The organism is Streptomyces sp. NPDC096205 (assembly GCF_044763135.1).
Taxonomy (GTDB): domain Bacteria; phylum Actinomycetota; class Actinomycetes; order Streptomycetales; family Streptomycetaceae; genus Streptomyces.
Genome location: NZ_JBIWFS010000015.1, coordinates 1 through 55824, shown reverse-complemented (window position 1 = coordinate 55824; position 55824 = coordinate 1). Strand labels below are relative to the sequence as shown.

Annotated in this window: 50 protein-coding genes, 1 pseudogene and 1 riboswitch (1 of these 52 only partly in view); of the genes and pseudogenes, 20 read left to right on the top strand and 31 right to left on the bottom strand. The window is 72.7% G+C overall.

Going from position 1 to position 55824, the window contains the following annotated elements:
* The 4 genes from ACIQ6Y_RS38850 to ACIQ6Y_RS38835 form a co-directional block, all read right to left on the bottom strand.
* Positions 1-76: the 5' end (the start) of an HXXEE domain-containing protein gene (locus ACIQ6Y_RS38850; protein WP_404047496.1), read on the bottom strand. Its footprint begins 521 nt before the window's first position; 76 of the gene's 597 nt are visible here — the first part of the coding sequence; its start codon is at positions 74-76; its stop codon lies beyond the left edge, outside the window.
* A gap of 77 nt (positions 77-153) precedes the next feature.
* A complete protein-coding gene (locus ACIQ6Y_RS38845) occupies positions 154-651 on the bottom strand; it encodes a lamin tail domain-containing protein (RefSeq protein WP_404047493.1) in 498 nt (165 codons plus the stop codon).
* A gap of 174 nt (positions 652-825) precedes the next feature.
* Positions 826-3051 carry a catalase/peroxidase HPI gene (gene katG / locus ACIQ6Y_RS38840; protein ID WP_404047491.1) on the bottom strand — a complete coding sequence of 742 codons (2226 nt, stop codon included), beginning with the start codon at positions 3049-3051 and terminating at the stop codon, positions 826-828.
* A gap of 32 nt (positions 3052-3083) precedes the next feature.
* On the bottom strand, positions 3084-3539 hold the full coding sequence (locus tag ACIQ6Y_RS38835; RefSeq protein ID WP_404047488.1) for a Fur family transcriptional regulator: 456 nt from the start codon (positions 3537-3539) through the stop codon (positions 3084-3086).
* A 299-nt stretch (positions 3540-3838) separates the two neighbouring features.
* Between ACIQ6Y_RS38835 and ACIQ6Y_RS38830 the strand changes: the two genes are divergently transcribed.
* Positions 3839-4450, top strand: a complete 612-nt coding sequence (locus ACIQ6Y_RS38830; RefSeq protein ID WP_404047485.1) for a chloramphenicol phosphotransferase CPT family protein — start codon at positions 3839-3841, stop codon at positions 4448-4450.
* A 37-nt stretch (positions 4451-4487) separates the two neighbouring features.
* Here ACIQ6Y_RS38830 and ACIQ6Y_RS38825 read toward each other — a convergent pair whose 3' ends face one another.
* The 3 genes from ACIQ6Y_RS38825 to ACIQ6Y_RS38815 form a co-directional block, all read right to left on the bottom strand.
* Positions 4488-5456, bottom strand: a complete 969-nt coding sequence (locus ACIQ6Y_RS38825; RefSeq protein ID WP_404047482.1) for a helix-turn-helix domain-containing protein — start codon at positions 5454-5456, stop codon at positions 4488-4490.
* Between the two features lie 131 nt (positions 5457-5587).
* Complete coding sequence (locus ACIQ6Y_RS38820) at positions 5588-7870, bottom strand: ATP-binding protein (protein ID WP_404047479.1); 2283 nt, start codon at positions 7868-7870, stop codon at positions 5588-5590.
* A gap of 158 nt (positions 7871-8028) precedes the next feature.
* Positions 8029-8502 carry a carboxymuconolactone decarboxylase family protein gene (locus ACIQ6Y_RS38815; protein ID WP_404047476.1) on the bottom strand — a complete coding sequence of 158 codons (474 nt, stop codon included), beginning with the start codon at positions 8500-8502 and terminating at the stop codon, positions 8029-8031.
* A 100-nt stretch (positions 8503-8602) separates the two neighbouring features.
* On the opposite strand from ACIQ6Y_RS38815, the gene ACIQ6Y_RS38810 reads away from it, so the two are divergent.
* The 9 genes from ACIQ6Y_RS38810 (at position 8603) to ACIQ6Y_RS38770 (ending at position 19571) form a co-directional block, all read left to right on the top strand.
* Entirely contained in the window at positions 8603-9583 is a 981-nt protein-coding gene (locus ACIQ6Y_RS38810; protein ID WP_404047473.1) for a pirin family protein, read from the top strand.
* A gap of 24 nt (positions 9584-9607) precedes the next feature.
* On the top strand, positions 9608-9946 hold the full coding sequence (locus ACIQ6Y_RS38805; protein ID WP_404047471.1) for a GNAT family N-acetyltransferase: 339 nt from the start codon (positions 9608-9610) through the stop codon (positions 9944-9946).
* Positions 9947-10064: 118 nt separating this feature from the next.
* Positions 10065-13379, top strand: a complete 3315-nt coding sequence (locus tag ACIQ6Y_RS38800; protein WP_404047468.1) for an AfsR/SARP family transcriptional regulator — start codon at positions 10065-10067, stop codon at positions 13377-13379.
* Positions 13376-15208: a BTAD domain-containing putative transcriptional regulator gene (locus ACIQ6Y_RS38795; protein ID WP_404047465.1), complete on the top strand. Its 1833-nt coding sequence runs from the start codon at positions 13376-13378 to the stop codon at positions 15206-15208. The genes ACIQ6Y_RS38800 and ACIQ6Y_RS38795 overlap by 4 nt, the downstream gene beginning before the upstream one ends.
* Positions 15209-15310: 102 nt before the next feature.
* Positions 15311-16219, top strand: a complete 909-nt coding sequence (locus tag ACIQ6Y_RS38790; RefSeq protein WP_404047461.1) for a helix-turn-helix domain-containing protein — start codon at positions 15311-15313, stop codon at positions 16217-16219.
* A 153-nt stretch (positions 16220-16372) separates the two neighbouring features.
* Positions 16373-17344: an alpha/beta hydrolase gene (locus ACIQ6Y_RS38785; RefSeq protein ID WP_404047459.1), complete on the top strand. Its 972-nt coding sequence runs from the start codon at positions 16373-16375 to the stop codon at positions 17342-17344.
* Between the two features lie 15 nt (positions 17345-17359).
* The gene (locus ACIQ6Y_RS38780) at positions 17360-18082 is read left to right on the top strand and encodes an alpha/beta fold hydrolase (RefSeq protein WP_404047456.1); all 723 of its coding nucleotides are present in this window, start codon (positions 17360-17362) and stop codon (positions 18080-18082) included.
* Between the two features lie 89 nt (positions 18083-18171).
* Positions 18172-19026: an MOSC domain-containing protein gene (locus ACIQ6Y_RS38775; RefSeq protein ID WP_404047453.1), complete on the top strand. Its 855-nt coding sequence runs from the start codon at positions 18172-18174 to the stop codon at positions 19024-19026.
* Positions 19027-19061: 35 nt separating this feature from the next.
* Positions 19062-19571, top strand: coding sequence for a GNAT family N-acetyltransferase (locus ACIQ6Y_RS38770; protein WP_404047451.1), 510 nt, complete (start codon positions 19062-19064; stop codon positions 19569-19571).
* Positions 19572-19621: 50 nt separating this feature from the next.
* Here ACIQ6Y_RS38770 and ACIQ6Y_RS38765 read toward each other — a convergent pair whose 3' ends face one another.
* The 11 genes from ACIQ6Y_RS38765 to ACIQ6Y_RS38715 all read right to left on the bottom strand — a co-directional run bounded on the left by ACIQ6Y_RS38765 (position 19622) and on the right by ACIQ6Y_RS38715 (position 29527).
* Positions 19622-20518, bottom strand: coding sequence for a S1 family peptidase (locus ACIQ6Y_RS38765; RefSeq protein WP_404047449.1), 897 nt, complete (start codon positions 20516-20518; stop codon positions 19622-19624).
* A gap of 279 nt (positions 20519-20797) precedes the next feature.
* Positions 20798-21646 (bottom strand): energy-coupling factor ABC transporter ATP-binding protein, encoded by an 849-nt coding sequence (locus ACIQ6Y_RS38760; protein ID WP_404047726.1) that lies wholly within the window; start codon positions 21644-21646, stop codon positions 20798-20800.
* Between the two features lie 8 nt (positions 21647-21654).
* The gene (gene cbiQ / locus ACIQ6Y_RS38755; protein ID WP_404047446.1) at positions 21655-22404 is read right to left on the bottom strand and encodes a cobalt ECF transporter T component CbiQ; all 750 of its coding nucleotides are present in this window, start codon (positions 22402-22404) and stop codon (positions 21655-21657) included.
* A gap of 7 nt (positions 22405-22411) precedes the next feature.
* Positions 22412-22786 (bottom strand): energy-coupling factor ABC transporter substrate-binding protein, encoded by a 375-nt coding sequence (locus ACIQ6Y_RS38750; protein WP_404047443.1) that lies wholly within the window; start codon positions 22784-22786, stop codon positions 22412-22414.
* Positions 22783-23472, bottom strand: coding sequence for an energy-coupling factor ABC transporter permease (locus ACIQ6Y_RS38745; RefSeq protein ID WP_404047723.1), 690 nt, complete (start codon positions 23470-23472; stop codon positions 22783-22785). The genes ACIQ6Y_RS38750 and ACIQ6Y_RS38745 overlap by 4 nt, the downstream gene beginning before the upstream one ends.
* A 29-nt stretch (positions 23473-23501) precedes the next feature.
* Positions 23502-23685: riboswitch (cobalamin riboswitch) on the bottom strand.
* Between the two features lie 135 nt (positions 23686-23820).
* Positions 23821-24522 (bottom strand): GntR family transcriptional regulator, encoded by a 702-nt coding sequence (locus ACIQ6Y_RS38740; RefSeq protein WP_404047441.1) that lies wholly within the window; start codon positions 24520-24522, stop codon positions 23821-23823.
* Between the two features lie 78 nt (positions 24523-24600).
* Positions 24601-25605: a proline racemase family protein gene (locus tag ACIQ6Y_RS38735; protein WP_404047438.1), complete on the bottom strand. Its 1005-nt coding sequence runs from the start codon at positions 25603-25605 to the stop codon at positions 24601-24603.
* Between the two features lie 29 nt (positions 25606-25634).
* Positions 25635-26546: a dihydrodipicolinate synthase family protein gene (locus ACIQ6Y_RS38730; protein WP_404047435.1), complete on the bottom strand. Its 912-nt coding sequence runs from the start codon at positions 26544-26546 to the stop codon at positions 25635-25637.
* Between the two features lie 43 nt (positions 26547-26589).
* Entirely contained in the window at positions 26590-28017 is a 1428-nt protein-coding gene (locus tag ACIQ6Y_RS38725) for an FAD-dependent oxidoreductase (RefSeq protein ID WP_404047433.1), read from the bottom strand.
* Positions 27998-28318, bottom strand: a complete 321-nt coding sequence (locus tag ACIQ6Y_RS38720; protein ID WP_404047430.1) for a (2Fe-2S)-binding protein — start codon at positions 28316-28318, stop codon at positions 27998-28000. The genes ACIQ6Y_RS38725 and ACIQ6Y_RS38720 overlap by 20 nt, the downstream gene beginning before the upstream one ends.
* 48 nt (positions 28319-28366) lie before the next feature.
* Complete coding sequence (locus ACIQ6Y_RS38715) at positions 28367-29527, bottom strand: NAD(P)/FAD-dependent oxidoreductase (RefSeq protein WP_404047428.1); 1161 nt, start codon at positions 29525-29527, stop codon at positions 28367-28369.
* A 234-nt stretch (positions 29528-29761) separates the two neighbouring features.
* Here ACIQ6Y_RS38715 and ACIQ6Y_RS38710 point away from each other — a divergent pair, with 234 nt between their 5' ends.
* Positions 29762-32095, top strand: coding sequence for a collagenase (locus tag ACIQ6Y_RS38710; RefSeq protein WP_404047425.1), 2334 nt, complete (start codon positions 29762-29764; stop codon positions 32093-32095).
* A gap of 47 nt (positions 32096-32142) precedes the next feature.
* Here the strand turns inward: ACIQ6Y_RS38710 and ACIQ6Y_RS38705 are convergent, their stop codons facing one another.
* Positions 32143-32871: a hypothetical protein gene (locus ACIQ6Y_RS38705; RefSeq protein ID WP_404047423.1), complete on the bottom strand. Its 729-nt coding sequence runs from the start codon at positions 32869-32871 to the stop codon at positions 32143-32145.
* 92 nt (positions 32872-32963) lie between these two features.
* Positions 32964-34541, bottom strand: a complete 1578-nt coding sequence (locus ACIQ6Y_RS38700) for a carbohydrate-binding protein (RefSeq protein WP_404047720.1) — start codon at positions 34539-34541, stop codon at positions 32964-32966.
* 315 nt (positions 34542-34856) lie between these two features.
* Here ACIQ6Y_RS38700 and ACIQ6Y_RS38695 point away from each other — a divergent pair, with 315 nt between their 5' ends.
* The gene (locus ACIQ6Y_RS38695) at positions 34857-35534 is read left to right on the top strand and encodes an HAD family hydrolase (RefSeq protein ID WP_404047717.1); all 678 of its coding nucleotides are present in this window, start codon (positions 34857-34859) and stop codon (positions 35532-35534) included.
* 664 nt (positions 35535-36198) lie between these two features.
* On the opposite strand, the gene ACIQ6Y_RS38690 is transcribed toward ACIQ6Y_RS38695, so the two are convergent.
* A complete protein-coding gene (locus ACIQ6Y_RS38690; RefSeq protein ID WP_404047421.1) occupies positions 36199-37377 on the bottom strand; it encodes a serine hydrolase domain-containing protein in 1179 nt (392 codons plus the stop codon).
* 93 nt (positions 37378-37470) lie between these two features.
* On the opposite strand from ACIQ6Y_RS38690, the pseudogene ACIQ6Y_RS38685 reads away from it, so the two are divergent.
* A pseudogene (locus ACIQ6Y_RS38685) lies at positions 37471-37767 on the top strand (M15 family metallopeptidase); the annotation flags it as partial.
* Between the two features lie 11 nt (positions 37768-37778).
* Here the strand turns inward: ACIQ6Y_RS38685 and ACIQ6Y_RS38680 are convergent.
* Positions 37779-38573, bottom strand: a complete 795-nt coding sequence (locus tag ACIQ6Y_RS38680) for a class I SAM-dependent methyltransferase (protein ID WP_404047419.1) — start codon at positions 38571-38573, stop codon at positions 37779-37781.
* A 107-nt stretch (positions 38574-38680) separates the two neighbouring features.
* Here ACIQ6Y_RS38680 and ACIQ6Y_RS38675 point away from each other — a divergent pair, with 107 nt between their 5' ends.
* Entirely contained in the window at positions 38681-39643 is a 963-nt protein-coding gene (locus tag ACIQ6Y_RS38675; protein WP_404047416.1) for a D-2-hydroxyacid dehydrogenase family protein, read from the top strand.
* 1 nt (position 39644) lies between these two features.
* Here the strand turns inward: ACIQ6Y_RS38675 and ACIQ6Y_RS38670 are convergent, their stop codons facing one another.
* Positions 39645-41312 (bottom strand): amidohydrolase, encoded by a 1668-nt coding sequence (locus tag ACIQ6Y_RS38670; protein ID WP_404047414.1) that lies wholly within the window; start codon positions 41310-41312, stop codon positions 39645-39647.
* A 22-nt stretch (positions 41313-41334) separates the two neighbouring features.
* The gene (locus tag ACIQ6Y_RS38665; protein ID WP_404047411.1) at positions 41335-42834 is read right to left on the bottom strand and encodes an APC family permease; all 1500 of its coding nucleotides are present in this window, start codon (positions 42832-42834) and stop codon (positions 41335-41337) included.
* 154 nt (positions 42835-42988) lie between these two features.
* Here ACIQ6Y_RS38665 and ACIQ6Y_RS38660 point away from each other — a divergent pair, with 154 nt between their 5' ends.
* On the top strand, positions 42989-43690 hold the full coding sequence (locus ACIQ6Y_RS38660; protein ID WP_404047410.1) for a TetR/AcrR family transcriptional regulator: 702 nt from the start codon (positions 42989-42991) through the stop codon (positions 43688-43690).
* On the opposite strand, the gene ACIQ6Y_RS38655 is transcribed toward ACIQ6Y_RS38660, so the two are convergent.
* Together ACIQ6Y_RS38655 and ACIQ6Y_RS38650 are read right to left on the bottom strand one after the other, a co-directional pair.
* Positions 43691-44935 carry a cytochrome P450 gene (locus ACIQ6Y_RS38655; protein WP_404047408.1) on the bottom strand — a complete coding sequence of 415 codons (1245 nt, stop codon included), beginning with the start codon at positions 44933-44935 and terminating at the stop codon, positions 43691-43693. It lies immediately after the preceding gene.
* Between the two features lie 112 nt (positions 44936-45047).
* Positions 45048-45986, bottom strand: a complete 939-nt coding sequence (locus tag ACIQ6Y_RS38650) for an SMP-30/gluconolactonase/LRE family protein (protein ID WP_404047406.1) — start codon at positions 45984-45986, stop codon at positions 45048-45050.
* Positions 45987-46088: 102 nt separating this feature from the next.
* On the opposite strand from ACIQ6Y_RS38650, the gene ACIQ6Y_RS38645 reads away from it, so the two are divergent.
* Positions 46089-46532, top strand: a complete 444-nt coding sequence (locus tag ACIQ6Y_RS38645; protein ID WP_404047403.1) for an Lrp/AsnC family transcriptional regulator — start codon at positions 46089-46091, stop codon at positions 46530-46532.
* Positions 46533-46566: 34 nt separating this feature from the next.
* On the opposite strand, the gene ACIQ6Y_RS38640 is transcribed toward ACIQ6Y_RS38645, so the two are convergent.
* Positions 46567-47049, bottom strand: coding sequence for a MarR family transcriptional regulator (locus ACIQ6Y_RS38640; protein WP_404047401.1), 483 nt, complete (start codon positions 47047-47049; stop codon positions 46567-46569).
* A gap of 104 nt (positions 47050-47153) precedes the next feature.
* On the opposite strand from ACIQ6Y_RS38640, the gene ACIQ6Y_RS38635 reads away from it, so the two are divergent.
* Positions 47154-47537, top strand: a complete 384-nt coding sequence (locus ACIQ6Y_RS38635; protein ID WP_404047398.1) for a hypothetical protein — start codon at positions 47154-47156, stop codon at positions 47535-47537.
* Positions 47538-47551: 14 nt separating this feature from the next.
* On the opposite strand, the gene ACIQ6Y_RS38630 is transcribed toward ACIQ6Y_RS38635, so the two are convergent.
* The 4 genes from ACIQ6Y_RS38630 to ACIQ6Y_RS38615 form a co-directional block, all read right to left on the bottom strand.
* The gene (locus tag ACIQ6Y_RS38630; protein ID WP_404047396.1) at positions 47552-48130 is read right to left on the bottom strand and encodes a hypothetical protein; all 579 of its coding nucleotides are present in this window, start codon (positions 48128-48130) and stop codon (positions 47552-47554) included.
* A complete protein-coding gene (locus ACIQ6Y_RS38625) occupies positions 48130-48516 on the bottom strand; it encodes a winged helix-turn-helix transcriptional regulator (protein WP_404047394.1) in 387 nt (128 codons plus the stop codon). Before ACIQ6Y_RS38625 ends, ACIQ6Y_RS38630 begins: the two co-directional genes overlap by 1 nt.
* Positions 48517-48709: 193 nt before the next feature.
* A complete protein-coding gene (locus ACIQ6Y_RS38620) occupies positions 48710-49261 on the bottom strand; it encodes a dihydrofolate reductase family protein (protein WP_404047391.1) in 552 nt (183 codons plus the stop codon).
* Between the two features lie 58 nt (positions 49262-49319).
* The gene (locus ACIQ6Y_RS38615; RefSeq protein WP_404047389.1) at positions 49320-49874 is read right to left on the bottom strand and encodes a dihydrofolate reductase family protein; all 555 of its coding nucleotides are present in this window, start codon (positions 49872-49874) and stop codon (positions 49320-49322) included.
* A gap of 169 nt (positions 49875-50043) precedes the next feature.
* Here ACIQ6Y_RS38615 and ACIQ6Y_RS38610 point away from each other — a divergent pair, with 169 nt between their 5' ends.
* The 3 genes from ACIQ6Y_RS38610 to ACIQ6Y_RS38600 all read left to right on the top strand — a co-directional run bounded on the left by ACIQ6Y_RS38610 (position 50044) and on the right by ACIQ6Y_RS38600 (position 55703).
* Entirely contained in the window at positions 50044-50958 is a 915-nt protein-coding gene (locus ACIQ6Y_RS38610) for a LysR family transcriptional regulator (RefSeq protein WP_404047386.1), read from the top strand.
* Between the two features lie 137 nt (positions 50959-51095).
* On the top strand, positions 51096-52106 hold the full coding sequence (locus ACIQ6Y_RS38605) for a LacI family DNA-binding transcriptional regulator (protein ID WP_404047384.1): 1011 nt from the start codon (positions 51096-51098) through the stop codon (positions 52104-52106).
* 210 nt (positions 52107-52316) lie between these two features.
* Positions 52317-55703: a CARDB domain-containing protein gene (locus ACIQ6Y_RS38600; protein ID WP_404047381.1), complete on the top strand. Its 3387-nt coding sequence runs from the start codon at positions 52317-52319 to the stop codon at positions 55701-55703.
* The last annotated feature ends 121 nt before the right edge of the window (positions 55704-55824 follow it).

Here is a 55824-nt window from a genome sequence, read left to right as displayed (position 1 = left end):
ACAGGCCCCAGTAGACGGCCGAGGGTATGGGCTCCTCGGCCGGTACCGGCCCGGGGGTGCGGGGTGTGCTGGTCATGACTCCTCCTCGTCGGGGCCCGGGAAAGCGTAAAGGGACCTGTGCGAGGAGGAGTTGACGGCACGGCGTGCCGGATGTCAGCCGTGGAAGCTGATGTAGCCGTTGCCGTCGCGGTCGTTGTTGGACTTGGTGTACGAGTGGACGTCGGCGCGGCTGCCGTTCGACTTGTACACGTAGATCGTGTCCTTGTCGTTGTTCCACATGAAGTTGCAGTTCTGGCGGTAGACGACATTGTTGGCGTCGGAGTTGGTGCCCTTGCCGCCGCGCAGCTTCACGTAGTCGCCGGGCTCGAGGTAGTGGTTCGTCGGGAACGTGAAGGTGTTGCCCGCCGCGTCCTTGACCTTGTAGTTCCGGAGGTTGATGGTCGCGGTCCGCGAGTAGTTCTTCAGCGTCAGGTACTCGGCCCTGGTGTTGCCGGTGGTGCAGTTGTTGGAGTCACGGCCGGGAGCGTCGTACTGGATGCCCTGGATCTTCAGGGACGACGCGTACTCGGTGGCGTGGGCGGAGCCGGCCGTCGTGAGGGCGAGGGCTCCGGCGGCGGCGACGGAGGCGACCGCGGTGATGCGTATGCGCATGAGGTGTGTTCTCCCCATTGGTGCGAACGGGAGCCTGGAGCATACACAAATCGTGAGCGAATGATGGGAGTTGGGTGGGGAAATCGTGAAGGCCGTACAAAGGTCCGCACATGGAGAAACGCCCGGGCCGGCCCGCGAGGGGCCGGCCCGGACGTCAGCGGGGTGAGGCGCGGGTCAGACGAGGTCGAAGCGGTCCAGCTCCATGACCTTGGTCCAGGCCGCGACGAAGTCGCCGACGAACTTGTCCTTCGCGTCGTCGCTCGCGTAGACCTCGGCGAGGGCGCGGAGCTCGGAGTTGGAGCCGAAGACGAGGTCGGCGCGGCTGCCCGCCCACTTCACCTCGCCCGTGGCCGCGTCACGGCCCTCGAAGGTGTTCGCGTCCTCGGAGGTCGCCTTCCACGTCGTGCCCAGGTCGAGCAGGTTGACGAAGAAGTCGTTGGTCAGCGCGCCGGGCGTCTTGGTGAGGACACCGAGGGGCGAGCCCTGGTGGTTGGCGCCCAGGACGCGCAGACCACCGACGAGGACCGTCAGCTCGGGCGCGCTCAGGGTGAGCAGGTTCGCCTTGTCGAGCAGCAGGTACTCGGCCGGGAGGCGGTTGCCCTTGCCGAGGTAGTTGCGGAAGCCGTCGGCGGCCGGCTCCAGCGCGGCGAAGGACTCGACGTCGGTCTGCTCCTGCGAGGCGTCCACGCGGCCCGGTGTGAAGGGCACCTCGACGTCGAATCCGCCGTCCTTGGCGGCCTTCTCGATCGCGGCGCCGCCGCCGAGCACGATCAGGTCGGCGATCGAGACCTGCTTGCCGCCGGTCTGGCCGGAGTTGAAGGACTCCTGGATGCCCTCCAGGGTGCGCAGCACGGTCGCCAGCTGGTCCGGGTCGTTGACCTCCCAGCTCGCCTGCGGCTGCAGCCGGACGCGGGCGCCGTTGGCACCGCCGCGCTTGTCGCTGCCGCGGAAGGAGGAGGCCGACGCCCAGGCGGCCGACACCAGCTGGGACACCGTCAGGCCCGACTCCAGGATCTTCGCCTTGAGGACGGCGACGTCCTCGGCGTCGATCAGCTCGTAGGTCCGCTCCGGCAGCGGGTCCTGCCACAGCAGCGTCTCGGCGGGGACCTCGGGGCCGAGGTAGCGCACGACCGGGCCCATGTCGCGGTGGGTCAGCTTGAACCAGGCGCGGGCGAACGCGTCGGCGAACTGCTCCGGGTGCTCGTAGAAGCGGCGCGAGATCTGCTCGTAGACCGGGTCGAAGCGCAGCGACAGGTCGGTGGTGAGCATCGTCGGCAGGTGCTTCTTCGACGCGTCGTAGGCGTCGGGGATGATCGCCTCGGCGTCCTTGGCGACCCACTGGTGGGCGCCGGCCGGGCTGGTGGTGAGCTCGTAGTCGTACTCGAAGAGGTTCTTGAAGAACCCGTTGCTCCACTGCGTCGGCGTGGCGGTCCAGGTGACCTCCAGGCCGGAGGTGATGGCGTCCGCGCCCTTGCCGGTGCCGTAGGTGCTCTTCCAGCCGAGGCCCTGCTCCTCCAGGCCGGCGGCCTCGGGGTCGGCGCCGACGTTGTCCGCGGGGCCGGCGCCGTGGGTCTTGCCGAAGGTGTGGCCGCCGGCGATGAGGGCGACGGTCTCCTCGTCGTTCATTGCCATCCGGCCGAACGTCTCACGGATGTCGCGGGCCGCCGCGATCGGGTCCGGGTTGCCGTTCGGACCCTCGGGGTTGACGTAGATGAGGCCCATCTGGACCGCGCCGAGCGGGTTCTCCAACTCGCGCTCGCCGGAGTAGCGCTGGTCGTCCAGCCAGGTGGTCTCGGGACCCCAGTAGACGTCCTCCTCCGCCTCCCAGACGTCCTCGCGGCCACCGGCGAAGCCGAAGGTCTCGAAGCCCATCGACTCCAGGGCGACATTGCCGGCGAGGATCATCAGGTCGGCCCAGGAGATCTTCTGGCCGTACTTCTTCTTCACCGGCCACAGCAGACGGCGGGCCTTGTCCAGGTTGGCGTTGTCGGGCCAGCTGTTCAGCGGCGCGAAGCGCTGCTGGCCGGCACCGGCGCCACCGCGGCCGTCGCTGATGCGGTAGGTGCCCGCGCTGTGCCAGGCCATACGGATCATGAAGGGGCCGTAGTGCCCGAAGTCGGCGGGCCACCAGTCCTGCGAGGTGGTGAGCACCTCGGCGATGTCCCGTTTCACGGCCGGAAGGTCGAGGCTCTGGAAGGCCTCGGCGTAGTCGAACTCCTCGCCGAGCGGGTTCGCCACGGCGGGGTTCTTGGCGAGGATCTTCAGGTTGAGCCGGTCCGGCCACCACTGCCGGTTACCGCCGCCCTGGGTCGGGTGCGGAGCGCGCCCGTGCGCGACCGGGCAGCCGCCTGACGCCTCGGTCTTCGCGTCTGTGACGATTGCATCGTGGTTCTCAGACATGGCAATCCTTCCGGACTAGGCGGATCACGTGCTCAGGAAGTGCGGGAAGTGCGGGAACTGCGCGAGGGTGCGCAGTCGGGGCACAGGCCCCAGTAGATGACCTCGGCCTCGTCGATGGTGAAGCCGTGGTCGTCGGAGGCGGTCAGGCAGGGCGTCTCGTCGACCGCGCAGTCGACGTCGGCGACGGCCCCGCACGACCGGCAGACGACGTGATGGTGGTTGTCCCCGACGCGGCCCTCGAACCGGGCCGGGCTGCCGGCCGGTTCGATCCGGCGGATCAGCCCCGCACCGGTGAGCGCGTGGAGAGCTTCGTAGACGGCCTGGACGGAGATATGGCCCACCCGGTCGCGGACGCCCGCCGCGATCGCGTCGGCGCCCAGGTGATCACCGCTGCGGACGGTCTCCAGCAGGGCGACCCGCGCGGCCGTCACCCGAAGGCCCGCACCGCGCAGCTCCTCGGCGGTGGTCGGTGTCTCCGATGCGGTCATGACGCCGAACCTACCCTCATAAACACGAATGATTCAAGGAAACGAACGAGGCAAGTTTGAGGGTGCCGCGTCACCGGATGTTTGCGTATGTGTACGAATGCCGCGCCCTTGCCCATCGGTGGCACCGCGGCCCGCCCGCCTTCGGGTGATCATGCCGTGTCGGTGGCCGTGGCGTGGAGGTTCGTGGACATCGCGCGTGTGTTCCAGGGAGTCGGTCCCCGTACGGCGTCCAATGCGATGATCATGCCGGTGGTGCGGAGGCGCTCCGTGCCCGACGACCCGCGCGAGAGGACGACCGCATGACGGCCGAGACGGTGACCGACCCGAGCGACCCGGCCGACACCCGCATCCCCGACACGGGCGCGGGCGGCACGGTCATCCTGCTCAACGGCACGTCCAGTTCCGGCAAGTCCAGCATCGCCCGCGAACTGCTGGGCGTCCTCGACGGCACCTGGTTCCATGTGCCGGTGGACGCCTTCCACGGCATGCGCGGGGGCGTGATCGTCGACGGTGATCTCCAGGCCGAGATCGACCGCACCTGCAAGGGCTTCCACCGGGCCGTCGCCGGGATGGCGGCGGGCGGCAACAACCTCGTCGTCGACTACCCCCTGAGCCGTCGCTGGCGGCTGCTCGACCTCCTCGACGTGCTGGTCCCCGAGGACACGGTGCTCGTCGCGGTCCGCTGCCCCCTGCCGGAGCTGGAGCGCCGCGAGACCCTGCGCGGAGACCGCCAGCGCGGGCTCGCGGCGACGCAGTTCGCGCACGTCCACTCGCACGGCATGCACGACCTCGACGTCGACACCGGCCGGTACAGCCCCGCCGAATGCGCCCGCCGCATCCGCGAGTTCCTGCCGCAGCGCCCGCGTCCGACGGCTTTCGAGATCCTACGGCGCTCCCTGCGCGGTCACTGAGCTGTCCGCGCTGAGCCGCCCGGCCGGCCCGCGGAGCTCAGCCCTGCGCCCCGCGGCCCAGGTCGCGCATGGTCCGCCACTGCCGGGGCGTGAAGCCGTACGCGCCCCGGAACACCCGGCTGAAATGGGCCGGGTTGGCGAACCCCCAGCGCTGGGCGATCTCCGACACGCTCGGTGCGGGCCGCCCGGGGACGGTGAGTTCGCGGGCGCACTCCTCCAGGCGGCGGCGCCGGATCAGCCGGGCGACCGTGGTGCCCTCCTCCTCGAAGAGCCGGTGCAGATAGCGGACGGAGATGTGGTGCGCCCTCGCCACGGACTCCGGCGAGAGCCCGGGATCGCCCAGCTGCCGGTCGATGTGGTCACGGACGCGCCGGACCAGCTGCTCGCGCCGGGTCTCCGGCCCGGTGGCGGTGCCCGCCGCGGCGACCAGCGTGGTGAACAGGTCGACTACACCGGCGGCGAGCCGCCCCGCCTCGGTCGGCGTGTACGCGTGCGCCGAGGCGACCAGCCGGGTGAGGAAGGGAGTGAGGACCGCCCCCGGACCCTCCGACGCATCGAGCGCGACGCCGCTGATCCGGCGGATGTCCTCCTCCGGCAACCCCAAGGCGCGGCGCGGCACATGCACCTGCCGGCTGCTGAAGCGCTCGGGGTAGTCCAGGGCGTACGGCCGTGCCGTGTCGTACACCACCAGGTCACCCTCGCCGACGACGGTGTGACGGCCGTCCTGCACAAGGGTCGCCGTGCCGGAGGTCTGCACGGCCGCCGTCAGATACGCCTCGTCCGAGCCGGCGATGAGCGTCTGTGTACGGGCCGCGCGATGGGCGTCGGCCTCGATGGACGCCAGGCGCAGACAGCCCAGCCGTCCCGCGGTGATCCGGCCGCAGAAGGAGCCGCCCCGCTCGCGCGGGGTGATCTGCACCGGTACGACGGCCTCGCCCAACGCGTCACGCCAGTAGGCCACTTGCTCGGCGGCGGGCACCGCGTCCGTCGTCCACACCGAGTCCACCCGGCCTCCTCACCGCCGTACCGCACACGTACGCGGCCACGCTCGGCTCGGAGCGCCGCTGACCGCCCGACCAGCCAATCAACGGGGTGGTGCGGGGACCAGGCACATCACAGGCAGAAAGCGCAGGCGGGTCAGCGGGGCGCGGGCGGCGGCGACGCGCCGCTGGAGGCGTCGAGGGCGGCCAGGCGCGCCCGGGCGGTGGCGACGCGCTGCGGGTCGGCGTCCGGGCCGAGCCCGGCGCAGCGGGCGTAGACCTCCCGGGCGGCGGCCGTGTCCCCGGCGGCCAGCAGGGCGTCGCCGAGCTGGCTGAGGTGGAGGCTCTCCAGGGCCGTGTTGCCGCTGTCGCGGCAGATGCCGACGGCGGTCTCGAGATGCGTGACGGCCTCGTCCCAACGCTCCAGCGTCGTCAAGGTGTTGCCGAGGCCCGCGTGCAGCCCGCGCCGGGTGAAGTCGGCGACATGCGGCGCGATCCGCTCAGCCAGCTCGTCGAGCAGGGCGAGCCCGCCGAGGAAGGCGTCCACGGCGGCCTCGCGATCACCCTGGTCGTTCAGGTCGACGGCACGCGCGTACTGGGACTGGATGAACCCGTGCAGATCGCCCACGGCCCTGAACAGGCCCGCGGCCAGCTGGTTGTGCTCGGCGGCAGCAGCGTAGGAGCCCAGCCGCCGGTGCGCCCAGGCCTGGTAGTAGTGGGCCCAGGCCTGCTGGGCCGTGTCGCCCGCGAGTCGCGCGGCCTCCAGTGCCTCGGCGGACAGAGCGAGGCTGTCGCGGGGACGGCCCTCGCACAACAGGACGGCCCACGCGTGGTAGTTGAGCTGCGTGGCCTCCAGGACCGGGTCGCCCAGAGCCCGGGCGGCGCGTGCGGCGGAGGCGAAGACCTCCGGCCAGTGCCCCCAGAAGATCCACTGGTCGGAGAACCAGTGCAGGGCTTCGGCGAGGTGCACCACGGCAGTGTGCTCCCCGGCCGTGGCGGCGGCGCGCAGCGCGGCCAGCCAGTTGGGGCCCTCGGCCCGCAGCCACTGCCCGGCTTTGCCCGCGTCCGACAGATCGACGGTGCCGCGCCATGAGGCGGGCGGTGCGCCGTGGTCGGGTTCGAACCAGCGGCCCGCGACCACCGCCGTCTCCAGCAGCATGCGGTACAGCGCGGCGCGCGCCGCCTCCACGTCCGCGGCGTCCTCGTCGGCGGCCAGCCGGTCGCGGGCGAACAGCCGCAGCAGGTCGTGCAGCCGGTAGCGGTCCCCGTCCGTGCCCAGCAGCCCCGCCTCGACCAGCTCCTCCAGCGTGTCCTCGGCGTCGAACAGCTCCTGCCCGGTCAGCTCGACGGCAGCGGACGCGGCCGTGTCGGGCCCCGGTATCAGGGCCAGGCGCCGGAACAGCCGGGCCGCCGACGGGGTGAGCTGCCGGTAGGACAGGTCGAAGGCGGCCGTCACCCGCATGTCCCCGGCGGACAGCGCGTCCAGCCGCCGCTCCTCCAGCGCGAGCCGGTCGGCGAGCCTGCCCACGCTCCAACCGGTGCGGGTGGCCAGCCAGTTGCCCGCGATGCGCAGGGCGAGCGGCAGATGCCCGCAGCGCCGGGCGACGTCCTCCAGCGCGGCCGGTTCGGCGGCGGCCCGCTCGGCGCCGACGAGCCCGGCCAGAAGAGCGGCGGCCTCGTCAGCGGTCAACTCCCCGAGCGGCAGGCGGTGCACACTCTCCAGGCCGGTCAGCATGCGCCGGCTGGTGACGACCACCAGGCCCGCCCCCGCACCGGGCAGCAGCGGACGCACCTGCCGCTCGTCGCGGGCGTCGTCCAGCACCAGCAGGAACCGCCGCTCCGCCAACAGGCGCCGGTACAGCGCCGGATGGCCCTGGGGTCCGGCCTGCGCGAGGTCCTTGTCGGACACCTGGAGCGCCTTGAGGACACCGAGCATGACCTCCGCCGGTTCGGGCGGGCTGTCGTGGGTGCCGCGCAGTTCGAGGACCAACTGCCCGTCGGGGAACCGGTCGGCGAGCCGCCGGGCGGCATGCAGGGCGAGCGTGGTCTTGCCGGTCCCCGGCGCCCCGGACACCGCCACCACGACCGGCGCGGCCGCCTCCGCCTCCGCGAACAGCTCCAGGTGCGCCAGCTCCGCCTCGCGGCCCACGAAGTCGGCGATCCCGCGCGGGAACGCGCGGACCCCGGCAGGGCTGTAGCCGGGGGAGCGGCCCGCCCGGGCGGCGGCGAGCAGCCGTTCGCGGTCCGCCTCGGCCAGCGCCAGACCGTCCGCGAGCGCGGCCACCGTACGCCGCTGCGGAGCGGCCCGTCGCCCGCGCTCGAGATCCCCGATGCCGCGCACGCTGACGCCCGAACGCTCCGCCAGAGCCTCGATGGTCAGGGACGCGGCCAGCCGCAACTCCCGCAGCAGCGTCCCGAAGACGTCCCGCTCGCCGGTCATGTGCGCCCCCGCCCGTGCCTCCGCCCGCTCACGAGCATGATCGACAAGGATTCTAGGGGAGCCGGAAGTTCCGGCGCCGGGAGTTGATCTCCGGTGCACGGCTGCTGCCCAGGAGTGCACCGGGCGGGCCGGGGGAGGGACGGGCGTGCGAGGGTGGGTCAGTGCTCGGGCCGTACGGGGTGACCGCTCAGGATCGAGACCCGGTTGAAGGCGTTGATGGTGATCGCCACCCAGATCACCGCGGAGATCTGGTCCTCGGTGAGCGCCTCACGGGCGGCGGCGTAGGCGGTGTCCCGCGCGGCCAGGTCGGCCGGCGAGGTCGCCGCTTCGGCCAGCGCGAGGGCGGCCCGCTCGGCCGGCGTGTACAGCTCGGCGTCCCGCCAGCCCGCGAGGACGCCCAGGCGCTGGGCCGTCTCTCCGGCGCGCAGGGCGGCCCGGGTGTGGGTGTGCAGACAGTAGGCGCAGCCGTTGAGCTGGGAGACGCGGAGGTTGACCAGCTCCACCAGCCGCCGGTCGAGTCCGGCCTCGGCGGCGACCGAGCGCACGGCCTCGGCGGTCTGCACCAGCGCGTGGTACGCCTTCGGGCTCTGCTTGTCGACGAAGATCCGCTCGGCGTCGGGGGTGCTGTTCAACCTGGGCTCCTTGGGGCGCCGTTGGCGTCTGGGGCTGCGTCACGCTACACGTTCAAGTATTGTTGAAGCATAAACTATCAAGGTGTGTGGAGGTCCCCCGATGAGCAACGTCGAAACCGGCCCCGTCGCGGCGCGCCCCGCGACCGAGGCGATCGCCCCGTCCGGCCCCCGCGTGGAGGTGCTCACCCCGCGTGACGTGCCCCTCGGCGGCCCGCGGGCCATGACCGTACGGCGCACCCTGCCCCAGCGGTCGCGCACCCTGATCGGCGCCTGGTGCTTCGCCGATCACTACGGCCCCGACGACGTAGCCGACACCGGCGGCATGGTGGTCGCCCCGCACCCCCACACCGGCCTGCAGACCGTGAGCTGGCTGTTCAGCGGCGAGATCGAGCACCGCGACAGCCTAGGCAGCCATGCCTACGTCCGCCCCGGCGAACTGAACCTCATGACCGGCGGCCACGGCATCGCCCACTCCGAGGTCTCCACCCCGGGCACCACCGTCCTGCACGGCGTCCAGCTCTGGGTCGCCCTGCCCGAAGCGCACCGCGCAACCCACCGGGACTTTCGGCACTACGCCCCCGAACCCGTGCACGCCGACGGCGCGGAGATCCGCGTCTTCCTCGGCTCCCTCGCCGGATCCACATCCCCCGTGCCGACCTTCACGCCCCTCCTCGGAGCCGAGATCGTCCTCGACCCGCACGCCACCCTCACCCTCGCCGTGGACCCGGACTTCGAACACGGCGTCCTCGTCGACCGGGGCGACGTCCGCGTCGCCGGCACCCTGCTCGCCCCGGCCGACCTGGGCTACCTCCACCCCGGCCCCGGCACCCTGACCCTCCACAACACCTCCGACGCCCCCGCCCGGACCGTGCTGCTCGGCGGCACCCCGTTCGAGGAGGAGATCGTCATGTGGTGGAACTTCATCGGGCGCAGCCACGACGACATCGCCCGCGCCCGCGCGGACTGGGAGAGCGCCTCCGACCGCTTCGGCGCCGTCGACGGCTACCCCGGCGACCGCCTCCCCGCCCCCGCCCTGCCCCACGCCACCCTCACCCCGCGCCGCAACCCGCCGCGCGCCTGACACCCACCCGAGAGGACCCACCCCATGACCGAGACCGGGACCACCCCCACCGTCCGGCGCGCCGACGACCGCCACCGCTACGAGATCCACGTCGGCGCCACCCGCGCCGGCCTCACCGCCTACCGCGACCGCGGCACGCAGCGCGTGTTCTTCCACACCGAGGTCGACGACGCCTTCGCCGGACAGGGGCTCGCCGGGAAGCTGGTCGAGGAAGCCCTCACGGACGTCCGCGCGCAGGGCCTGCGGATCGTGCCGGTCTGCCCCTATGTCGCCAAGTTCCTCAAGAAACACACCGAGTTCGCCGACATCACCGACCCGGTGACCCCGGACGTGCTCGCCTGGCTGGAGAAGGAACTCGGCTGACACGACCTCTCCCGGCCGCCCCGCCCCGCGTCCGACCTGCGGATAGTGACTCCGGGTAACCCCACCGGTGACGTAGAGTCGGGACCGGGCGGGGAGACCGGAAGGGGGTGGGGCGCCGGTGGAACACATACGGTTCGCGCTGCTCGGTCCGGTACGGGCCTGGCGGGCGGACACCGAACTGGACCCGGGCGGACCACAGGAACGCGCCCTGCTCGCCCTGCTGCTGGCCCGGGCAGGACAGCCCGTCGCGGTGAGCGAGATCGTGGACGTCCTGTGGGGCCCGCGCCCCCCGCGCAGCGCCCTGAACGTGATCCGCCGCCATGTCGGCTCCCTGCGCCGCCTGCTGGAGCCGGAGCTGGCGCCGCGCGCTCCGGGTACATGGCTGCCGCGCGCGGCCGGCGGATACCTGCTCCGGGCCGACAGCACGACATCCGACCTGCTGAGCTTCCGCGAGCGGTACGAAGAGTCGCGCCGCGCCGAACCCCGTGTCGCTGTCCAACTCCTCGTCGGCGCCCTGGCGTTGTGGCAGGGCGCGGCCGCCGCCGACCTCCGCCCGCGCGCCCGTGCGCACCCGGCGTTCACCGCCCTGGAGGCGGAACGTCTCTGCGCCGCACGCGCCGCCGCCGACACCGCCCTGCGGGCGGGCACACCCGACCACGTCCTGCCCGCCCTGCGCCGCACCGCCGCCGACCACCCCCTCGACGAGCCCGTCCTGGCCCGCCTGATCCTCCTCCTCGCCGCCACCGGCCACCGCGCCGAGGCCCTCACCGCCTACGACTCCGCCCGCACACGCCTCGCCGACGAACTGGGCATCGACCCGGGCTCGGAACTGCGCGCGGCGTGGGAGGTGGTGAGGGGGGAGACGGCCATCTCTGATGGGGCCGGGCCGCGCATCTCCGGCCTGGCGACCCAGCAGAGCCCTGGCGCGGTGGCCCCGCACCTCGCCGGTGCGCCGACTCATGACTGCTTTGGCGCGGCGGCCCCGTACTTTGCCGGTGCGCCGACCCCTCACACCGCGCCTCCATACCTGGCCGGTGCGCCGACCCCTCACACCGCGCCTCCGTACCTGGCCGGTGCGCCGACCCCTCACGCCGCGCCTCCGTACCTTGCCGGCGCGCCGACCCCTCACGCCGCGCCTCCGTACCTCGCCGGCGCGCCGACCCCTCACACCGCGCCCCCGCACCTCGCGGACACGCCGACCCATCACACCCCTGCCGCGTCGCCCCCCGCCGGCACGCCGACCCCGCTCAGCCCTGCCCCGCCCGACCCGCAAGCCCCTGGCGCACAGGACCTGCGATCTCCGGCCACCCTCAACTCCCAGCAGAGCCCCGCCCCGTCCGCCGCAGTCCCCTCCCAACTGCCCCACGCCCTCCCCGCCTTCACCGGCCGAGCCGCCGAACTGGCCGACGTACGCGCCCTGCTGTCCGGCACCGACCACAACGGCGACGGCAGCCCCGTCGACCCCGTCCACCCCGTCGACCCCGCCGGAACGGTAGTCATCGGTGTCATCGGCGGAATGGCCGGAGTCGGCAAGACCACCCTCGCCGTGCACTGCGCCCACCAGCTGGCCGACCGCTTCCCCGACGGCCGGCTCTACGTCGATCTGCGCGGCTTCGACCCCTCCGGCGCGGTCACGGAACCCGGCGAGGCCGTGCGCGGCTTCCTGCACGCCCTCGGTGTACCGCCCGACCGTGTCCCGCACGGGCTGGACGCCCAAACGGCCCTGTACCGCGGCCTGCTGGCGGGCCGCCGGGTCTTGATCCTGCTGGACAACGCCCGCGACACCGACCACGTACGACCCCTGCTGCCCGGCACACCGGGCTGCCTCACGCTCGTCACCAGCCGCGACGACCTGGCCGGGCTGATCGCCGGGCACGGCGCCCGGGCCCTCACGCTGCGCCCCTTCAGGGTGGAGGAGGGACGGGAGTTCCTGGTGAGCAGGCTCGGTGCCGAGCGGGTGGAGGCCGAGCCCGGGGCCGCGGACGAGATCGTCCGCAGGTGCGCCGGGCTGCCCCTCGCGCTGGCCTGCGTCGCCGCCCGCGCCGCCCTGCACCCCGCCTTCCCGCTCGGCGCGATCGCGGCCGAACTGCGCGACGCCGACGGCAGTCTGGACGCCTTCGCCCGCTCGGACGCCTCGCTCGACGTCGGCACGGTGTTCTCCTGGTCCAGCCGGGCCGTCTCGCCCGAGGCCGCCCGCGTCTTCCGTCTGCTCGCCCTGCACCCCGGCCCGCACGTCACCGCACCGGCCGCCGCCGCCCTGGCCGCGCTGCCGCCGCGCCGCGTCCGGCCGCTGCTCGCCGAACTCGCCGGTGTCCACCTGCTGAACGAACCCGCCCCCGGCCGTTACGCCTTCCACGACCTGCTGCGCGCCCACGCCACCGAACTCCTCCACGAGCGGCACACCGAGGCCGAACGCCGTGCGGCCACCAGCCGCCTGCACCACCACTACCTGCACACCGCCCACACCGCGGGCATGCTGCTCGCCCCGCACGCCGACCAGATGTCCCTCCCGCCGCTCCCCGAAGGCGCCACCCCCGAGCCGCTGGCCGACGACACCCGCGCGCTGGACTGGCTGACCGCGGAGTACGCCGTCCTGCTCGCCGTCGTCGACTCGGCCGCCGCCTCCGGGGACGACCGGGTCGCCTGCCTGCTGGCCTGGGCGCTGGAGCCCTTCTTCGACCGGCGCGGCCACTGGCACGAGGGGGCGGCCGCCCAGCGCACCGCCCTCGACGCCGCCCTGCGGCTGGGCGAGCCCGCCCTGGAGGCCCGCGGCCTGCGCGGACTGGCCCGCGCGGAGGGCAGACTGGGCCTGCACGAGCGGTCCCTGCCCCGCCTCACACGTGCCCTGGAGCTGTTCACCACCCTCGGCGACGACATCGGCCGGGCCGACACCCACCGCAGCCTCGGCTGGGAGGCCGAGCAGGCGGGCGACCTCGACGGCGCCCTGCGCCACAACCGGCTCGCCCTCGACCTGTTCCGCGCCGCGGGCGCCCACGCCGCACAGGCCAGCGTGCTCAACTCGGTGGGCTGGTACCACGCCCTGCGCGGCGAGTACCGCGACGCCCTGCGGCACTGCTTCGAAGCCCTCACCACGCTCCAGGAACTCGGCGACCGCTACGGCCAGGCCGCCACCTGGGACAGCATCGCCTACGCCCACCACCACCTCGGCCGCCACCCGCATGCCCTGCTCGGCTACCGCAACTGCCTCGCCCTCCTGCGCGAGTTGGGCGTGCCCTACCTGGAGGGCGTCACCCTCCTCCGCCTCGGCGACACGCACCTCGCCACCGGCGACCACGACGGCGCCCGCACCTGCTGGCAGCAGGCCCTCGCCCTGCTCGCCCGGCTCGGCCACCCCGACGCCGAACAGGCCGCCGCCCGCCTGACCGGCAGGTCCGCGACCGCCTCGCACGACCTCCGTGCCGAGCGGCGATGAGCGGCCCTCCGCCGGGCGCCCTGCGGTTCGAGGTGCTCGGACCCCTGCGCGTGCACGCCGGCGACCGCGAGATCGACCTCGGCTTTCCGCAGCAGCGCGCCCTGCTGGCCCTGCTCCTGCTGCACCCCGGCCGCCCGGTCCGCATGCACCACATCATCGACGTCCTGTGGCCCGTGCGGGCACCCGCCAGCGCCCGGAACGTCGTACGCCGGTACGCCGGTGAGCTGCGCAGACTCCTGGAACCGGGGCTCCCGCCCCGCGCCCCGGGCCGGCGTCTGCTGCCGCACACCGGCGGCTACCTCCTGGAGGCCGGCCACGACGAGGTCGACCTGCTGCGCTTTCGCGACCTCGCCCGCAGGGGTGCGCGGGCCGCCGCCACCGGCCGTTCCGAGGAGGCGGTACGTGCCTTCACCGACGCGCTCGCCCAATGGCGCGGACCCGTCGCCATGGGCATCCCCGAGGCCGTCCGGGCTCACGTCGAATTCACCGCGCTGGAGGGCGAGTTCGTCCGGACCGTCCAGATGGCCGCCGACGCGGCTCTGCGCTGCGGACGTGCCGAGGACGTCCTGCCCGCCCTGCGCCGCGCCGCCGCCCTCGACCCCCTCGACGAGTCCCTGCACGCCCGACTCGTCCACGCCCTGGCCGCCTGCGGCCGCCGTGCCGAGGCACTCACGACGTACGAGACCGTCCGCCACACCCTCGCCCGCGACCTGTCCGTGCCCCCCGGCCCCGAACTGACCGCCGCCCACGCGGCAGTCCTCCAGGAGGCCGTACGACCGCACGGACCAGGTCACCCGCCCGCGCCCCACGGCCTCGTACGACCGCACGCTCCCGGCCGCCGCTTCCCGCTGTCGCCTCCGGAAACCCAACTGCCCTCACCGCGAGTCATGTTCGTAGGGCGAGTGCGTGAACTCGCCCTGCTGACCGCCCTCTCCGACGCGGCCGGGTCCGCCACCGCGGCGACCGCGGCGATCCTGGTCACCGGCATGGCCGGAGTCGGCAAGAGTGCGCTCGCCGCCCACTGGGCCGAGACCGCGGCCACGCGGTTCGCGGACGGCAGGCTCCATGCCGATCTGCGGGGGTTCGCCGCGCACGCGCCCGTGGCGACGGCCGCCGAGGTGCTCGCCGGGCTGCTCGCCGCGCTCGGCGTGCCGCCGGGGCGCATCCCCGAAGGGGTGGAGGCGAGGGCGGGGCTGTACCGGACCGTGCTGGCCGGGCGCCGGGTGCTGGTGGTGCTCGACGACGCCGCCGACTCCGAGCAGGTGCGCCCGCTGCTGCCCCCGTCGCCCGGCTCCCTCGCCCTGGTCACCAGCCGAAGGGCCCTGCCCGGGCTGATCGCCTCCGGTGCCCGGCCGCTGCGTCTGGAACCGCCGGACACCGAGGACGCGCTGGCCCTGCTGACCGAGCGGTTCGGGCCCGTGCGGACGGCCGCCGAGCCACGCGCCGCCGAGGAGATCGTGGCCCGGTGCGGCCGCCTTCCGCTCGCGCTGACCGCACTCGCCGTGTCCGCCCCTGCCGATGTCCCGCTGGCGGCGTTGGCCGCGGCACTGCGTGCCGACCCCGTCGCCGGGACCGGCGTCGTCCGGGAGGCGTTCCTCGCCTCCTGCCGCGGCCTGTCCCCGACGGCCGCCGCCCTGCTGCGCCGACTGCCCCGGCACCTCGGCGCCGACATCGCCGCGCAGGAGGCCGCCGACCTGGCGGGTCTGCCCCCGCGCCGGGCCCGACTCGCCCTCGACGAACTGGCCGACGCCCATCTGCTGACCGAGCGCACCCCGGGCCGATACGCCCTGCACGAACTGGTGCGTGCGTTCGCCGCCGAAACGGAGTGACAGACTCCGGGGTTGCCGTCACTGCGGTGTCACTCATTTTGCACAGACGCCGACCTACGGTCCGGGAGTACGAACCCACGCACGGCCCGGAGGCGACGACGGATGACGGCCACCCCTTGCACGATCGAGGCCGAACCCGGCCGCAACCGGATACGGCGTCTGCCCCTGGGCGTCGACATCGTCATCACCGGCCCGGCCCCGGCCGCCCTGCCTGCCGAGCGCCGCGACGGCCCGGCCGGACCGCCGCACCGGCTGCTCGTGCGGGACGGCGGCGAATACCTCTTCGTGGGCCTGCGCGGCGCCACCGCACGGCCCGCGGCCATGCCGGCACCGCCTGCCGGGATTCGTCTCGCCCCCGGAGACGTCTGCTTCTACGACCTGCACCGCCCGCCCGTCACGGCCTTCCCGGCGGGTGCCCGCGCCAAGGTGTTCCTCGTGCCGAGCGCCCTGCTGGGGCTCGCGGAGGCGGACGTACCACGGTTGACCGCCGCGCCCGTGCCGCGGTCCTCCCGGCTCGGTGCCCTGCTGTCGCCACTGCTGTCCGACCTCGCCCATGCCGTCGCGATGGCCCGCAGCCCGGTGGACGAGATGCTCGCCCGCAACGCCGTGAACGTGCTGGCCACCCTCGCCACGGAGCGCCTGGAGGCGGGCACGCGGCCGGGCGAGCCCCGGTCGCCCCTAGTGACGAAGATCCTCGAGTACGTTGAACTGCACCTGGGCGACCCGGAGTTGACCCCGGAGTCCATCGCCCGGGCCCATCACATCTCGGTGCGCTATCTGCACAAGCTGTTCCAGGAACAGGGCACGAGCGTCGGCCGGTGGATCCAGCGCCGGAGGCTGGAGGAGTGCCGTCGGGAACTGGTGCTGCACGGCCGCGGCAACCGGACCATCGCCGCGGTCGCCTCCCGCTGGGGCTTCCTCAGCGCCACCCACTTCAGCCGGGTCTTCCGCAGCACGTACGGGATGTCCCCGCGCGAATGGCGGGAGGCGGCGGGCGGACCGCCCGGGTGACAGGCCGTGTCGGTACAACGGCACCACGAACTCGGGATTCCCCGCAGTGCGCTGGCGGACCGATGCCGGTGCACTGCCGGACAATTCCCGCCCGTCCTGGCGAATTAGCGTGATCGGCGAGGCGAGACACCACCGAAACACCTGGAGTTGTCCATGTCCGAAGCCATCCGACCGGTCGAGCCGGTGCTGGAACCCGCGGCGGCCGCGTTCGCGGAGGCCACCGCCAATCCGCCGTATCTGTTCGACCTGCCGCCCGCCGAGGGCCGCAAGGCCGTCGACGAGGTGCAGTCCGGCGACACCGCCAAGCCGGCGGTCGACGAGGAGTGGGTCACCGTCCCGGGCGGCCCCACCGGAAGCGTCCGCGCCCGGATCGTCAGGCCCGCCGGCGCGACCGGCCCGCTGCCGGTGATCCTCTACATCCACGGCGCCGGCTGGGTGTTCGGCAACGCCCACACCCACGACCGGCTCGTGCGCGAACTCGCCGTCGGCGCCGAGGCCGCGGTGGTCTTCCCCGAGTACGACCTGTCGCCCGAGGCCCGCTACCCCGTCGCCGTCGAGCAGAACTTCGCCGTGGCGCGCTGGATCACCGACCAGGACCCGTCCGGAGGCCTCGACGGCGCGCGGCTCGCCGTCGCCGGTGACTCCGTCGGCGGCAACATGGCGGCCGCGCTGACCCTGCTCGCCAAGCAGCGCGGCGGCGTCCCGCTGCGCCACCAGGTGCTGTTCTACCCGGTCACCGACGCCTCCTTCGACACCGGCTCCTACCACCAGTTCGCCACCGGCTACTTCCTGCGCCGCGACGGCATGCAGTGGTTCTGGGACCAGTACACGACCGACGAGGCCGAGCGCGCCCAGGTCACCGCCTCGCCGCTGCGCGCCACGACCGAGCAGCTCACCGGACTGCCCCCGGCTCTGGTCATCACGGCCGAGGCCGACGTCCTGCGCGACGAGGGCGAGGCCTACGCGAACAAGCTCCGCGAGGCGGGTGTCGCCGTCACCGCCGTGCGCTTCCAGGGCATCATCCACGACTTCGTGATGCTCGACGCCCTGCGCGCGACCCACGCCGCCGAGGCCGCCATCACGCTGGCCGCCGGCACGCTCCGCACCGCCCTGCACAACGCCTGACCAGGAGAGACCCTCATGACCCAGCCCACCACGCCCACCGTCCTCCTCGTCCACGGCGCCTTCGCCGACGCGGCGAGCTGGTCCGGCGTCATCGCCGAGCTCCGCTCCCACGGCATCCCGGTGATCGCCCCGCCCAACCCGCTGCGCGGCCTCGCCTCCGACGCCGCCTACATCGCCTCCGTCGCCGCCCAGATCGACGGCCCGGTCGTGCTCGTCGGCCACTCCTACGGCGGCGCGCTCATCACCGTCGCCGGCACCACCGAGAACGTCGTCGGGCTGGTGTACGTGGCCGCGTACGTGCTGGAGGAGGGCGAGAGCCTCGGTGAGCTCCAGGGCCGCTTCCCGCTCTCCCCGCTGGCGGAGAACCTCCAGCAGTGGACCTACCCGGTGCCCGGCGGGGAGCCGGCCGTCGAGGTGACCATCGCCCAGGACGCGTTCCCCTCGGTCTTCGCCGCCGACGTGCCCGCGGACGTCACCGAGGTCCTGGCGGTCGCCCAACGCCCGCTCGCCGCCGCCGCGTTCGAGGAGACCGCCGCCGCTGTCGCCTGGAGGACCAAGCCGTCCTGGGCGCTGGTCGCCGGAGCCGACCGGGCCATCAACCCCGAGGTGCAGCGGTTCGCCGCCAAGCGCGCCGGGGCGACCGTCGTCGAACTCGACGGCGCGTCCCACGCGGTGGCCGTCTCCGAGCCGAAGCAGGTCGCCTCCCTCATCCGTGACGCGGTACGCGCCACCCGCTGAGGCCACCGGCACGCGCCCCTCTCACGGGGGGCGCGTGGTCTACGATCCCCTCCGGCCCGTAAGGCGACCGCACAGGGGGAACAGCAAACATGTCGGCAGGAACGGTCGAGGCGATCCACCGCTACCCGGTGAAATCCATGCTGGGCGAGACCCTGTCCGGCATGGGGCTCGGCGAGCACGGACTGAACGGCGACCGCACGGTCGCGGTGCTGGACGCGACCGGCGCGATCGGCAGCGCCAAACACCCCCGCAAGTGGGGCCCGTTGCTCGCCTGCCGCAGTGAACTGCTGCACGGCGGAACGGTACGGGTCCACCTCCCGGACGGCACCGCCCTGGCGGTCGGCGACCCCGAACTCGACGCGGCCCTGAGCAAGTTGCTGGGCCGCGAGGTGACGCTCGCCCAGGCCCCGGACCCTCAGGGGCACCGGCTGGAGCGGGCCGTCCCCGACTACCCCGGCGGCATCCCCGAGCGGCTGCGCGAGACGGCCCGACCCGATGACTCCGGCGCCCTCGTCACCTCCGGCGGCGTCGCCCCCGGCACCTTCTTCGACTTCGGCCGGGTCCACCTGGTCACCACCTCCACGCTGGCCCGCCTGCGGGCCGCGCACCCCTCGGGCGACGCCGACGCGCGGCGCTTCCGGCCCAACCTCGTCGTCGCCACCCCGGACGAGCCGGGCTTCGCCGAGGACGCCTGGATCGGCGCCCGGCTGCGCATCGGCACCGCCGTCGTACGGGTCACCGTGCCGACCCCGCGCTGTGTGGTCCCCACCCTGGCGCACGGGACCCTCCCGCCCGACCCCGCCCTGATGCGCGCGGTCGCCCGCGAGCACCGGGTTCCCGTGCTGAGCCTGGGCCGGCTGTCCTGCGTCGGCGTCTACCTGGACGTCGTACGGCCGGGCCTGGTACGCGTCGGCGACCCGGTCGTGCGGGAGGAGAACGAGTGAGCCCGGGCCGCCTCGCGGCCGTACCCTCACCTGACATGAGCACCGACTGGATCACCCGCGCCGAGACGAACGCCGACATCCCCGCCGTCCGCGCGATCGAACTCGCGGCCTTCGACACCCCGCTCGAGGCCGACCTCGTCGACGCGCTGCGGGCCGACGAGGCGTGGATCGAGGGACTGTCCGTCGTGGCCGCCGGGGCCGACGGCACGCCCGTCGGCCATGCGCTGCTGACCCGCTGCCACATCGGCGACGTACCGGCCCTGTGTCTGGGTCCGGTGGCCGTCCTGCCCGAGCACCAGGGCTCCGGCGCGGGAGCGGCGGCCGTCCGTGCGGCCTTGCTGGCCGCCGCGGAACGGGGCGAGCGGTACGTCGTCGTCCTCGGGCACCCCTCGTACTGCCCGAGGTTCGGCTTCACTCGGGCCTCCGCCCACGGCATCGGGGTGACCATCGACGTCCCGGATGAGGCCCTCATGGCACTCGCCCTCGACACGGGCCACCCCCTGCCCGCCGGCACCGTCCGGTACGCGGCGCCCTTCGGCATCTGACCCCGGGCGGGGCGGGGCAGCAGCGCCCCACCCCGCCCGAGGCCGGCGGCTCAGCGGCCGAGCAGTCGCTTCACACGCTTGCCCTTGGCCGACTCGTCCAGCGTCTTCCACAGCTCGTGGGAGCCGGTGTACGTGTACACGCCCGGGGCGCCCTGCTCGGCACAGCCGTCGCCGTAGGACACGACGCCTATCTGGTAGACGCCCTGGCGGCCCTTCAGCTTGCGGAACAGCGGGCCGCCGCTGTCACCCTGGCAGGAGTCCTTGCCCTCGACGCCCGCGCAGACGTTGACCTTCTTGTCGTACTCCGCGTAGGTGGCCTTGCACTCGATGTGCGACACGATCGGCACGTTCACCGCGCGCAGCCGGTCCGCGTACTTCGTCACCTCGGTGTTGGTGTTGCCCCAGCCGATGACCGTGGCCTGGGCGCCGGGGCGGATCAGCGCGTCCGTGCCCTCGGTGGGCAGGTGCACCGGCGCGATGCCCTGGACGGGCTTGTCGAGGAACAGGAAGGCGACGTCGTACGCCTCCTGGCCCCGGGCGTAGCGCGGGTGGACGACGATGTCGGTCACCTGGCGCAGATGGCCCTGGTTCTTCTTGGACAGCACCGTCCGGCCGACGACCGTCTCGATCTCCTTGGGCTTGGTGCCCAGCACACAGTGCGCGGCCGTCATGACCATGTCCGGGGCGAGCAGGCTGCCGCCGCAGAACTGACGGTCGTACGGGCTGCCCGTGCCCTTCTGCAGCAGCGCCGCCATGAACGGGTGCTTGCCGTCGGGCTGGGCGACACCGCCGATGATCTGCGCGGTCGGACGCCCGCGGTCCGCCGAGGTGTCGGCGGCGTGCGAGGTGCCGACGGACGCGGCGGTCAGGGCGAGCGCCGCGCCGGTCGCGGCCGCGGTGGCGGCGATCCGCCGGGCCGTCGCTCTGTGGGGGGTGGACAGACGCATGAAGTGTCTTCTCCGTTCTCCGTGTCTCCGACGGCCACCCGCCCCGACGCCCCCCGGCCCCACGCCGCAACTGCGGCGCCCACCGGGGGAGTCGTCCGGCCGCGGTGGCCGATGTCGTACAGCCAGACGGGATCCACGGAACGGAGGTTCACTCAAGATCAGGCCGAAATGTCAGCCGTTGCACCAGGCCGCGGACGGCGAGTCGCGGCAGACGTCACGACATGGTCAGTGGCCGCCAACTCACCTGTGATGCGTAGCCAGTTGGAGCATCGGCAGCGCTCAGCCGTCCGTCGCCGGTCCGGGCGTCAGTGCGGACAGTTCCTCGGGGGTGCGGGGGCCCCGCTGGGTGTCGGGGAGGAGGCCCTGTGCGCGGAGGAGGTCCGTGGCGGCGATGCCCCAGGGCAGGCGCAGGCCGGCCTGGGTGAGGAGTTCGGTGCGGGCGAGCATCGTGGCGGCCGGGCCGGTGTGGACGCCGGCCGGGGTGAGCAGGGCCGCGTCGTCGGCCCAGCGCAGGGCGAGGTCCACGTCATGGGTGGCCATCACCACGGTGGTGCCGCTCGTGCGCAGCCCGTCGAGCGTGGTCAGGAGCCGCTCCTGGCCGTCCGGGTCGAGACCGGCGGTCGGCTCGTCGAGGATCAGCACCCGTGGCCGCATCGCGACCGCACCCGCGATCGCCGTGCGCTTGCGCTGCCCGTACGACAGCAGATGCGTGGGCCGGTCGGCCAGCGCGGTGATGTCCAGCGCGGCCAGCGCCTCCGCCACGCGCGCGCGTACCTCCGGGTCGGACAGGCCCAGGTTCAGCGGCCCGAAGGACACGTCCTGCGCGACGGACGCGGCGAAGAGCTGGTCGTCGGGGTCCTGCACCACCAGCTGGACCGTCGTGCGCAGCCGGGTCAGCCCGTCGCGGCCGTACGACACCGGCTCGCCCTCGACGGTGAGCCGCCCGGCGCGCGGCCGCAGTCCGCCGCTCAGCAGCCGCATCAGGGTCGTCTTGCCGGTGCCGTTGCGGCCCAGCAGCGCCAGGGCGCGGCCCTCGCGCACGGCGAAGTCCAGGCCGTCGAGGACATCGGGGCCGTCCTCGTAGGCGAAGGACACCCCGTGCAGGGCGACGACAGGGGGCTCGGTCACGGCCTCGCTCACGGCAGGACCCTTTCCAGGACGAAGGTGAGGACGGTGACGGCGGTGAGCAGCCCGACGGCGCCGGCCGTGAAGGGGACGGACACGCGGGCCTCGGGCACCAGCACGCGCAGGGTGCCGTCGTAGCCGCGCCCGGCGAGCCCCGACTGGAGCCGGGCCGCCCGGTCGAAGGAGCGGACGAACGCGGTGGCGCCGAGCCCGGCCAGCGAACGCCAGGTCGCGGCCCGCGTGGTGTGCCCGAGCCGCGCCGCCTGCGCCTCACGGATGCGCCGTACGGAGTCCAGCAGCAGGAAGCTCATCCGGTACGTCACCATCGCCACGTCCACCACGGGCGCCGGCACCCCGGCCCGCACCAGGCGCGGCAGCAGGTCGGACATGGGTGTGGTGAACGCGAACAGCAGGACGCCGAGCGAGGCCGCCGAGGTGCGCAGCATCAGCTCCCCGGCCCGCACGGCACCCCCGTCGGCCAGGGAGAGCCAGCCGTCCGGCCCCCCGACCTGCACCAGCAGGGTGACCGCGCCGCTCGCGCAGAAGCCGAGCGGCACCCGGTACGCACGCCACAGCCGCAGGCCCGGCACACCCGCCGGCCCCAGCAGCACGGCCAGCGCCGTGACCAGGACGAGGGCCGCGCCCGGCCAGGGCGGCAGGGAGATCGCCAGCACGGTCAGACCCAGGCCGAGCACGGCCTTGTCCACGGGATGGCGGTGGCGCCAGCGGCTGCTGTGCGCCGCCACGTCGATGGGCAGCACGCGCGCGTCAGCCCTGCCCGGCGCCGGCGCGGCTGTCGTCGGCGGGGACGTCCCCGCGCTCGGCCTCCAGCCCCGCGCGCGCCCGCTCCTCACCCTGCCGGCGGCCGCGGCGCAGCCCGAAGTAGTAGGCGAGGACGCCCGCGCCGAGAGCCGCCTGGAGGGCGAACAGCGCCGACTCGATCTCGCCGGACGGCGGCTCGTACAGCGGGGAGAACCAGGGCTCGTAGTCCGGGTCGATCTCGGTGATCGCCGTCTCCGCCTCGGAGTCGGAACCGGTGAACGGTTCCTTCTTGTGGTCGCCCAGGCCGAGCGCCAGCGGGAGCACCGCGAGCGCGGCGACGAGGGCCAGCAGCACCAGGTTGATCTTGGTGTTCCGCTTCATCGGGCCACCGCCTCGCTCTTCGGCCCCGTCACCAGCACACCGAGCCGGGTCAGCTCGCCCTTGCTGGACTGCGAGAGCAGCCGCATCACCAGGACCGTCAGCAGGCCCTCGCTGACCGCGAGCGGGATCTGGGTGACGGCGAAGATGGAGCCGAACTTGCCGAGCGCGCCCAGGAAACCGCTGCTCGGGTCGGGGAAGGCGAGCGCGAGCTGCACACTGGTCACGCAGTACGTGGCCAGGTCCGCGAGGAACGCCCCGAAGAACACCGCGACCATCAGCGGCGCGTCGTAGCGGCGCAGCAGCCGATACACGCCGTAGCCCACCCAGGGGCCGGCGATGGCCATCGAGAACACGTTGGCGCCGAGCGTGGTCAGACCGCCGTGCGCGAGCAGCAGGGCCTGGAACAGCAGGGTGATGGTGCCCAGCACCGCCATGATCGGCGGCCGGAACAGGATGGCGCCCAGGCCCGTTCCGGTGGGGTGGGAGCAACTCCCCGTCACCGAGGGCAGCTTGAGCGCGGACAGGACGAACGTGAAGGCACCGGAGGCGCCGAGGAGCAGGGTGCTCTCGGGGTGCTCCTTGACCTCACGGGTGAGTGAGCGCACTCCGTGGACGACAAAGGGGGCGGACGCGACGCCCCAGGCGATCGCGTGCGCCGGAGGAAGAAAACCCTCGGCTATGTGCATGGCCCGGCAGACCCTCTCCAGCACCTCGTGGATGGTTGACATGCCTTGGCCGGTCTCCTGGCTGACGGGTACCACCGCCCGAACTCCGCCTTCCCGGGTCCGAGGACCCAGTGGCTGCCCGTGAGGGCCGGAGCCGGACTTCCCGATCACAGTGGCGAGGGCCGCACCGGTTTCGCACCGGATTTCCCGTTCACCAAGGCGTGGTGACACTAGTGCCCGGAACGCGACGGTGACAAGCGGCCCTCGGGGGCGCACAAGACCGCCAACAGGCTTCCGCCGTGCCACCCCTGTGCCCCGGCGCACCCCGGGAGGGACGCCTCGTGATCATCATCACTGCGCCCCGGCTGTTCACACGGCCTTCGCGGCCTTCGCGGCATTCCCGGCCTTCTGCTCGCCCTCCGCCCACAGCGAGCGGACATGTCCGAGATGGCGGCTCATGCAGCGCTCGGCGCCCTCCGCGTCCCCGGCCACCATCAGGTCGAGCAGCTCGATGTGCTCCTCGGCCGACGGGATGAGCCGGTCGCTCGCGTCCAGCGCGGTGAGCCCGTACAGCCGGGACCGCTTGCGCAGGTCGCCCACGGTCTCGACCAGGCGGTCGTTGCCGCCCAGGGCGAGCAGCGAGAGGTGGAACCGCCGGTCGGCCTCCAGATAGCCGATCAGGTCGTGCTCGCGGGCCGCCGCGACGATCTCCTCGGCGACCGGCCGCAGCGCCTGAAGCTCCGCACGGGAGGCGCTGCGGGTGATCCGGCCGATCATCGGGACCTCGATGAGCATGCGGATCTCGCTGTACTGGTCGAGGTCCCGCTCGTCGACCTCGGTGACCCGGAACCCCTTGTTGCGCACCGGCTCGACCAGCCCCTCGCGGGCGAGGTCCAGCATGGCCTCGCGCACGGGCGTCGCGGAGATGCCGAAGTCCTCCGCGAGCCCGGGCGCCGAGTACACCTGCCCCGGCTTGAGTTCGCCGGAGATCAGCGCGGCACGCAGTGCGTGGGCGACCTGGTCGCGCAGCCGCTCGCGGGTGGTGGCGAGGTTGCGTTGGAGGTGCCCCATGGTGTTCCCTTCGTGCCGCTGCGGATCACCAGAGTACAATGTCACGTTGTTTTCGCCGCCGTCGTACGGCAGTTGCCCTCAGAGGAGAAACCCGCCGGGGAACGGGTCGTCGGGGTCGAGGAAGTACTGCGCCGTACCCGTGATCCAGGCCCGCCCCGTGATCCGCGGCACCACCGCCGGCACCCCGCCCACCTCCGTCTCCTCCACCAGCCGCCCGGTGAACTCCGTACCGATGAACGACTCGTTGACGAAGTCCCGGTGCAACGGCAGCTCCCCGCGCGCGTGCAGCTGCGCCATCCGCGCCGACGTACCGGTGCCGCAGGGCGAGCGGTCGAACCAGCCGGGGTGGATGGCCATCGCGTGCCGCGAACGCCGCGCGTCGGAGCCGGGGGCCGCGAGATACACGTGCTTGAGCCCGGCGATCTCCGGCTGCGCCGGATGCACGGGCCGGTCCGGCGAGGCGTTCACCGCCTCCATGACCGCCAGCCCCGCTGCCAGCAGTTCCTCCTTCCGTGCTCGCTCGAACGGCAGCCCCAGCGCCTCCAGTTCCACGAAGGCGTAGAAGTTCCCGCCGTACGCGAGGTCGTAGGTCACCGAGCCGTACCCGGGCACCTCCACCTTGCGGTCGAGACCGACACAGAAGGACGGCACATTGGTGAGGGTGACCGCCTTCGCGGCCCCGTCCTCGACCTGTACGTCCACACTGACCAGCCCCGCCGGAGTGTCCAGCCGTACGGTGGTGACGGGCTCGGTGACCTGCACCATGCCGGTCTCCACCAGCACGGTCGCGACCCCGATCGTGCCGTGCCCGCACATCGGCAGCAGGCCGGACACCTCGATGTACAGCACCCCGTAGTCGGCGTCCGGCCGGGTGGGCGGCTGCAGGATCGCCCCGCTCATCGCGGCGTGCCCGCGCGGCTCGTACATCAGCAGGGTGCGCAGGTGATCCAGATGCTCGGCGAAGTGGCGGCGCCGCTCGGCCATGGTGGCGCCGGGCACCACCCCGACACCGCCGGTGATGACACGGGTGGGCATGCCCTCGGTGTGCGAGTCGACGGCGTGGAAGACATGACGCGTGCGCACGAACGCCCCTTTCAGTGGGTCCGGTTGCCTCAACGGTGACCGTCGGCGACGGCCTTCTCGGTGGCCGCGCGGATCTCGGCCTCGTACGCCTCGGGCAGCGGCATCCGCGGCGGCCGGGTGGAGCCGCCGGGCACGCCGACGATGTCCATGGACAGCTTGATCGCCTGCACGAACTCGGTCCTGGAGTCCCAGCGCAGCAGCGGGTGCAGCGACCGGTACAGCGGCAGCGCGGTGTCCAGGTCGCGGGCGACGGCCGCGTCGTAGAGCTGGGCACAGGCCTCCGGGAAGGCGTTGGGGTAGCCGGCGATCCAGCCGACCGCGCCGGCCACGGCCAGTTCGAGCAGCACGTCGTCCGCGCCGATCAACAGATCGAGTTCGGGGGCGAGTTCGGCGATCCGGTAGGCCCGGCGCACATCGCCGGAGAATTCCTTCACGGCCACGATCCCCGTCTCGGCGTGCAGCCGGGCCAGCAGCTCGGGCGTGAGGTCGACCTTGGTGTCGATGGGGTTGTTGTAGGCGACGACGGGCAGTCCGGCGCGCGCGACCTCGGCGTAGTGCGCGGTCACCGCCCGCTCGTCGGCCCGGTAGGCGTTCGGCGGCAGGAGCAGCACGCTGCCGCAGCCCGCCTCGGCGGCCTGGTCGGCCCAGCGCCGCGCCTCGGCACTGCCGTACGCGGAGACACCCGGCATCACGCGCGCCCCGTCGCCCGCGGCCTCCACGGCGGTACGGACGACCTGGGCCCGCTCCCGGTCGGTGAGGGTCTGGTACTCGCCGAGCGAGCCGTTGGGCACGACTCCGTCGCAGCCGCTCGCCACGAGCCGGCGCACATGCCCGGCATAGGCGTCGTAGTCGACGGAGAGGTCCTCGCGCAGGGGGAGCGCGGTGGCGACCATGATGCCGCGCCAGGGACGGTCGGCGTTCCAGGAGGCGGTGGTGCTCATCGGGGAACCTTTCTCTGAGGGAGTGGCTTGCGGGTACTGCGGGCTATGTGCCGGGTCCGTCCGGCGTGGGTGGTTCGGCGAGCGCGGCGAGCGCTCCGAGGGGTACAGGCACGGCCAGCGGGCGTCGTTCGGACGAGGCCGGCAGGCCCGAGCCCGCCGCGAGGCAGGCGACGGCCGTGCCGCACACTCGGCCCTGGCACCAGCCCATGCCCGCGCGCGTCAGCAGCTTGACCGTCCGGGCGTCACCGGCCCCCTGCTCGGTGACCGCCTCGCGGATACGTCCGGCGGTGACCTCCTCGCAGCGGCACACGTCCGTGGCGTCGTCGAGCCAGCCGGTCCAGCCCGGACGCGGCGCGTGTACGGCGGCCATCAGTGCGGCGAAGGCCCGCAGCCGGGCCCGCCCGCGCCGCAGCCGCCGTAGCCGGGACTCGGGAAGGGGTCGGCCGCCGACCCGGGCGGCGGCAGCGGCTCCGGCGAGCTCGCCCTCCAGCAGGGCGAGATGCACCCCGCCGACGCCGCCGGTCTCGCCCGCGGCCCACAGGCCGGGCACGGAGGTCTCCTGTTGGTCGTCGAGGGCGAGCGCGTGGGTGCCGTCCGGGGTACGGCGGGTCGTACAGCCCAGTGCGGTGGCCAGGTCGATGTGCGGGACCAGGCCGTGCCCCACGGCGAGCGCGTCGCAGTCGATGCGGCGGCCCGACCCCCGTACGGGCCGCCAGTCGTGGTCCAGCCGCGACACCGTGACGGCCTCCACCCGGTCCGTGCCGTGCACCTGCGTCACCGCGCTGCGGGTGCGCACCCGGACCCGGTGCCGGAGCAGGGCCAGGGCGTGCGGCGCGGCCTCGGCGAGCTTGCCCGCGGTGAGCAGGTGCGGACGGCGGGCGTAGCCCAGGTAACCGGAGGCCTCCACCAGCGCCGGGACACGCGCACCGGCCGAGGCGAGCGACGCGGCGACGGCGAGCAGCAGCGGGCCGCTGCCCGCGACGACGACCCGGCGGCCGGGCAGCACGAGGCCCGACTTCAGCAGGGCCTGCGCCCCGCCCGCCCCGACGACACCCGGCAAGGTCCACCCAGGGAAGGGGAGTTGACGCTCAAACGCCCCGGTGGCGAGCAGCACCGTCCGGGCCCGCACGGTGACCGGGCGGTCGTCGTCGGCGATCGCGTGCACCGCGAAGCCGTCCGGTTCACGGGCCACCGTCCACACCTGGTGTCTCGGGAGATGGTCCACCGCGCTCTCGCCGAGGCGGCCGCGAAGGTCGGCGTACGTCCGCCAGCCGTGGTGCATGGCCTCGGGGCGGGCGGCGCCGAGGCCGGGGGAGGGGTGCCGGTAGTACTGGCCGCCGGTCTGCGCGCTCGCGTCCAACAGGGCGACGCCCAGCCCGAGTTCGGCCGCCGTGACCGCGCCCGCGAGTCCCGCGGGGCCCGCACCGATCACCGCCAGGTCGTACACGGGGTCAGACGGCGAGGTCGGCATGACCGTGTCCCTCCTGGGTGGTGACGGCGTCGCCGGGGCGGGCCGGGACCAGACAGGCCCGGAGGTTCGGGCGGCCGTTGACCGTCAGCAGGCAGTCGTAGCAGTGCCCGATGCCGCAGAACGCGCCCCGCGGCCGGCCGCCCACCCGCGTGGTCCGCCAGGCGAGCACACCCGCCGCCCAGAGCACGGCGGCCACGGACTGCCCGGGGAGGGCGGCGAGGGGCCGGCCGTCGAAGGTGATCTCGAACCCGGACTCCGGTGCCGCGCCGACGAGTTCGGCCGGACTGCGGTCACGCGCCATCACGGGCCTCCTTTCCTGAAAGGTCACTTCCTGAAGGGGCACCAAGGGTCATTCGCATACGGTCGTCCCGAATCGCTCCGGCCTGAACGGACCGGCATCCAGGGGGAGTTCACCCCCGGCGACCAGCGCCGCGATCACCTGCCCCGTCGCCGGAGCCAGCCCGATCCCCGCGCCCTCATGGCCGCAGGCGTGCAGCAGGCCGGGCCGGCGGGGGTCGGCACCGATGGCGGGCAGATGGTCGGGGAGGTAGGGCCGGAACCCGGCGTACGTGCGGATCGCGCGCACCGAGCCGAGCACCGGGAACAGCCGTACCGCCTGGGCGGCCAGACGCCCGAGCGCCTCCACGGAGACGGTGCGGTCGAAGCCGACCCGCTCCCGGCTCGCCCCGATCAGCACCGGCCCCGCCGGGGTGCCCTCGACGACGGCCGAGGTCTGCAGCGCCGCCGAGTCGCTGGCCACGTCGGCGACATAGTCCGCCGCGTACACCTTGCGCCGCACCACGCGCGGCAGCGGCTCGGTGACCAGGACGAACCCCCGCCGGGGCCGCACCGGCAGCGTGACCCCCGCCATCCGGGCCACCTCCCCGCCCCAGGTGCCCGCCGCGTTCACGACGTACGGGGCATGGAGTTCACCCGCGGGCGTCCGCACGCCCCGCACCGCGCCGTCCGGGCCGGTGAGCACGGCGGTGACCTCCTCGCCGAGCCGGAGCCGCACCCGGTCCCCGACCGCGCGCAGCAGATGGGCCGCGGCGAGGGCGGGCTGTACCTGGGCGTCCTCGGGGTAGTGGACGCCTCCCGCGAGATCGGGGGCCAGGTGCGGTTCCAGCTCGGCGAGCCGGTCGGCGGGGACGTCGTCGGCGGTGACGCCCGCGGCGCGCTGCCGGTCGGCGAACTCCCGCAGGGCGGCAAGGCCTTTGTCGCCGTCGGCGACGACCAGGCCGCCCTTCGGCTCGTACTCGACGGCCGACGGCAGCACATCGGCGAGTTCGCGCCACAAACGGGAGGAGAGCAGGGCCAGGTCGAGTTCGGGGCCGGGTTCCTTGTCGGAGACGAGGAGGTTTCCCTCGCCCGCCCCGGTGGTCCCGCCGGCGACGGGGCCGCGGTCGACGACGGTGATGCTGAGGCCGGCGCGGGCGGCGTAGAAGGCGCAGGCCGCGCCGACCACACCCGCTCCGACCACGATGAGATCCGCAGAGTGTCTCGTGGGCACCTCAGTAATATTTCACATTGCACTGGGGCTGCCAAGGGTGGCCACGAACCGATGTGCCGAGTCGCCTGAACTGACGTCTCGTCATATGACGTGTCCGTGCACGGGGGTTGTCAGTGCAATTTCACATTACTACGTTACGCATCACATGGTTCCGCCCGTTCAGCGCGGCGATCTTCCCCCGCGGCGGCGCCATCGCAACCCCCCCATTCACCCCACTCCCCACAGGAGTCATCGGTGTTCCTCACGAGAACCCGGCACACCTCTCGCCCCCTCGGCAGATGGCGGCGCATATCCCTGCTCACGGTCTCGACGGCCCTGGCCGTCGGCCTCACGGGCCTGCCCAGCGGGCACGCGGCGACCGCCGCCAACTCCCCTTCAGCGCCCGCCCCTTACGGCGACCGCGACCATGTGGAGCACCTGACCGAAGCGCCCAGGATCAGCGCCCTGCGGCCGACCGCACCCGGCGGCGCCCGGGCCGACGGCCGCGTCCGCGGCGCCACGACCGCCCTGCGCGGGAGCACCGCCCGCGCTCTCGCAACCTGCACCCTCGACGGGGTGACCGGGCTGACGCCCGAACGGTTCGCGGACTTCCTCACCGACCCGGCCGTCACGGCCGACGGCTGTCTGCGCACCCTCATCTGGACCTGGGACGGACGCCTGGCGCCCGTCATGTCCGACGCGCACGTCCAGGCGGTCTCCCGGCGGGCCGCGACCCTCGCCCCGGGCCACGACGGCACCGACAGCAGGCATCTGCTGGAGCTGTTCACCTATCTCCACGCGGTGGCCTACCACGACTTCTCGCGCCCCGAGATCGACGTCACCGACGCCCCGACCGTCGCGGCGATGCGCCAGGCCGTCGACGCCTTCGGCGTAGCCCCGCGCACCTTCGACGCCACCCGCACCAACGCCGAAACCCTCCGTGAGGCCCTCTACGCGGCCAGTGCCCCGGGCCTGCGCCAGTACCAACTCCCGTTGGTGAAACGGGTCCTGGCCACCATGGGTCCCGACCGCGTCACTGCCCAGGACACCAGCTGGGCCGGTGCCGCGCTCGCCGCGCTCTCCCTGAACTACCTCGGCGTCTACCCCGGCAACCGGGACACCGCCTTCCACGACGCCGTCGTCGCCGACCCCTCCTACCGGGCCGCCTTCCGCACCTTCGCGACGTACACCCACCTCAAGGACCGGCCCAACGCCTGGGTCGTGCGCGACGCGCTCGGCGAGTACGGCCGCTTCGGGCAGATCGACCGGCTCCGCAGCGAGACCGTCACCGGCCTCGGCGCCCTCCTCGACACCACGGCCCGCACCTTCGGCGACCGCAGCGCCCCCTGGGCCAAGGTCGCGAGCTGGCTGATCGAGTTCGACGCCTGCACGCCGTACCGCGTGTGCCGGGCCGACATCGAACGCCGTCTCTTCCCCTACACCTTCGCCTACGGCACCGACGTCCGCGGCGACGCCATGCGGGTGCGCACCGGCCTGGACCGGGCCACCGTCGACCAGCTGTACTACGCGAGCAAGCAGGTCAAGGCCCAGTTCCACCGCGTCCTCGGCACGCTGGAGCCACTGCGCGGCGACACCAACACCACCCTGAACATCGTCCTGTACGCCTCACGCGCCGACTACGAGAACTTCCACCCGCTGCTCACCGGCATGGGCACCGAGAACGGCGGCATCTACATCGAACGCGGCGCGACCTTCTACACGTACCAGCGCCGGGTGCCGCAGGACTCCTCGCTCACCCTGGAGGAACTGTTCCGCCACGAGTACACCCACTATCTGAACGGCAGATGGGCCGTGCCCGGACTGTTCGGCGAGGGCTCCTGGTACCAGGGCGACCGCACCACCGCCATGGACGAGGGCACCGCCGAGTTCTTCGCCGGCGCCACCCGCGACGACGGCGTCAAGGTGCGCGCGTCCCTGGTCCGCGGCATCATCCGGGACACCGCGAACGGCGGCCCCCGCATGAGCGTCGACCAGCTCCTGCACGCCACCTACGACGGCGACGGCTTCCGCTTCTACTCGTACGCGGGCACGTTCTTCAGCTTCCTGTGGCTCGAACACCCTGCCCAGCTCAAGGAGATGTACCGGCACCTGCGCGCCGACGACCCGGCGGCCTTCGACGCCTGGCGCGACCGGCTGGGCCGGGACACGGCGCTCCAGCGGGCCTACGACGCCTTCCTCGACGAGCAGATCGCCCACGTCGACGACCTGTTCGTGCCCGCCACCCGGCACACACCGCTCGGTGAACTGGGCGCCGCCACCGTCGCCGACGTACGGTCGTCGTTCGCGGCCACCACGTACACGACACCGGAGTGCGCCGCCGGCGGCAGCACGGACCGTCCGCGCTTCGTCTGCACCGGCAGGATCACCGCGAACCTCACGGACGCCGGCAGTGCCGACCGGGTGTTCGCCGACATGGCGGAGACCGTCGACTACTTCCTCCTCGACCGGAGCCTGCGCGGGGTGAACAACCTCGCCGACATGAACTGCTCCTTCGGTGAGGTCACCCTCTGGTCCTCGGGCCGCGCGGGCACCTCGGACTACCGCTGCGAGGGACCGCTGCGTCCCTGATGCTCAAGGCGCCCGGCCGGCACCCTGTCGGCCGGGCACGGGCCCGGTCAGCCCACCCGGTCGCCCGGCCCGACCGGGTGCGCCTCCAGGTCGGGCGAGGCCAGAAGGTCGGCGATCAGTGCGGGGGAGCCGCCGACGTAGGAGCTGACCAGGTCGACGTCACCGCCCACGCACCAGGCTCGGTCCTGCGGCCACCACAGATCCGGCAGCTCGGCGAACTCGTCCAGGGTCAGCGGGGACACGGCGTCGGCGAGCGGCCCGGACAGCAGCACCTCGTCCCGGCCGGGCGTCGGGAAGGTCGGCACGCCCTCCCACTCCCATCGCCCGTAGCCGGCCCACAGCCCGAACCAGCACTGCTCCGGCGTCCCGGTGTGCCGCGCCAGGATCGGGATCAGGGCCTGCGCGACGACGGGCGGCGTCGGCCCCTCCCAGGCATGCTCGTCCCAGACGCCCGGCAGCCCGTACTCGTCGGCGTTGTGGTAGTCGCGGTCCATGCCGATCACCTCGTGCCAGTCGGTGAGCGGCGCCACCTCCCGCCCGTACGCGGCGGCCACGGTGTCCCACCGCACCGGCCGCTCGTCGAGCTCCGCCGGATGCAGCACCCGCGCGTACGCGGCGAACCCGGGCGCGGCGACACCCGCCACCGTCCCGAACGCCCCGGCCCCGGCGGGGCCCTTGCCGATCCACTCGGCGGGGCCGAGATCGTCGGTACGCACACGCAGGCGCCCGTACCGCTCGGGCGCAGGTTCCCGGTCCACCGGGCGATATTCGCTCATCCGTACAGTCTGCCTGTTCAGGGACGTGCCGAGGCCCGGACGGCCCCTGCCTGTGGGGTGGAGAGGCCGCCCGGGAGCTAAAGGTGCCGGTCCTACAGCGTGACCGGGCGGCCGCCGAAGGTCACCGCCAGCCGGCCGTCCGAGGCGAAGGACCAGCCGAGGGCACCGGCGTACGTCGTGCACCGGGAGCCGTTCGAGCCGGACCAGAACTGGTTCGAGCTGTCGGCGTCGCCGACGATCCGGTCGTTCGTGCCGCTGGCGCTGCGGCACGAGGTGTTGCCGCGGAACACCGAGGTCCCTGCGTCGAAGTTGAAGTTGCGCTCGCCGTTGTCGACGCTGACGTTGCCGGAGACCGCCATCGAGCCGGGGTTGCTGTTGTAGGTGAACCCGTGCTTGCCGTTGCGGTAGGCGATGCTGCGGCGCACGACGTGGTTGACGGCGATGTCCTCGCCGCCGAGCTTGTAGCCGTTGCGGTCACCGGCACCGGCCTGGGAGCCGTCGCTGAGGGTGCCGTTGTTGTAGGACAGCGAGTCCTCGATGGTCACCGGGCCGATCGGGCCGGTGTCCGGCTTGGTGTACAGGTCCCAGCCGTCGTCGATGTTGTTGTGGGCGACGGCGTAGCGGAACACGTTCCCGGGGCCGGTGGTGAGCTTCGCGGCGAACCCGTCGGCGTCCTCGCCGTCGGAGTCGGCGTTGTCGTGCGACTCCGCGCTCACGATCAGGTTGTTCGACGGCCACTCGCTGCTCGGGGTGGTCGAGGCGATGCGCCCGAGCTGGAGGCCGGTGTCCCGGTTGAAGCGCGTGACCGTGCGCTCGATGACGTTGTTGCTGCCGCCGACGTAGATGCCGTTGTCCCCGGCCCGCTGGACGACGAGGCCGCGGATGTGCCAGTACGACGCGTTCAGCTGGAGTCCGCGGTTCGACGAACTCTCGGTCTGCGCCGAGAAGTTGAGCACCGGCGTCTCGCCGGGGTAGGCGGCCAGCGTGGTGCGCGCGGAAGCGGTGCCGTTCTTGCCGACCGGGATCGTGACCGTGGTGGCCTGGTTGTACGTGCCGCCGCGCAGGTAGATCGTGCCGCCCGAGGCGACGCGGCTGATCGCGGAGGTGAGCGTGGTCGGGGCGTCCGCCGTGCCGGCCGCGCCGTCGGTGCCGTTCGGGGCGACGTAGAGCGCGCTGCCGGTCGGAGGCGGGGTGGTGGTGCCGCTGACCTCGGCCTCGAGGTAGTCGATGTTGGGCAGGCCGGCCGCCGTGGTGGAGCTGAACCGGATGGTGTTGCTGCCCTGGACGACCGGCACGGTGAGTGTCTTCGTCGTCCATGCCGTCCAGGTGCCGGTGCCCTCGAACGACGGCGTTCCGGCGGAGGTGCCGTTCACCGTGAGGGTCGCGGGCCGGGCGGTGGTCGTGCCGTTGGCGAACCGGACCGACAGGGTCGCGGTGCCGGCCTCGGCGGCGTTCACGGTGAACTGCAGTGCGGCGCCTGTGGCGTTGCGGCCGTCGCAGAAGCCGGTGCCGGAGTATCCGGCGTGCTTGGTGTCGATGGTGCCGTCGCAGACAGCGGGCGCGCTCTCGGCCTCGTAGCGGGTCGGGGCGGCCGTCGCGGCGGCGCCGGGCAGCGCCACGACGGCGCCGAGCGCCAGGCCGGCGCATGCCAGCAGCGACAGCGATGACATCGGTTTCATGAAGGGGTCCTCGTCCTTCTCCGTGGTCGCCTGGGGTGCAGGCGGGTGAGGTGCGGGCTCAAGACACACGAGAGGGAAAGCGCTTGCTACGCTAGGAACGCTGCCGTGGGCACGTCAAGAGGTGTGCGTGCTTCCTGTGGGGCAACCGGGGTTCGGCCGGCGCTTCTTGTGGGGCGTCAAGGCTTCGGCCGGCGCTTCCTGTGGGGCATCAGGGGCCAGGCCGGCCGCCACCCGCGAGTTCCCCAGGGGTGCGGAGGGCCGCCCTCGCGAAGCCCCTGACATGATCGGCCCGTGAGAGACGCAGCCATGGGGGCGACCCGCCCGAGGTACGTGTTGTTCGACGTCGACGGCACCCTGATCGACGCCGTCGCCAACCAGCGCCGGGTGTGGCACACCTGGGCACGGCGGTACGGGCTCGACCCGGAAGAGGTCCACGCGGTGGCGCTGCGCACCCGCCCGACCGAGACCTTCGCCCAAGTCGCCCCGGACCGCGACCCCGACACGTGCCTCACCGCCCTGCACGACCTGGAGGACGAGGACGTCCGCCACGGCACCTACACGGCCTTCGACGGCGCCTGCGCACTCCTTGCCGCACTTCCGCCCGGCTCCTGGGCGCTGGTGACCTCCAACTACGAACACCGCGTGCGCGGCCGGTTCCGGCGCACCGGCCTGCCCGACCCCGCCCTGGTCGTCGACGCGGCCACCGTCGAGGAGGGCAAGCCCTCACCGATGCCCTACCTCCACGCGGCCGCCCTGCTGGGCGCCGACCCGCACGACTGCCTCGTCATCGAGGACGCCGCGTCCGGCGTGCGGTCGGGACTGGCTGCCGGGATGACGGTGTGGGGCGTCAACACGGCTGAGCCGGTGACGGGAGTGCACCGCCACTTCGCCACGCTGCGGGAGGCGATGCCGTACATCCTGGACTTCGTGGGGCGGTCTGCCGGGGGGTCTTCGCCCGAGAAGCCGGCGCATGTGGGGACCTGACCCGTGGGCCTCGCCCGGAAATGTCAGCGGTGGCCGCGCCCGGCGCAATAGCCTGTGGGCATGTGCCGGTATGCGATGCCCTACAAGGTTCACTACGTCTGCCTGGCGTGTCGTTCGTCGTACAAGCAGAACGGGACGCCGCCTCGTGAGCATCCCTGCCCGCGCTGCCGCCGGCCGATGATCGACGCCGGGTACGACCTGGCGGTCCCCCCGCGGCGCGACAGCCAGGCATGGAAGGCCCTGGAAGCGGTGCTCCTTGCCGGGCTCACATTCCACTCCTGCGGATGCGGCGGCCCTGGATTCCGCCCTCGCACCTGGTCACAGGTCCGTGAGAGGCGCGCAGCGGCCCGGCGGCTCGGCATTGCGGAGGATGCGGCTTTGCGGCGCCACGAGCCCTGGGAAGACCGGCCCTAGGGCCTGTCGTTTGGATCAGGTCGGCTGATAGGGACTGCGCTTCTTGGCCGGGTCGAGCGGGGTCTGGTGCGTGCAGCTGCAAGGCGGAGGAGGGAGTCGACGCGATGGGGGTCCCCCCGCGCGAGCTCGATTCGAGCGTGGGGGAGTCGGCAACCGACGACAACGCCGCTGGGGGTCCCCCCACGCCCTTAAGGCAGTGGGGGAGTGCGTGCCAGGCCCCGCGACGCCGGCATGATCCAAACGACAGGCCCTAGGTCCTGCGGGCCCCGGCGCACAACGCGTGGTCGATGAGGGCACTGGCCGCGTTCTCCTGTTCCAGGATGTGGTGCGGGGTGTCGCCGCGGGCCTCGGACATGGAGACCACGGCGCTGCGCCTGCCGTCGTCGGTGACGCCGTTGAGGGTGATGTAGCCGCCGTCCCCGCCCTCATGGCTCCAGTACGTTCCTCCGCAGGTGAGGGGGCGTTCGACCAGGCCGAGACCGTAGCGGCCGCCGGGCCAGAGCTGTTGGACGTCCGCGCTGACGGCGACGGTCTGCCGCATCTCGGCAAGTTGCCGTGCCGGGAGCAGTCGGCCGCCTAGCAGGGCGCGGAGGAGGACGTTCTCGTCCCGCGTGGTCGTGACCCACGAGAGGTTCTCGTGGCCCACCGGTATCTGGTCGGTGACGTCCACCCGGGCGTCGGGGCCGAAGAGCTGGTAGGCCCGGGCGTGAGGCTCGGGGAGGCCGGGCGAGACGCCCATCCACCTGGTGCCGTGCAGGCCGAGCGGGCGAAGGATGCGGTCCTCGATCTCCTGGTGGGCGGGTCGGCCGGTGGCCTTCTGGACGATCAGGTCGAGCAGGACGTAGCCGGTGTTGGAGTACGCCCAGCCCTTGCCGGGCCGGAAGTCGGGTGCGTGGGCCATGGCGCGGGCGATCAACTGCTCGGCGCTGTAGAGGTCGTGGCGTTGCTCGTAGTACTCCTCCGGCGTGGTGTATCCGGGCAGGTCGTCGTGGATGCCGCTGGTGTGCTGGAGCAGTTGGCGGACGGTGATGCGCCTGCCGTCGTTGCCGTGGCCCCGGACCACGCCCGGCAGCCAGTGGTCGACCGTGTCGTCGAGGGACAGCCTGCCCTCCGCCTCCAGTTGGAGGACCACGGTGGCGACCAGCGTCTTGGACGTGCTGGCCATGCGGAAGTAGCCGTCGGCGGGCACCGGTCGGCCGGTGCCGAGGTCGGCGGTACCGCTGGTGGCGACCGACTGCCGGCCGTCGGGCCCGATCACGCGAGCCTGCACCCCGCTGACCCCGAGGGCATGGATCGCTGCGGTGTCCCGGCGCAACTGCTCAGCAGGAGAGGCACCCGCGGACCGAGCGACGCCGCTGGTCGCCCCGGCGGTGAACAGCATGGCGACACCGATGGCGACGGCGAGGCGCTTACGCAGAGTCGAGGTCATGGCCCCACGCTATTTTCGCTTCCCACGGGAAACGATCCGGCCCACCCCAAGCCCGGAACGGGGGACAGCCCTACGCCGCCTTGCGCAGGAAACGCTCCCCACAGCGCGGGCGCCGCCGTGGACCTGACCCTCCTGTCCGCCGACGGGCGCGAACTCGACCTGGGCACAAGGATGAACGCGAGCCCCGAGGACAGCGACGGCGCCTGCTGCACCGACGCCCCGGGTATCGGGCCGGAGGCGCGTGCCATCCGCCGTATGCTCGCGGCCGCGCTCACCGCGGCCGGGCTGGTCAACTACCCGACCGAGTGGTGGCATTGGTCCTACGGCGACCGGTACTGGGCCTGGGCCACCGGAGCGGACAGCGCGCTGTACGGGCCCGAGGAGCGGTGAGGGGTTCCGGGTCAGGGGCGGCGGCCGTACGCCACGAAGTGGGCGGCGAAGACGCGGATGTCGCCCGGGTCCCGCTCCATGCGACGGAACGCCTCGTCCCAGCGGGCGAGTTCCTCCGGTCCCGCCAGACCCTCCGCGACGAGGGCGTCGCGGGCCGCCCAGGCGGGGCCGCGCATGCCGGGCGGGGGTGTGACGACCTCGATGTGGCCCTCGTAGGCGGCGACTTCGAGGCCGGCGGCGGTGAGGAGTTCGTCGAGGCGGCTGCCGACGGTGAGGTCGTTGCCGCGGCGCCGGTGCAGTTCGCGGTAGCGGTCCTCCAGGTCCAGCAGGACCTCGGGGGCTCCGCGCACGCGGAAGTCGCGCATGTCGACGTCGACCAGGTACACCGCACCGCCGCCCGGCCGCGCCAGGGTGGCCAGATGGTCGACGACGGCCTGCTCCCGGCCGCCGTTGTGCGCGAGCACATGCCGCAGCATCACCAGGTCGAAGGTCCCGGCGGGCAACCCGGTCGCGACGGCGTCGCCGGCGAGCGTGTGCACCGCGACCCCGGCCCGCTCGGCGAGGGCCGAGGCGGTCGTGAGGGCGCCCTCGTCCCGGTCCACGGCCCACACGGCACCCTCCGGACCGGCCAGGCCGGCCAGCCGTAGGGAGATCGCGCCCGGACCGCACCCCACATCGGCGATCCGCGCGCCGGGCACCGCCCCGGCGGCCCGCCACAGATCACGTTCGCGGCGCTCGGCGGCCTCGGCCATCAGCCGGTAGCGCGCGATCTCCGGTTCGCTGAGGGACAGCAGATAGTCGGCCACGTCACCTATCGTGCACCCGGGGCGCGCCCCTGTCGTGCCCGTCCACGACCACATGCCCGTCTCCGCCCGCGTCCCACGGGCGGACCGACCACGGACAGGAAGCCCGTATGACCCTCCGCTGCGCGGTACTGGACGACTACCAGGACGCCGCCCTGCGCATGGCCGACTGGAGCCCGCTCGACGGAAAGGCCGAGGTCCGCGTCCTGCGTGAGCACCTCGCGGACCGCGACGAGCTGGTGGCCGCGCTGGTGGACTGCGAGATCGTCGTCGCGATGCGCGAGCGCACCCCCTTCGACGCAGAGCTGCTGAGCCGGCTGCCCCGCCTGCGGCTGCTGGTGACCACCGGCCGGCGCAACGCCTCCATCGACGTCGCCGCCGCGGCCGCCGCCGGAGTGACCGTCTGCGGTACGGCGAGCAGCGCGACCCCGCCCGTGGAGCTGACCTGGGCGCTGCTGCTGGGCCTCGCCCGGCAGGTGACCGCCGAGAACCGCGCCCTGCGCGAGGGCGGCCCCTGGCAGTCCACCGTCGGCCAGGACCTGCACGGCCGCACCCTGGGTCTGCTGGGACTCGGCAGGATCGGCGGCCGCGTGGCACGTATCGCCCAGGCGTTCGGCATGGACGTGCTGGCCTGGAGCCAGCACCTCACCGCCGAACGGGCTACCGAGGCGGGCGCCGAACTCGCCGCGGACAAGGAGGACTTGTTGCGTCGCAGCGACTTCGTGTCCGTGCACCTGGTGCTGTCCGACCGCACGCGCGGGCTGCTCGGCGAACCCGAATTGCGTGCCATGCGGCCGCACGCGTACCTGGTCAACACCTCCCGCGCCGCCGTCGTCGACCGCACCGCGCTGCTGCGCGCCCTGCGCGAGGGCTGGATCGCCGGCGCCGGACTCGACGTCTTCGACACCGAGCCCCTGCCCGCCGACGACCCCCTGCGCACCCTGCCGAACGTCCTCGCCACCCCGCACCTCGGCTATGTCACCGAGGGCAACTACCGCACCTTCTTCACCGAGGCCGTTCAGAACATCACCGCGTTCCTCGCGGGAAGCCCGGTCCGGCAGCTCACGGCGTAGGTCAGGCGTCAGGCGCCGCGTACACCCGCCGCCCCGCCACGAACGTCTGCTGCACGCGCGTCGCCGCGATCTCCTCGGCCGGGCCCGCGAACGGGTCCCGGTCGAGGACCACGAGATCGGCGGCCCTGCCCACGGTGATGCTGCCGCTGATGTCGTCGAGGTGGTTCACGTACGCGCTGCCCGCCGTGTACGCGGCGACGGCCGTGCCGAGGTCCAGGCGTTGTCCGGGCAGGAACACCGGCGTGCCCTGCGGCGCGCCGGGCTCCACCCGGTTGACGGCGACATGCAGGGCCTGGAGCGGGTCCGGGCTGCTGACCGGCCAGTCGCTGCCCGCCGCGAGAGTGGCCCCGGCGCGCAGCAGATCGCCGAACGGGTACTGCCACGCGCCGCGTTCGGGCCCGAGGAACGGCAGCGTCAGCTCGTCCATCTGCGGCTCGTGCGCGGCCCACAGCATCTGGAGGTTGGCGCTCGCGCCCAGCTCCCGGAACCGCGGCACGTCGTGCGGGTGGACGACCTGGAGGTGGGCGAGGTGGTGCCGGGTGTCCCGCCATCCGTTCGCGGCGCGGGCCGCCTCCACCGCGTCGAGCGCCTCCCGCACGGCCCGGTCGCCGAGCGCGTGGAAATGCACCTGGAAGCCCAGCGCGTCCAGCTCGGTGACATGCTTCTTCAGCTCGCCCGGAGCCACGAAGCTGATGCCGCTGTTGTCCGAGGCGCAGCCGCAGCCGGTGAGATAGGGGTCGAGCAGCGCGGCGGTGCCGTTCTCCGCGATGCCGTCCTGCATGATCTTCACCGTGCCCGCCCGGAACAGGCCCCGGCTCAACTCCCGGCGCCTCTCCACCAGTTCGGGAATCTGCTCGGCACCCCGCTCCCGGTCCCACCACAGCGCCCCGACCACCCGCGCGGTCAACAGCCCGCGCTCCAGAGCGGTTTGGTAGGCGGGCGCCGGGTCCGTCATGTTCGTGTACGCGCCTACGATCGCGTCCTGCCAGGCCGTCACGCCGTACGAGTGCAGCACGCCCTGGGCGCGCAGCAGTCCGGTGAGCTGCTCCTCGGGTGTCGGGTCGGGCACCAGCCGGCCCACGAGGTCGACCGCGCCTTCCTGGAGCATGCCGGTGGGCCGGCCCTCGGTGTCGCGCTCGATGCGCCCGTCGGCCGGGTCAGGGGTGCGGGCGTCGAGGCCGGCCAGCTCCAGCGCCCGGCTGTTGACCCAGGCGCCGTGGTGGTCGCGGTTGGGCAGGAACACCGGCCGGTCCGGTACGACCGCGTCGAGCGCGGCGGCCGTGGGCGCCCCGCCGGGGAACGCCTCCAGGGACCAGCCGCCACCCGTGATCCACTCCACGTCCGGGTGCGTGGCGGCGTACTCGCCGATCCTGCGCAGGTACTCCGCCGCGTCCGTGGTGTCGCCGAGGTGGCACAGGCCCAGCTCGAGGCCCGCGCCCTGCGGATGCACATGCGCGTCCTGGAAGCCGGGCAGCAGCAGCTTCCCGGCCAGGTCGACGACCTCGGTCCCGGCACCGATCAGCTCGCGGACCTCGTCATGGCCGACGGCGACGATCCGCCCGCCGCGCACGGCCACCGAGGTGGCGCGGCTGCGGGCCGGGTCGACGGTGTGGACCGGGCCTCCGGTGAGGACGAGGTCGGCGGGGCCCGTGGTCTGAGGGTGCGTCATATGTTGTGCTCCAGTGGGTGGTTCAGACCGCGGTGCGGTCCATCGGAAGGGTCAGGGCGTCGGCGTCGGTGCCGCGCCCGGTGGCGAAGTACGGCGAGCGGCGGACGTACTTGGCGACGGCGGCCATGACGAGGCCGGCGAGGACGATCACCGCGGGCAGACAGAACATGAACCAGCCGTTGTCCGGGCTGAGGGCGAAGTGGTCGCTCATGGTCAGGTACGAGTGTGCGAGATAGGTGCCGAGACCGAGCAGGACCAGGCCGGACGCGGCGGGCACGACGACCGCGAGCAGTGCCTCGCGCGGGCCCTCGCGCAGGGCGGTGCGGAAGCGGACCGCGCAGGCGAGCGCGGTGAGGCCGTAGTAGAGGGCGACCACCAGGCCGATGGCGTTGACGGCGGCGAGCAGCATGTCGCTCAGCCGGGGCAGGGCCACGGCGAGCACCGCGATCGCGGCGGCCACGCCCAGCACGATCACCGTTCCGGTGGCGGGGGTGCCGTAGCGGGGGTGTACGCGTGTCCACACCCGGCCCATCGTGCGGTCGCGGCCCATGGCCAGCAGCCCGCGTGCGGTGGGGATCAGGGTGGCCTGGACGGAGGCCACGGCCGAGAACATCAGGGCGAGCAGCGGCAGCGTCGCCCAGGGCTCGTCGGCCAGCTTCGCGCCGAGGTGGGGCAGCGCCTGCGGGCCGTTGCGGACCAGCTCGGCCAGGCTCATCTCGCGCTGGAAGGCCACCGAGCAGAACAGGAACAGGCCGAGCATGGCGAACAGGGCGATGAAGCCGCCCCGGGCGCTGTCGCCCGCGCTCCTGGTCTCCTCGGTGACGCTGAAGGCCGCGTCCCAGCCCCAGAAGAAGAACACCGCCAGGACCATGCCCTGCGCGAACGCGGTGCCGTCGGAGATCGCGAACGGGTCGAACCAGGACCAGGAGAAGGCGTGGTCGCCGCTGACCAGGGCCCAGCCGCAGAAGGCCAGCAGCACCGCGTACTCGAACACCAGCAGCCAGAACTGCAGCCGTGTCGCGGCCCGCAGCCCGGTGACCGTGACCGCGGCCAGAGCGAGCAGCACCACCAGGCCGACCGCCGTACTGACACCGGTGGACGCCGGATCGAGGACTGTACCGGCGACGGTGTGCAGGCCCGCCTTGTTCGCCAGCATCAGCACCGTCGAGCCCATCACCGCGCTGGTGTAGGCGCAGAAGACGATCGAGGCGACCAGGACGACCCAGCCCGTCAGGAATCCGAGCCAGGGGCCGAGGGACCTGCCCACCCATACATAGCCGCTGCCGCAGTTGGGCTCCGAGCGGTTGAGGCGGGCGTAGGCGACGGCGATGCCGAGCACCGGCAGGAACGCCAGCAGCAACAGCGCCGGGGCCTGCGGGCCCACCACGGACGCCACCGCCCCCATGCCGATGCCGATGCTGGTGGTGGCGGCCGTGCTGGACGCGGCGAGCGCGACGCCGTCCAGGACGCCGAGAGAACGGCGCAGGACGGGCGGGGGAGGGGAAGAGGGCGTGGACGACATGAGGGCTCCTCGCAGGACGACGGGGGCGCTGATGTGGGGGAAGAGCCGCGCGGGACTGCGATCGAACAACCCGCCGCCGGATTGGGTCAACCCTGTTGACGTAAGGGAGGCGAGGGCGTTCACTGCAAGGAGCGGCGCGAGGGAGGAGCACACCATGGCGAGCCGTGTTCCGTCGGAACGCCGTCGACGGCGGCCCACCGCCTCCGGTGTCCTGCTGTCGGAGGACCTCATCGTGGACACCACTCTGCGGCTGATCGGCGCGCACGGGCAGGAGGCGCTGAGCGTACGGCGGCTCGGCGCCGCCCTGGGCTGCGATCCGACCGCGCTGTACCGCTACTTCCACGACACCGACGACCTGGTGCTCGCCCTGTCCGACCGGCTCATCGGCAACGCGATGGAAGGGTTCGTGCCCGGGGACGACTGGGTGGCCTCGCTGCGGGAGATCGCCCTGCGGGTCCGGGACGGCTATCTCGCGCACCCACGGGCGGCCGCGCTCGCCGCGCACCGGGTGACCCGGCGGCGCAACGAGATCAAGGCCGTGGAGGCGGGCATCGGCCTGCTGCTGTCCGCGGGCTTCGAGCCCGAGCGGGCCACGCGGATGTACCTGGCCTTCATCGACACCGTGCTCAGCAACGCCGCGACCGAGGCGGCGTTCCATGCGCTGCCCCGTGAGCGGCGCGAGGCCGACGAGCGGGCCTGGCGCGAGGTCTACCAGGACCTGGACCCCGCGACCCACCCGGCCCTGACCGCCGTACGGGAGGAACTGCCCGCCATGGCGGACAGCGCCTTCGAGGACGCGGTGGACCTGCTGCTCGAAGCGCTCGCGGCGCGTGCTCCCGGGCGCCGGCCCGGCTGATCAGGACAGCCGGACCGGCAGACTGCGATGGCCGTTGGAGATGAAGGAGTCCACCGGCAGGAGTTCCTCGGCCGGTACGGCGAGCCGCAGGCCGGGGAAGCGGTCGAACAGGGCGGGCAGGGCGGTGTACGCCTCCAGGCGGCCCAGCGGCGCGCCCAGGCAGTAGTGCACGCCGTGGCCGAAGGCGAGATGCTCCTTGTCGGCCCGGGTGACGTCGAAGGCGTCGGCGTCGGCGCCGTACCGGCCCGGGTCGCGGCCCGCGGCGGCGTACGAGGCGAGGATGGCCTCTCCCTTGGCGATCACCACGCCTTCGGGTCCGCCGAACTCGCTCAGCACCAGGTCCTCCACGGCGTACCGCAGCGGCAGGCTCGCCACCGGCGCCTCCACGCGCAGCGCCTCCTCGACGACGTCCTGCCAGCCGACCCGGCCGGACCGGACGTGCGCGAGCTGGTCGGGGTGGGTGAGCAGCAGGTGGATGGCGTTGTCGATGAGGTTGACGGTGGTCTCGTGCCCGGCGCCGATCACCAGCATCAGGGTGTCCAGCAGCTCCTGCTCGCTCAGCCGGGATGCGTCCTCGTCGTCGCGGGCGGAGATCAGCGCCGAGGTGAGGTCGTCGCCCGGGGAGCGCCGTTTGAACGCGACGAGTTCGCCGAGGACGGCGTAGAACCGCTGGTAGATGTCGGTGACTTCCTCCGGCGAGGCCGAGGTGTGGAACACACCGTCCACCACGGCCCGCAGCTCGGCGCCCAGCTCCTCCGGCACGCCCAGCAGCTCGCTGATCACCTGGATCGGCAGTGGATAGCAGAACTCCTCGCGCAGATCGACCACTTCACTGCGCCGGGCCGTCTCCTCGACGCCGTCGAGCAGCGTCTTGGTGATCTCCTCGACACGTGGCTGGAGTGCGGCGGTGCGTCGGGCGGTGAACGCCTTGGCGACCAGCCGGCGCAGCCGCTTGTGATCGGTGCCGTACGCGGTGAACATGCTCTGCACCGCGACCCAGGTGAACAGCGGCCACTGCGGGGACACTTCGCCGTCGATCCAGCGCTGCCAGTGCAGCCGCGGGTTCTTGGACACCCGCGGGTCGGTGAGCAGCCGCCTGAGCAGGTCGGGGCTGCCGACCGCCCAGGCCGCGACGCCGTCGGGGAGTTCGACGAGGGCGGCGGGGCCGCGGGCGCGGATACGGGCGGCCTCGCCGTGGATGTCGCGGCCGGTGGGGTCGATCACCAGAGGTCGCGCATGGTCCATCAGGGGCTCCCGAAGGCTCGAAAGGGGCTGGCCCCGTCACGCTACGGGGAGCCGCCGCGCGTGACGAGGGCGCCTCGGGGCGGAGCGCAAAGATCCGGCCGCACGCGAGGGGTCACTGCCAGAGGCGGTGGCCGGGGCCGGTCGGGTGGGTGCCGGTGACGCCCATGACGAGGGAGTACAGGGTCGTGTCGGCGGCGATGAACAGCCGGTTGCGCTTGGCGCCGCCCCACGCGATGTTCGCCACCACACCGGGCACCTTCAGCCGGCCGATGAGCGTGCCGTCCGGGTCGTAGCAGTGCACCCCGTCCGCCATCGCGGCGGCCCACAGCCGGCCGCCGTCGTCGAAGCGGAGGTTGTCGAAACGGCCGGTGCCGCCCGGCGCGATCTCGGCGAAGACGTCCCCGCGCGAGAGCGTGCCGTCGGGCCGTACGTCGTACACGCGGATCTTCCCGCCGCGCGTGTCCGAGACGTACAACTGCCGTTCGTCGGCGGAGAACACGAGCCCGTTGGGTGCCTCCACGTCGTCGGCGACCAGGTCGACGTCCCCGGTCTCCGGGGCGATCCGGTACACGTTGCAGGAGCCGATCTCCGACTCGGCGCGGTGGCCCTCGTAGTCGCTGGTGATGCCGAAGTCCGGGTCGGAGAAGTAGATCGCGCCGTCCGACTTCACGGCCGCGTCGTTGGGGCTGTTGAGTCGCTTGCCCTGCCAGTGGGAGGCGAGCACGGTGATCGTGCCGTCGTGCTCGGTACGGGTCACCCGGCGGTTGCCCTGCTCGCAGGTGATCAACCGGCCCTGGGCGTCGAGGGTGTTGCCGTTGGGGTACCCGGCGGGGGAGCGGAAGACGCTCACGGCTCCGGTGGCCTCGTCCCAGCGCAGCATGCGGTCGTTGGGGATGTCGCTCCAGATCAGCTGCCGCCAGGCCGGCACATAGATCGGCCCCTCCGCCCAGCGGCAGCCGCTGTGCAGGACCTCCAGGCGCGAGTCGCCGTTGGCGCAGCGGCCGGTGCGGAAGCGGTCGTCGAGGATCTCGTACGGCTCGGTGAAGGTCATGGAGCGTCACATCCCTGGACAGTGAATGCTGTTCGGTCGATCCGGAGTATTGCAGGACCCTGTATGGTCGTCACTCCGATCGACTGAATGAAGGGATGGGATGTGGATCACATCGACCGACAGCTGATCGCCCTGCTGCAGCAGGACGCCGCCCAGTCGTACGCCGCCCTCGGCCAGGCCGTCGGTCTGTCGGCGGGCGCCGCCCACGAGCGGGTGCGCAAGCTGCGCGAGCGGGGCGTGATCCGCCGCACCACCGTCGAGGTGGACCCCGAGGCCGTCGGCGGCGGCGTCCTCGCCTATGTGCAGGTGCACTCCACCGCGTGGATCGGTGACTCCGCCGACCGGTTCGCCGCGGTGTCCGAGATCCAGGAGGCCCATGTCATCGCGGGCAGCGCCTCCGTGCTCGTCAAGGTCAGAACGGCCACGACCCGCCAGCTCCAGGACGTGCTGCGTCGCCTGCATGCGATCGACGGCGTCAGCGGCACCGAGGCCACGGTCGTCCTGGAGACGTTCTTCGAGCGTCCGGTCGCACCGCTGGAGCCCTGATTCCAGTGGATGCGGGCACCCCGCCGCGGCGCCCTCAGCCCTGGCGCTCCTCCTCCACCGCGGCCTCGTAGGCGAGCAGTGTGTCCACGAACAGGCGGCGCTGGTCCGGGGTGAGGGGCGTGAGGGCCTTGCGCCACGCGGCCGCGCCAGGGGCGAGCCAGGCGGTGATCGCGGGCTCCTGGTCGGCGGCGATGGTGATGATGCGGCGGCGCCGGTCCGTCTCGTCCTCGCGCCGGTCCAGGATGCCCATCCGGTTGAGTTCGCCGACGAGCAGGCTGGCCGTGGTGGGCGCGACCTCGAGCCGCGCGGCCAGCTCGTTCACCGTCATCGGCCCGTCGAGCAGCAGACAGGCCAGCAGCGACAGGTGACGCGGCGCCAGCGGGAAGGACCGCAGGACCTCGGGGACGGGGATCTTCTTGGCGCGGCTCACCAGACGGGGCATCAGCAGCAGCAGTTCCCGTACGGCGTCGTCCGGGCCGTCGGTGCCGTCCGCCGCGGGCTTCTCGGGCGTGGACATGGCGGCACCTTCCTCGGAGGGGATTTATCTTTGGAATCAAAGATGCTTTACTTGCAAAGCGAATTGCTCCGCATGTTACCCATCGACGTGAACGGAGATCCACCATGCCCCACTTCACCGTGTACATCCGCGACGAAGCCCTCGACGGAACGGTCGAACCCCAGCTCATCAGTGCCCTGACCGACGCGGTCGGCGCGGTCTACGGGGACGGTTTCCGTCGCCTGGTCGGCGTCGACCTGATCGGCGTCCCGCAGCACCGGCGCGGCATCGGCGGCGTCCCGACCGGCAAGGACGCCCCGCGCGTCACGCTCAGCATGCGCGAGGCCGCCTACCACGTCGCCGAGGTGCCCGACGCCCCGGCCCGCCTGGTCGCCGGTGTCACCGACGCGCTGGCGGGCGTGCTCGGGGAGCACATCCGCGAGCAGGTCATCGTCACCCTCGAGGGAGTCCCGGACGGCCGTACCGGAGTCGCCGGAAACGTCGCCTGATCCGCGCGAACGATCTACGGTGCCGGGCGGGTCCACAGGGTGAGGTCGCTGCTCGTGGCGACGGCCAGGGTGCGGCCGGAGGGGGAGAAGCCGGCGGCGCGCAGCGTGGAGTAGTCGGCGTCGAAGATGTGCCACCAGCCCTCGCCGTGCGGCTCGCGGTAGGGCATCGAGGCGCCGTGGGAGAGCAGCACCCGGTGGTGCGGCCACTGCGGGCTGACGACCTCGACGCCCCAGCCGCCGGACGCGCCGGTGTGCAGGCCGCCGCCGTACAGCCCGGCCATCCGCACCGGGGTCCCGGCCAGCGGCCCGATGCCCGGGCAGGTCAGGTCCCGCTCCCACTCCGGGCCGTCGTGGTCGGGGTCGCGGTCACGGGCCAGCTTCTGCCCGGTCTCCGCGTCGAACAGCCCCAGCCCGGCAGAGGATTCCACCAGGACGAGATCCCGTCCGCTCCCCGGGTCGACGGCGAAGCCGACGCACAACAGGCCGCCGATCGGCATACGGCGGTCCCACACCCGGCGCCACGGAGGCGGCGCGGGAACCTCCGGCACGGACAGGAACCGGTTCCGCAGCTCCCGCTGGTAGTCCGACACCATCAGGCCCCTTCCGCCCCCGCGTCGTACGCCGCCCGCGCCTCGGAGATCGCGGACCGATGGCGTTCGGCCCAGTCCACCAGCCCGGTCAGCGACGCGTACAGCTCCCGGGCCATGGGCGTGATGCCGTACTCGACCTTGGGTGGCACGGTCGGGTACACCGTGCGCACGAGCAGCCCGTCCCGCTCAAGGCGGCGCACGTTGAGCGTGAGCATGCGCCTGCTGATGCCGTGGACGGCACGCTCCAACTCCGTGAAACGCACCGGCCCGTGGGCGGCGGCGATCAGGATGCCGATGCTCCACTTCCCCGCGACGCGGTCGAGCACCTCGGTGAGCGGGCACGCCTCGTCCCGGACCGTCTCGGTGACAAGGGTGTGACTCCGTGACATCAATGTGCCTCCTTCCGCCGACCGGCAAGGTTACCGATCATGAAGGCCGTAACTAGCCGTGCCCCAAAGGAAGCTGCCGCCATGTCCGTCCGTGCGTCGACCATCGACTACGGCCCGCTGTGGCCCACCGAGCGTGCGACACCGGCGGTGCGGGCCTTCCTGCGAGCCCTGTACGAGACGGCCGACGCCGCCGTCAACGGGGGAGAGGCGTGTAGTGGGCCTCGATGACCCCGTTGGCGAAGGCACGGGTGGAGACCAGCGTCATGGGGATCTGCTCGCCGTCGGCGAGCGTGCGCCCGGCGCCCGCGACGACCGGCAGGATCTGCAGGTACAGGTCGTCGAGGAGGTCGTTGGCCATCAGCCACCGGACCAGGCTGATACTGCCACCGACGTTGATGGTGCCACCGGGCTGCTCCTTGAGGGCCCTGATCCGGCCGACGATGTCGTCACCCGTGACGAGGTGGCTGTTGTGCCACCCGTCGACGCCCGTCAGCGTGGTGGAGACGACGTACTTGGGGGAGGCGTTCATCCAGTCGGCGGTCGGCACCTGCTCGTTGGTGACGTGCGGGATGAACGCGCTCCACTCCTCGTAGGTGGTGCGGCCCAGCAGCGCCGCGTCGGCGTCGTCGAACAGCCGCATCAGAGCCTGCGTCGTCTCCGGAGTGCTGTACGGCATGCTCCACTTCTCCGGTGCCTCGACGACACCGTCCAGCGACATGAACAGGCCCGCGACGATCTTTCTCATGGTGTTCTCTCTTTCCTTGGATTTTTCGATGGAAGGATGGAAGGGCAGACGTCAGGCGTCAGTCGGCGTCCGCCGGCCGGTAGTCCAGGACGACGGCACCGGTGGCGAAGGCGTGTGTGGCGGCGAGCTTCCAGTTCGAGGCCGGGGCGCCCTCCGGGAAGAGGCGCTTGCCCTTGCCGACGACCACCGGGTGCAGCCACAGCTTGAGTTCGTCGACGAGCCCGAGTTCGATCAGGGACAGGGCCAGGTCGCCGCTGCCGTAGACCAGGACGTCCTTGGTGTGCCGCTCCTTGAGCGCGGCGACCTCGGTGGCGAGGTCGCCGGTCAGCACCGTGGCGTTCCAGGTCGCCTGCTCCTGCCGGAGGGTGCCGGAGGGCACGTACTTCGGCAGGGTGTTCATCCGCACCGCGAACTCCCCCTCCGACTCCTCCATACGGGGCCAGGCGGCGGCCATGCCCTCGTAGGTGGCCCGGCCCAGCAGCAGGGCGTCGGCCGCGAAGAGCTGACCGTGCGCGTACTTGGCGTGGTCGGCGTTGAAGTACGGGCCGGTCCACACCGGGCTCTCGATGACGCCGTCGAGTGACACGTAGGTGAGGGCGACGATTTTGCCCATGAGGCGCTCCTGAACTCGCTGTATCCGTCAAGTGGCGCCGCCCGTACGACCGGAGCGGCGCCGTCCCGATCAGATTCGGCCATCGGCGCGTGGCGAACAACGTTCGATACGGTAAGGCTCGTTTAGCAGGACTCAACGAAGGAACGTCGAGCCGGACGGGGGCACGGGGATGCTGGAACGTCTCGAACTGGAGGCCTTCCTCGTCCTCTCCGAGGAGCTGCACTTCGGGCGTACGGCCGCCCGGCTGCACGTCAGCACCGGCCGGATCAGCCAGACGATCAAGGCTCTCGAACGACGTGTCGGCGCGCCCCTGTTCGACCGCACCAACCGCCGGGTCCGCCTCACCCCCCTCGGCCATCGGCTCCACGAGGACCTCCGGCCGGCCTACGAGAAGATCCAGGAGGGGCTGGAACGCGCCATCGCGTCCGTGCGCGGCCCCCTGGCGGAACTGCGGGTGGGCTTCGTCGGCGCGGCGGCGGGGCAGGTCGTCCACCAGGCCGCCGACCTGTTCCACGAACGCGACCCCGGCTGCCGGGTCCACGTCCGTGAGTCGCAGGTGGCCGACGCGCTGCCCCGGCTGCGCGAGGGGGAGGTGGACCTGCTGGTGCTGAGCCTGCCGGTGGACGCACCCGACCTCGTGATCGGCCCTGTGCTCATCTCCGAGCCCCGCATGCTCGCCGTACCGGCCGGTCACGCCCTCGCCGGGCGGTCCTCCGTCACCACGGAGGATCTCGCCGGCATCCCGCTCCTCAGACTGGCCGGAGCCGTCCCCGGCGACTGGCTCACCGACCGCCACCCCGAACGCACCCACCTGGGGCAGCAGATCACCTACGGTGCCGAGTTCCACACCTTCCAGGAGGCCTTGCAGCTCATCGGCGCGGGCAAGGGCGGCTTCATCGTCGGGGCCCAGGTCACCCGCTTCTACGCCCGCCCCGACATCGTCTGCCTGCCCCTCACCGACGCACCCCCCGTCGACTGGGCCCCGGTCTGGCCGAAGTCCGGCAACACACCCCGTGTCCGCGCCTTCGCGGCGACCGCGCTGGAGGTGGCGCAGCGGATCTACCTGGCGGCCACGCACGACTGACGACCGCGGACCCGCCCGCTGGTGACGGCCCGCACGGATTGCGGCTTGCGCTCGATTGCAACGGCTTGCGTCGCTGACCCCGCCCGGAGCGGGCGATCGCGCAACCCGCTTGCGCGACTTGCGCTAGCCTTGCGTGCATGACACGACGACTTGCCCAGGTGGCCAAGAAGGTGGGAGTCAGCGAGGCCACGGTCAGCCGCGTCCTCAACGGCAAGCCCGGTGTGTCCGAGGCGACCCGGCAGTCCGTGCTGACCGCGCTGGACGTGCTGGGCTACGAGCGGCCGACCCAACTGCGCGGTGAGCGCGCCCGACTGGTGGGCCTGGTGCTGCCGGAGCTGCAGAACCCGATCTTCCCGGCGTTCGCGGAGGTGATCGGCGGCGCGCTGGCCCAGCAGGGGCTGACGCCGGTGCTGTGCACCCAGACGCAGGGCGGCGTCTCCGAGGCCGACTACGTGGAGCTCCTGCTCCAGCAGCAGGTGTCCGGAGTGGTGTTCGCCGGCGGACTGTTCGCCCAGGCCGACGCGCCGCACGACCACTACCGGCAACTGGCCGAGCGCAACATCCCCGTGGTCCTGATCAACGCCTCCATCGACGGTCTCGACTTCCCGTGCGTCGCCTGCGACGACGCCGTCGCCGTCGAGCAGGCCTGGCGGCATCTCGCCTCGCTCGGCCACGAGCGCATCGGCCTGGTCCTCGGCCCCGGCGACCACGTCCCCTCGGGCCGCAAGCTGGCGGCCGCCCGGGCCGTGGCGGAGGCGTCCGGCGGGAGCCTGCCGGACGAGTTCGTCGTACGGTCGATCTTCTCGCTGGAGGGCGGCCAGGCCGCGGCCGCGCGGCTGCTGGAGCGGGGCGTCACCGGCATCGTCTGCGCGAGCGACCCGCTGGCGCTCGGCGCGATCCGGGCCGCCCGGCGCCGTGGGCTGTCCGTGCCCGCGGACGTGTCGGTCGTCGGCTTCGACGACTCCGCCTTCATGAGCTGCACCGAGCCTCCGCTGTCCACCGTCCGCCAGCCCATCGAGGCGATGGGCCGCGCGGTCGTCGAGCTGCTGTGCGCCCAGATCCAGGGCACGCAGGCGCACCCCGGCGAGCTGCTCTTCGAGCCCGAGCTGGTCGTGCGCGGCTCCACCGCCCAGGCGCCCATGGGCTGACCGCCCCAGCACCTAGCCGAGGCACCGGCACCGGGACACCCGGGCCGGTGCCTCGGCGTTTCTGTGACCCCGCACCCTCTTGATCCTCAACTCCCCATGCCGTCGCATCCGTTGACAAAGCCGTGACCCCGGTGAAACCTGTCCCCCCAGCGACGCAAAAGATTGACTGCATCACTCAAAAATACGTGCATAGCGTCATGGGAGATCGCCATGAGAGGGAAACATCCGAGCCGACGGCTGTCCGTCGGCGTGCTGATATCCGTCCTGCTCACCCTGCTGCCTGTCGCCGCCCACGCGGCCGGGGAACCGGCCACCGCCGCGGCGCAGGAGACCGACCTCGCCCTCGGCAGGCCCGCGAGCGCGGGCGGCGCCCACCCCGGCTACCCGGCGGGCCATGTCACCGACGGGAGCCAGCAGTCGTACTGGGAAGGCCCGACGGGCGCGTTCCCGCAATGGGTACAGATCGACCTCGGCGCGGGCGTTCACATCGACCGCGTGGTCCTCAAGCTCCCCACCACCTGGGAAGCACGCACCCAGCGGCTGGCCCTGCTGGGCAGCACGGACGGCAGCGCCTTCACCGCACTCGCCGCCCCGGCCGACCGCGGCTTCACCCCGTCCCAGGCGAACACCGTCACCCTCGCCCTCGACGGCACCACGACCCGCTATGTCCGGGTCCAGGTGAGCGCCAACTCCGGCTGGAACGCCGCCCAGTTGTCCGAGCTGGAGGTCTACGGCGACAGCGGCCCCGTCGACCCGCCCCCGCAGGGCACCAACCTCGCGCGCAACAAGCCCGTCGAGGCTACCTCGACGACACAGAACTTCGTCGCCGCCAACGCCAACGACGACAACACCGGCACCTACTGGGAGTCCGCCGGGTTCCCGTCGAGCCTCACCGTGAAGCTCGGCGCCGACGCCGACCTCACCGCGGTCGTGGTCAAGCTGAACCCCGACCCCGTCTGGGGGCCGCGTACTCAGTCCGTCGAGGTGCTCGGCCGCGCCCAGTCCGCCTCCGGCTTCACCTCCCTCAAGGCCCGGGCCGACTACGCCTTCAGCCCGTCGGCCGGGCAGAACACCGTCACCATCCCCGTGACCGGCCGCTACGCCGACATCCGGCTCACCTTCTTCTCCAACACCGGCGCCCCCGGCGGCCAGGTCGCCGAGCTCCAGGTCGTCGGCACGGCCGCGCCCAACCCGGACCTGACGGTCACCGGCCTGAACTGGACCCCGGCCGCTCCCTCGGAGGCGGACCCGGTCACGGTGAACGCCACGATCCGCAACGCCGGGACCGCGGCCGCCCCGGCCACCACGGTGAACGTCAGCGTCGAAGGCACCGTCGCCGGCTCCGCGTCCGTCCCCGCGCTGGCGGCCGGGGCCTCCACGACCGTGCCGGTCACCGTCGGCAGGCGGCCCATGGGCTCCTACACCGTCTCGGCCGTCGTCGATCCCACCGGCACGGTCCCCGAACAGGACGACAGCAACAACAGCCGCACCGCCGCCGGCAAGCTCGTCGTCGGCCAGAGCCCGGGCCCCGACCTGCGGGTCACCGGCATCACCAGCAACCCGGCCGCCCCCGCGGTCGGCGCGCCGGTGTCCTTCACCGTCGCCGTGCACAACCGCGGCACCACCGCCGTACCCGCGGGCACGGTCACCCGCCTCACCGCCGGGACGACCACCCTCAACGGCACCACCGGAGCGGTCGCCGCAGGGGAGACCGTCACCGTGCCGGTCTCCGGCACCTGGACCGCCACCGACGGCGGCGTCACCCTCACCGCGACCGCCGACGCCACCGGCACGGTCACCGAGACCGACGAGAACAACAACGTCTTCGCCCGCTCCCTCGTCGTGGGCCGGGGCGCGGCCGTCCCCTACACCGAGTACGAGGCCGAGGACGCCCGCTACCAGGGCACCCTGCTCACGGCCGACGCCAAGCGCACCTTCGGACACACCAACTTCGCCACGGAGTCCTCCGGCCGACGCTCCGTACGCCTCAACTCCACCGGCGAGTACGTCGAGTTCACCTCCACGAACGCCGCCAACTCCGTCGTCGTACGCAACTCGATCCCCGACGCCGCCGGGGGAGGCGGAGCCGAGGCCACCATCAGCCTCTACATCGACGGCACCTTCGCGCGGAAGCTGACCCTGTCGTCCAAGCACAGCTGGCTGTACGGCAACACCGACAGTCCCGAGGGACTCACCAACACCCCCGGCACGGACGCCCGCAGGCTCTTCGACGAGTCCCACGCGCTGCTGTCCGGTACCTACCCGCCGGGCACGAGGTTCCGGCTGCAACGCGACGCCGACGACCGGGCCGCCTTCTACATCCTCGACCTGATCGACCTCGAACAGGTCGCGCCGCCCGCGTCGAAGCCCGCCGCGTGCACCTCCATCACCGAGTACGGCGCCGTCCCCAACGACGGCATCGACGACACCGACGCCCTCCAGCGGGCCGTCACCGCCGACCAGAAGGGCGAGATCGCCTGTGTGTGGATCCCGGCCGGGCAGTGGCGGCAGGAGCAGAAGATCCTCACCGACGACCCCCTCGACCGCGGCGGCTACAACCAGGTCGGCATCCGGGACGTCACCATCCGCGGCGCGGGCATGTGGCACTCTCAGCTGTACACCCTGACCCCGCCCCACCAGGCGGGCGGCATCAACCATCCGCACGAGGGCAACTTCGGCTTCGACATCGACGACAACACCCAGATCTCCGACCTCGCCATCTTCGGCTCCGGCACCATCCGCGGCGGCGACGGCAACGCCGAGGGCGGCGTCGGCCTCAACGGCCGCTTCGGCAAGGGCACGAAGATCTCCCACGTGTGGATCGAGCACGCCAACGTCGCCGTCTGGGCCGGCCGCGACTACTCCGACATCCCCGAACTCTGGGGCCCCGGCGACGGCCTGGAGTTCACCGGCATGCGTATCCGCAACACCTACGCCGACGGCATCAACTTCGCCAACGGCACCCGCAACTCCACCGTCTACAACTCCTCGTTCCGCAACACCGGCGACGACGCCCTGGCCGTCTGGGCCAGCAAGTACGTCAAGGACCCGGCCGTCGACATCGGCCACGACAACCACTTCCGCAACAACACCGTCCAACTGCCGTGGCGGGCCAACGGCCTGGCGATCTACGGCGGTTACGGCAACACCATCGAGAACAACGTCGTCGCCGACACCATGAACTACCCCGGCATCATGCTGGCGACCGACCACGACCCGCTGCCCTTCTCCGGGCAGACCCTCATCGCCGGCAACACCCTCACCCGCACCGGCGGCGCCTTCTGGGGCGAGGCCCAGGAGTTCGGCGCCATCACCCTGTTCGCCGCCGGGACCGACATCCCCGGAGTCACCATCCGGGACACCGAGATCCATGACTCGACGTACGACGGCATCCAGTTCAAGAATGGCGGCGGCGCGACACCCGGCGTCCAGATCAGGGACGTCCGCATCACGGACTCCCGAGGCGGCTCCGGCATCCTCGCGATGGGCGGCGCCCGCGGCAGCGCCACCCTCACGAACGTGACGATCTCCGGCTCGGCCGAAGGAGACGTGGTCGTCGAACCCGGCTCACAGTTCGTCATCAACCGCACAGGCTGACCACCTGGGCCGGCGCACCGCGGTGTGCTAGGGCCTGTCGTTTGGATCAGGTCGGCTGAAAGGGACTGCGCTTCTTGGCCGGGTCGAGCGGGGTCTGGTGCGTGCAGCTGCAAGGCGGAGG

What these genes read in the sequence shown, in the direction of transcription:
- ACIQ6Y_RS38845 (WP_404047493.1), bottom strand. Translation starts at nt 651, where the DNA reads ATGCGCATACGCATCACCGCGGTCGCCTCCGTCGCCGCCGCCGGAGCC.
- katG (WP_404047491.1), bottom strand. Translation starts at nt 3,051, where the DNA reads ATGTCTGAGAACCACGATGCAATCGTCACAGACGCGAAGACCGAGGCG.
- ACIQ6Y_RS38835 (WP_404047488.1), bottom strand. Translation starts at nt 3,539, where the DNA reads ATGACCGCATCGGAGACACCGACCACCGCCGAGGAGCTGCGCGGTGCG.
- ACIQ6Y_RS38830 (WP_404047485.1), top strand. Translation starts at nt 3,839, where the DNA reads ATGACGGCCGAGACGGTGACCGACCCGAGCGACCCGGCCGACACCCGC.
- ACIQ6Y_RS38820 (WP_404047479.1), bottom strand. Translation starts at nt 7,870, where the DNA reads ATGACCGGCGAGCGGGACGTCTTCGGGACGCTGCTGCGGGAGTTGCGG.
- ACIQ6Y_RS38810 (WP_404047473.1), top strand. Translation starts at nt 8,603, where the DNA reads ATGAGCAACGTCGAAACCGGCCCCGTCGCGGCGCGCCCCGCGACCGAG.
- ACIQ6Y_RS38805 (WP_404047471.1), top strand. Translation starts at nt 9,608, where the DNA reads ATGACCGAGACCGGGACCACCCCCACCGTCCGGCGCGCCGACGACCGC.
- ACIQ6Y_RS38795 (WP_404047465.1), top strand. Translation starts at nt 13,376, where the DNA reads ATGAGCGGCCCTCCGCCGGGCGCCCTGCGGTTCGAGGTGCTCGGACCC.
- ACIQ6Y_RS38790 (WP_404047461.1), top strand. Translation starts at nt 15,311, where the DNA reads ATGACGGCCACCCCTTGCACGATCGAGGCCGAACCCGGCCGCAACCGG.
- ACIQ6Y_RS38785 (WP_404047459.1), top strand. Translation starts at nt 16,373, where the DNA reads ATGTCCGAAGCCATCCGACCGGTCGAGCCGGTGCTGGAACCCGCGGCG.
- ACIQ6Y_RS38780 (WP_404047456.1), top strand. Translation starts at nt 17,360, where the DNA reads ATGACCCAGCCCACCACGCCCACCGTCCTCCTCGTCCACGGCGCCTTC.
- ACIQ6Y_RS38775 (WP_404047453.1), top strand. Translation starts at nt 18,172, where the DNA reads ATGTCGGCAGGAACGGTCGAGGCGATCCACCGCTACCCGGTGAAATCC.
- ACIQ6Y_RS38770 (WP_404047451.1), top strand. Translation starts at nt 19,062, where the DNA reads ATGAGCACCGACTGGATCACCCGCGCCGAGACGAACGCCGACATCCCC.
- ACIQ6Y_RS38765 (WP_404047449.1), bottom strand. Translation starts at nt 20,518, where the DNA reads ATGCGTCTGTCCACCCCCCACAGAGCGACGGCCCGGCGGATCGCCGCC.
- ACIQ6Y_RS38750 (WP_404047443.1), bottom strand. Translation starts at nt 22,786, where the DNA reads ATGAAGCGGAACACCAAGATCAACCTGGTGCTGCTGGCCCTCGTCGCC.
- ACIQ6Y_RS38745 (WP_404047723.1), bottom strand. Translation starts at nt 23,472, where the DNA reads ATGCACATAGCCGAGGGTTTTCTTCCTCCGGCGCACGCGATCGCCTGG.
- ACIQ6Y_RS38740 (WP_404047441.1), bottom strand. Translation starts at nt 24,522, where the DNA reads ATGGGGCACCTCCAACGCAACCTCGCCACCACCCGCGAGCGGCTGCGC.
- ACIQ6Y_RS38730 (WP_404047435.1), bottom strand. Translation starts at nt 26,546, where the DNA reads ATGAGCACCACCGCCTCCTGGAACGCCGACCGTCCCTGGCGCGGCATC.
- ACIQ6Y_RS38725 (WP_404047433.1), bottom strand. Translation starts at nt 28,017, where the DNA reads ATGCCGACCTCGCCGTCTGACCCCGTGTACGACCTGGCGGTGATCGGT.
- ACIQ6Y_RS38720 (WP_404047430.1), bottom strand. Translation starts at nt 28,318, where the DNA reads ATGGCGCGTGACCGCAGTCCGGCCGAACTCGTCGGCGCGGCACCGGAG.
- ACIQ6Y_RS38705 (WP_404047423.1), bottom strand. Translation starts at nt 32,871, where the DNA reads ATGAGCGAATATCGCCCGGTGGACCGGGAACCTGCGCCCGAGCGGTAC.
- ACIQ6Y_RS38700 (WP_404047720.1), bottom strand. Translation starts at nt 34,541, where the DNA reads ATGTCATCGCTGTCGCTGCTGGCATGCGCCGGCCTGGCGCTCGGCGCC.
- ACIQ6Y_RS38695 (WP_404047717.1), top strand. Translation starts at nt 34,857, where the DNA reads ATGGGGGCGACCCGCCCGAGGTACGTGTTGTTCGACGTCGACGGCACC.
- ACIQ6Y_RS38690 (WP_404047421.1), bottom strand. Translation starts at nt 37,377, where the DNA reads ATGACCTCGACTCTGCGTAAGCGCCTCGCCGTCGCCATCGGTGTCGCC.
- ACIQ6Y_RS38675 (WP_404047416.1), top strand. Translation starts at nt 38,681, where the DNA reads ATGACCCTCCGCTGCGCGGTACTGGACGACTACCAGGACGCCGCCCTG.
- ACIQ6Y_RS38670 (WP_404047414.1), bottom strand. Translation starts at nt 41,312, where the DNA reads ATGACGCACCCTCAGACCACGGGCCCCGCCGACCTCGTCCTCACCGGA.
- ACIQ6Y_RS38665 (WP_404047411.1), bottom strand. Translation starts at nt 42,834, where the DNA reads ATGTCGTCCACGCCCTCTTCCCCTCCCCCGCCCGTCCTGCGCCGTTCT.
- ACIQ6Y_RS38660 (WP_404047410.1), top strand. Translation starts at nt 42,989, where the DNA reads ATGGCGAGCCGTGTTCCGTCGGAACGCCGTCGACGGCGGCCCACCGCC.
- ACIQ6Y_RS38655 (WP_404047408.1), bottom strand. Translation starts at nt 44,935, where the DNA reads ATGGACCATGCGCGACCTCTGGTGATCGACCCCACCGGCCGCGACATC.
- ACIQ6Y_RS38650 (WP_404047406.1), bottom strand. Translation starts at nt 45,986, where the DNA reads ATGACCTTCACCGAGCCGTACGAGATCCTCGACGACCGCTTCCGCACC.
- ACIQ6Y_RS38640 (WP_404047401.1), bottom strand. Translation starts at nt 47,049, where the DNA reads ATGTCCACGCCCGAGAAGCCCGCGGCGGACGGCACCGACGGCCCGGAC.
- ACIQ6Y_RS38635 (WP_404047398.1), top strand. Translation starts at nt 47,154, where the DNA reads ATGCCCCACTTCACCGTGTACATCCGCGACGAAGCCCTCGACGGAACG.
- ACIQ6Y_RS38630 (WP_404047396.1), bottom strand. Translation starts at nt 48,130, where the DNA reads ATGGTGTCGGACTACCAGCGGGAGCTGCGGAACCGGTTCCTGTCCGTG.
- ACIQ6Y_RS38625 (WP_404047394.1), bottom strand. Translation starts at nt 48,516, where the DNA reads ATGTCACGGAGTCACACCCTTGTCACCGAGACGGTCCGGGACGAGGCG.
- ACIQ6Y_RS38620 (WP_404047391.1), bottom strand. Translation starts at nt 49,261, where the DNA reads ATGAGAAAGATCGTCGCGGGCCTGTTCATGTCGCTGGACGGTGTCGTC.
- ACIQ6Y_RS38615 (WP_404047389.1), bottom strand. Translation starts at nt 49,874, where the DNA reads ATGGGCAAAATCGTCGCCCTCACCTACGTGTCACTCGACGGCGTCATC.
- ACIQ6Y_RS38610 (WP_404047386.1), top strand. Translation starts at nt 50,044, where the DNA reads ATGCTGGAACGTCTCGAACTGGAGGCCTTCCTCGTCCTCTCCGAGGAG.
- ACIQ6Y_RS38605 (WP_404047384.1), top strand. Translation starts at nt 51,096, where the DNA reads ATGACACGACGACTTGCCCAGGTGGCCAAGAAGGTGGGAGTCAGCGAG.
- ACIQ6Y_RS38600 (WP_404047381.1), top strand. Translation starts at nt 52,317, where the DNA reads ATGAGAGGGAAACATCCGAGCCGACGGCTGTCCGTCGGCGTGCTGATA.